Genomic DNA, 54,486 nt, shown 5'->3' with positions numbered 1-54,486 from the left:
CATCCAGGTCAGGAAGTTCCGTGCGCCAGTGACCTGGGTGTGGGAGCGAAAGTGGTGCTGGAGTTGGTCACGCGGGTGGTGCGGGCACGCTCGCGGATGCGCCGCAGTACCAACCAGGTTGCCTAGGGCTGCAGGATCAGGCGTTGGTGGTCAGGTGCAGCGTCCAGCAGGCGGCGCATCAAAGCTTCGACGCGGGCGACACGCTATCGCGCACGGGCAGCATGCCTGCCCGCACTATGCCGCCGAGCCGTACGAGCAGCAATGCCCTGGTGTGCGGTGGGGAAGGCCGGCAGTACCGCGGACGTCGTCTACGAGCAACGCTTGATACGAGCCTCGCTCATCCCCAGAACTGGCCGTAGTCGGTGTTCTGGTTGGCGTCAGTACTGATTGTGACTACGTTGCCGTCGCCCCCGTTTCCTGCGGTGACCCGTACTGAACCATTAGCCGTCGGCGTGATCACATGCGTAGACACGCCGATGTGCACCGGGGTGATATCGAAGCGCTGATTCGCTCTACCATTGCAGTCCCAGATCACCAGGCCGACGCCGTCGCTGTAGTTGCTGCCCGGCACGTCCATGCACAGGTTGGTCTTGTGCCCCGGATGCAGATACCAGCCGCCCTCCGTGGCCCGCTCCATGCACCAGTGTTGCTCCGTGCCGCCGGTCCAGGGCCAGACGATCACTCGGGTCCCCCTCCCGCCGTAGTTGGGGTCGGCGAGGTAGTTGCCCCCGTTCAGCGTCTGCCAGGTGTCGTACTGTGCGCATCGATTGACAGCGGAGGGGCGGATCGTGGACGCGTGGGCGGCGGTACCGGGCAGGGCGAGGAGCATTCCGGCGGCCAATGCCGCGGTGCCGAGGCCGGCGGCGAGTTGCTTGCGCATGCTGTCTCCTGACGTGAGGGATGGTGGTCTGCGGGGTGACAGTCGCTGGGTTCTTGCCCGAGCTGTGCTTGTCAGGGGCTGACCAAGAGACACGCTACGGAGGCCGGGTGTGGTGGGGCATCCCGCAGGGGGTTGAGGTTGCTACTGCGACCAGCGCGGTAGTCGGCGGGCGGCTGGAACCCTGGTGGGTGCCTGGGTAAACTTCTGCGGTAGGCGTGGCTCCGCCGCTGGGTTGACGACCGCTCACCTGACGGGGCCGTAGCCTTCGCCGATGTACTCCCTGGTCGTGGACGTGGTGATCGCGCTGGCGTTCACCGGTGTGAGCATGCTTCTCGGGCAGAACCCGCCGCCCGAGGGCTGGCACCATCTGCACCTGGACGCGCTCGGCTACGTCTTGATCTGCCTGGTCAACATTCCGGTCGCGGCCCGCAGGCGTGCACCCGTGGCCGTCTGCGTCTTCATCTGCCTGATGTGGATCTGGTTCATCGCCGCAGGCTACTGGCCCGTCGTGAACTGCCTCGCACCGCTTCTGGCGCTGTACACCGTGGCCGCCACCCGACCCCTGCGCGTCGCACTGGCCTGCGCGACGCTGTCCGGCGCGGTCTGGGTGTACGCGGGGCTGATGGGCCTGCAGAGTTCGATGCCGACGGTGGTCGGGCAGAGCGTGCTGTTCTGCGCGGTGATGTGCCGGTTCGGCTTTGCCGCGCGCGTCTCGGCCGAACGCGGTGAACAGCTCACCGCACTGACCGAGCAGCTGCGCCGCGAGCAGGAGCAGCGGGCACGGCAGGCGGTCACTGAGGAGCGGGTGCGTATCGCCCGGGAGTTGCACGACGTGGTAGCCCATCACATGTCGGTGATCTCGGTGCAGGCCGGCCTGGCCGGCTACGTGTTCAGCACCGACCCGCCCACGGCGCGCGGTGCGTTGGGCACGATCGCTGCTACCAGTCGGGAGGCTCTGGAGGAGATGCGGCGGATGCTGGCCCTGCTGCGGGTCGGCCCCGAGGGCACCGAAGGCTCCGGCGGTGGCGTGGACGACGAGGAGCAGTCCTATGCCCCCGCGCCGAACCTGGAGCGGCTCGGTGAGCTGGTCGAGCGGGTTAGCGGCGCAGGGGTGCCGGTCCGGTTGCAGGTGGACGGCGCCGCGCGGCGTCTACCTGCCGGGGTGGGCCTGTGCGCCTACCGGGTCGTTCAGGAGGCTTTGACCAATGTGCTCAAACACGCCCGCCCGTGCCAGGCGACCGTGACAGTGCACTACCGCGGTGACCAGCTCAGAATCAGCGTCGCCGACGACGGACGGCGACCAGTTCCAGCCGTCCTGCCCGGATCCAGTGGCCATGGGTTGATCGGTATGCGGGAGCGGGCCAGGATTCTGGGCGGGGCGGTCACCGCCGGCCCCCGGGCCCACGGAGGGTTCCAGGTCCAACTCACCCTGCCCCTCCCCACAACGAGCGAGGATTCCCGAGCGAGCCGGACCGAGTAGCCGTCAGGAAGGACAGCCGGGGGATGCCCAGCGTGCTCGTCGTAGACGACCAGATCCTGATCCGCGCCGGCCTGGTCGCGCTGCTGCGCGCGGCCCCGGGCCTCCAGGTCATCGGCGAAGCCTCCGACGGCGAGGAAGCCGTCCGCATGGCTGCGACCGCCAGGCCCGAGGTGATCCTGATGGACATCCGAATGCCCGGCACCGACGGGATCACCGCCACTCAGCGCATCCTGGCCGCCGCCGCCGACCCGCCTCCCCGCATCCTGATCCTCACCACCTTCGACCTCGATCAGTACGTCTACACCGCCCTGCGCGCCGGCGCATGCGGCTTCCTCCTCAAAGACACCCCACCCCAACGACTGCTCGCCGCCATCGACACGGTCGCGTCCGGCGACATGCTCTTCGCCCCCACCATCACCCGCCGCCTGATCGAGGCCTACACCCCGCGCCCCGAACCAGCCACCGCTCCCCCGCCCGAGATGGACATCCTGACCACCCGCGAATGCGAGGTCCTGCGCCTGGTCGCCACCGGCCTGTCCAACGCCGAGATCGCCGAACACCTCGTCCTCAGCACCGCCACTATCAAAACCCACCTCAACCGAACCATGAACAAACTCGCCCTCTCCAGCCGCGCCCAAGCCGTCGTCCTCGCCTACGAAACCGGCCTGATCACCCCAAGACGACACCAGGCAGCTCCTCTCCCCGAGCCAGGCTGAACCCCCCCGCCAGCGCCAGGCTCCCCTTGCCCCTGTCCGCGGCGCTCCCGCCCTGACCTGCCGGGTCGTCGGCAGTCCGACTCACCGGCGGGCGTGGGCGCAGGCGGTCGCGGGCGATCCGGCCGAGGTGGAGCGGATCCTGCGCGAGGTCGGCGACCTGTCACTTGGTCCGGACACGTTGGGTGTCGGCACGTTCGAGGTCTCGGTAGTGGAGGTCGGCGCTGGGATGTTCAGTAGGCGTTGGTGCACTCGCCCTGGCCGCTACCGTCACCGACGGTAGTCGCAGGCCCACGAGGTGATGCCGGCGTCGTTCATCATGCGTGTGTACGTCGTCCCCCCCGCCCGAGGGGACCCACGCAGCATAGTAGTTGCCCTTGGAGTTCTTGATCGTGATCTCGTCGCCGGAGTGCCCGTTGGTCACCCGCGCCCAAGCCGCTCGGCAGGTGGGGCTGTAGCGCAGCTGGATGCCGGTGAGACCGACTACCCCGGTCCTCACGGTGCGGGCGTCGTTCTCACAGATCGTCGTGGCGGGGTTCAGGCCGGTGCAGCTGCCGGCGTAGCAGCTGGTCGCCGGAGAGGCTGGGGGACGCCAGGGCGACGGCGCCGGGTACGGCCAGGGTCACGGTGGTAGCGACGGATGCGAGTCGCCGGATCAGGGGTCGCATGAATATTCCTCTCTGAAGGGGTGATTGGAGGTGCGGCCACAGCATTTCGCAGACGGGTATGTGAGGTTGCCGGACGGGCTCGGGGCAACCCCAATGGCCGTGACCTGAGAGTCAACGGCCACGAGCCGGAGCAACCAAAGTGCCGCTGAGCTGTGGAACGCGCCTACGTGCGAGGCTCGTCGGTACCACTCATGGCCATGCACCTGGAGCCGACAGCACCGCCGGCCTGGACGCTCATTCGACGCTGACTCATTCAACGTTGATCAGTGACGGCGCAGATGTCCCCAGGTAGTCGGGCCGACGACGCCGTCAACATACGCGGGGCCGATGTAAACGCCCTGGAACCACCTCGCCACCCACGCTGCACGGCAACGGGACCGTCAACTGGTGGTAGCTCTCCCTTGCCCCTGCTTCGGCGACGCCAGTTCGTCCGCCAAGGCGGCCGCTCCGCATACGGACTGCACCGCACAACCGGCATCAGATACTGCTCACGCGAATGTGCCCGCGCAATCTGGTGGCCAACGACCCTTCCGCTCTTGCTAGCGGGTTGCTAGCTTTGGGCTATGGCAACGACGCAATTGAACGTGCGGATAGAGGAAGAGCTGGCCTCGTACCTGCGGGAGACCGCCGGCGAGGCGGGCCTGACGCTCGCGGACTATGTGGGACGACTCGCCGCCGCCGACAGGGCGGCGCGCACCGGAAGCCCGGAGGCCCGCGAGGCCCGAGCGCTGGCCTTCGCCGCCGCCGAGTACCAGCGCTGGAACAACGCCGGGCGTTCCGAGGCCGGGGCGATGAACATGGGCGAGGTCTTCGGCTGATGCCCGTCCCCGCACGGTTCGCACCCAACGTCGGAACGACCATCCGAACCACACTGGAACCCGATCAGCGCGAGATCCTGCACCAGGCAGTCCTACGGGCCTGCGCCGACCCGTACTCGTGGCCGCAGGCCGACAAGTACGAACTGGACGACTCGGTCCGGGTCATCAGCACCCCGGCCGCGATCGTCTACTACGTGATCATCCCCGAACCCGACCGGCACCTGTGGGTCTTCTCGATCACACTGTAAGAAGGTCGTGCCCGCTCCCGGCGCCGTGGCACGTCCACCCCAACACCGCTGCGACGCTCCCAGGCGCCGAGCGGCACCGCGTGAACCCCCGACCCCTCATGCGGTCGGCGCGCTCGTCAGTCGACGAGCCGCCCGTCGCGCAACTCCACCACGCGGTCCGCGAGTTCCATCAGGTTGGGGTCGTGCGTGGCCACCACGACGGTGACGCCCTCGCTGCGGACGACCGCTCGCAGCAGCTCCATCACCTGTCGGCCGGTCTCCGAATCCAGTTGTCCGGTCGGCTCGTCCGCGATGACCAGGCTCGGTTCGTTGGCCAACGCCCGTGCGATGGCGACGCGTTGCTGCTGGCCGCCGGAGAGCTCCCCGGGTCGCTGGTCGGCGTGGTCCGCCAGTCCGACCAGGGAGAGCAGCAGCCGGGCGCGCTCCTCGCGCTGCTTCGCCGGCAGTCGCCGCAGGCGCATCGGCACCCCGACGTTCTCCGCCGCGGACAGCACCGGGATCAGGCCGAAGGACTGGAACACGAAGCCGATCCGGTCCCGGCGCAGGGCGAGCCGGCCGTCCTCGTCCAGGGTCGCGAGGTCGGTACCGTCCAGCTCGACCCGGCCCGAGGTCGGGGTGTCCAGCCCGCCGACCAGGTTCAGCAGGGTCGTCTTGCCCGACCCGGAACGGCCCTTGAGCGCGGTGAGTTCGCCGCTGCGGGCCGAGAACGAGACACCACGCAGCGCATGCACGGTCCGCGTCCCGCTGCCGAAGCTGCGGCGCAGATCCTCCACCACGACTGCCGCTTGCCCTGCCACTCGACCACCTCCACAAGTGCCACCCCTGTCAGTGCTCACATTTGCACACCGGTTGCCCGGTTCGCGCAAGCCCCCTCTTCCGTAGACGGACCCACCTCTGCCAAGATCAGCCGCTGTGCCGCGGGAGGGCACCACCGAGGCGTGACTGCGCATACACCGGGGGGAGCGGGATGTTCGGCTTCGTGTTGCGCCGGGCGCGCGGCCGCCTGCAACTCACGGTCGCGCTGGTGCTGACGGTGCTGATCACCACGAACGTGCTGACCTGCCTGCAGGCCTTCGGCCAGTCCGTCGGCGACGCGGGAGTGAGCCGCGCTCTCCAGGGGTCGGGCAACGACCGCACCACCGTCCTGCTCTCCGGCGACCAGGGCGCCGACCGACGCGCCGGCGAGAACGTGGCCGTCGCGGCCTTCGCGCGGACGCTGTTCGGACGCTTCCCGGTCTCTGTCGACGCACTCTCGCGCAGCCGCCCGTACGGGCTTCCCGGGGTGTCCGGCACCGGCGGCACCGATCCGGATCTCACCAAGCTCGCCGCGCTGGGCCGCGACCATGTCCAGTTGCTCTCCGGCCACTGGCCGGCGCCCGCGAGCGGGCCTCGATCGGCGATCGAAGTGGCGGTCCCGCGGGCCGAGTTGACCCGGCTGCGGCTGGCCGCGAACGCGGTGCCGGCCCAGGTCCGCCTCGCTGACCGGTACGGCGGAGGGCCGCTCACCGTCACCGTCACCGGTGTCTACCGCGCCGACGATCCGTCCGCGCCGTACTGGCAACTCGACCCGTTCGGCGGTCGCGAGGTGCAGCTCGCCGGTTTCCTGAGCTATGGCCCGATGCTGGTGGACGATACCGTCTTCACCTCCGGAGCCCTGCCCCAGGACGGGCGCAGCTGGCTGCTCAGCCCTGACCTGTCGACGGCCCGGCTCGCCGATGCCGACGCGCTGCGCAGCCGCCTCGACCCGGCGACCGCCGACCTGCAGCGCAGCTCCGGCCTCTCGGCGCAGACGGAGCTCGGGGCGGAGCTGGACGATGTGCGCGCCGGTGCGCAGGCGTCCTGGTCCGACGAGCTGATCGGTTCGCTCCAACTCGCCCTCCTGGCCGTAGTGGCGCTGCTGCTGGTGGTCCAGCTGATCAACACCCGGCAGGCCCCCGAGGATGCCTTCCTGACCGCCCGCGGTGCGACCCGGCGGCGCCTGGGGCTGCTCACGGCCGGCCAGGCGCTGCTGCTCGCCCTGCCCGCGGCCGTGCTCGCGCCACTGCTGACCCCGCTGCTGCTGCGGCTGCTGGGCAGGAGCTACGGGCCGCTCGCGCACCTGCCGGTGGACACCTCGCTGTCCTGGCGGTCGTGGCTGGTGGCCGCCCTGTGCGCACTCGCCTGTGTCGCGCTCACCGCGGCGCCGACGCTGCTGCGCGGCGCGGCCGCGGGCCTGCGGCAGCGGGCCGGACAGCGGCAGGCGCTGGTGAGCGGGGCAGCGCGGTCCGGCGCCGACCTGGCGCTGATCGCCCTGGCCGTCCTCGCCTACCAGGAGCTCCAGCACTACGGCGCGGATGCGGGCGCGGGCCTGGGGGTCGACCCGGTCGCGGTCGCGGCCCCCACCCTGGCCCTGTGCGCCGGCACCGTCCTGGTGCTGCGCCTCCTCCCCTACGCGGCGCGCCTCGGCGGGCTGCTCGCGGCCCGGGGCCGCGGCCTGTCGGCGGCACTGGTCGGCTGGCAGCTGGCCCGACGCCCCGGGCGCACCACCGGACCGACGCTGCTGCTGGTGCTCGCCGTCGCCACCGGCGTGCTGGCGCTCGGTGAGCACACCTCCTGGTCGGCCTCGCAGTCCGACCAGGCCTCCTTCGCCACCGCCGACGGCCTGCGGATCTCGGATTCCGCCCTGCCGCCGCTGGGCCAGGGCGGCCGGTACGGCGCGCTCCCGGGCGGGGACCCGATCATCCCGGTGGCGCGTACCCAGGTGGCGCTGCCGAACGGGGGCGACACTCAGCTGCTCGCCGTCGACGCCGCCGCGGTGGCGGCGCAGCTGTCGATCCGACCCGACCTGCTCGACGGGCGCAGCGTGCACCAGCTGTTCGCACCGCTCGCCCAGCCCGGTCCGCGCGGGGCGGCGGCCGGCATCCCGCTGCCAGGTCGCCCGGCGCGGCTCGACCTCGACCTGAGCGCCCGGCTGCAGGTGTTCACCGGCGCGGGGCAGTCGGCCGGCACCACGGCGACCGAGAGCCGGCAGTCGAGCCCCCAGCTCCTGGTGCAGCTGCGCGACCGCTTCGGCGCCGTCCACATCGTGCAGCTGACCGGCCCACCGCTGGACGGGAACGCGACGCTGTCGGTGGACCTGACCACGTCGGCCGGCGCCCCGTTCGGCAGCATCGCCTGGCCGCTCACCCTGGCCGGTGTCGAAGTCCAGCTGGCGTTGCAGCCCGGGGTCACGTTCTCCGGTGAGCTGACGGTGCGCCGGGTCGCGACCGCGCAGACCCAGGACGGCCCCGCCACGGCCGTCACCGCGCCCGCCGGACTGGCCTGGTCGGCCTACAACGCCGTGGACCCCAACCTGCCCACCACGCCGGATCCGGCACTCACCGTGCAGCCCGGTCCGGGCGTGCTGGCGGTCGACTACAGCACCGCCGGCAGCTCCGTCGACGCGACGCTCACCCCGGTCGGCGCCGACCCCGCTCGGACGGCCGGTCAGGACGCGAAGCAGGCACCGGCGCTGCCCGCCCTCGCGACGCGCGGCTACCTGGACGCTGTCGGAGCCACGGTGGGCGACGTCGTGCCGTTCCCCTTCGGCACGACCACAGTCCCGCTGCGCATCACCGCCGAGCTGAACGCGATGCCGACGGCCGGGAACGCCGCCCTGATCGTCGATCTCGGCGCGCTCAGCAGGCGGTTGGCCGTCACCGGTACGCTCCCCCCGGAGCCCACGGAGTGGTGGCTGCCCGCTTCCTCGCCGCAGGACCAGGGGCCCGCCCAGGCCGCCGCGGCCCTGCGGGCCGGACCGGGGACGCAGAGCCTGCAACTGCGGGAGGAGGTCGCCGCGCAGCTGACGGACGACCCGCTCAGCGCCGGGCCGCAGGTCACCCTGCTCGCGCTGGCGGTGCTCGCGGCGGTCCTGGCCGCGATCGGCTTCGCCGCCGCGACGGCCGCGGCTGCGTCGGAGCGCACCCGCGAGCACGCGGTGCTGCTCGCCCTCGGTTGCCCGCCACGGCGGCTGGCCCGGACCGCGGCCGCCGAAGCCGCTGTGCTCATCGTGCTCGGCACCGCGGTCGGCCTCGGCGTCGGCGCCCTGATCGTCCGTCTGGTGGTGCCGCTGGTGGTGCTGACCCCCACGGCCCAGCAGCCCGTACCGCCCGTCCTGGTCGCCCTGCCGTTGGACCGGACGCTCGCACTGATCGCCGCGATCACCGTGGTGCCGGTGCTCACCGCCTTCCTGAGCGGGCGTCGGAGCGCGGCCGCCCGCCCGCGTCCCCTGGAGGAGCTGTGACCGCGCCCGTCCGGTCCCCGTGGGTGCGCACCCGCCTACGCAGCGCGCCGCTGGCGTCCCTGCTCGCCGTCGTCCTGGCGTTCGGCGCCGTCTTCCTGGCGGCGGCCCTGCCCAGGGCACTCGACCGGTCGGCCGACCAGGGACTGCAGGCGTACCTGCGGCGCGCCGATCCGTCCGCGACCCAGCTGCAGGTCTATGCCAGACCCCAGGTGATGGACAGCGCGGGGCGCGCCCAGGACCTGGACCACGCCTTGAGCGTGCTGCGGCAGCAGCTCGGCCCGGACCTGCCACTCGATGCGCGTGACGCCGCCTACGGCGAACAGGGCCGGGTGCCGCGTGAGCTCCCCGATCCGGGCCTGGCGCGGCCGGACGGGCTCGACCCTCAGCTCCACCTGCTCTACCTGGCCCACGTCACCGACCACGTGCGGCTGGTGAGCGGCCGCTGGCCGGACGCCCCTCCCGGGAGCGGGGTCGTGCAGATCGCCCTGGCTCGGGACGCCGCCCGCACCCTCGGTGTCCGACTCGGCCAGGTGCTCCACTCGGTTCCCCTCGCCGACACCGCGATGAGCGTCCAGGTGGTGGGCCTGTACACGGCTGACGACCCCACGGACCGCTTCTGGGCGGGCCTGTCCTGCGCCACCGGGGCCTGTCGGGAACAGGCCCCGGGCGGTGCTCCGCCGCCGACGTTCTGGAGCGCCACGGCGCTGGTCGGCCAGGACTCGGTGGCCGCCATCGGCCCGTGGAGCGGGCTGCAGGCGCAGGACTTCTGGCGCCTGCCCGTGGACAGCGCCAGGTTGCGCGACAACCGGCTCGCGGACAGCCGCAGCGCCGTCGCGTCCTGGCTGAACGGCCCGAGCGCGCAGGCCGCGACGGACGCCACCGGCCGCCCGGAGCTGTCCGTCAGCTCCGGGCTCCTGGACCTGTTCGACCAGGTCGCCGCCCGGCAGGCCGCGATTCAGCCGCTCACCGCCGTCGGCCCGGCCGGATTGGCCGGGGTCGTGGTCGTGGTGCTGTGCCTGGCGGCCGGGCTGACCGCCGAGAGACGGGCCACGGAGCTCCACCTGCTGCTGGCCCGCGGCGGCTCCCGGAAGGATCTGCTGCTGCGTCTGCTCGGCGAGGGTGCCTGCACCGTACTGCCTGCGGGCGCGCTCGCCACCGCGCTAGCCCTGGTGCTGCTGCCGACGACGAACTGGCTCACGGCGGTGCTGGCTGCTCTCGGCGCGGCACTTCTCGCCCTGTTGGCCGTGCCGGTGCGCACCCTGGCGAGGGACGCACTCGGCCTGCGGACCGGGCCTCGTCGCCGGGGGCGCCGCCTGGTCGCCGAACTCGTCCTGCTCGCCGCCGCGGTGGCGGCCGTGCTGGAGGTGCGTCGCCGCGGCGTCAGCGGGCTGGATCCGCTGCTGATCGCGGCTCCACTGCTGCTCGCCACCGTCGGGGCCGTCGTGCTGGCGCGATGCCAGCCGCTGGTGGTCGGCGCGCTGGCCCGAGCCGCGGCCAGGGGCAGCGGAGCCGTCGGCTTCCTGGGCCTGACGCGGGCCGCGAGCGGTGCCGGCGACCGGCGCCGCGCCTCGATGCTGCCGTTGCTCGCGCTGACGCTGGCCGTGACCACCGCCGGCTTCGGCGCCGCGACGCTGCGGACGGTGGCCGACTCCCGGGGAACGGCGGCCCGGCTCGCCGTCGGCGGCGACGCCTCGGTGACCGCCCCGTCCGGTACCACGCTGGCGCCGTCCGTCATCCGGGCCCTCGCCGCACTGCCGGGCCTGAGCCTGGGCACGCCCTTCTGGGAGCAGGACGACGTCACCGTCCAGACCGAAGGCGCTACCCCGGTGCACGCCACGGTCGTGGCGGTGGATCCGGCGGACTACGCACGACTGGCCCGGTCGATCGGCCGCGGATCCTTCGACCCGGCACTGCTGACCACCCGTCCGACAGGAGCGGCGGCCCAGGTGCCCGCGCTCGTCAGCGCGGACCTCGCCAGCAGCGCCGGACCGCACCGGCCGTTCCGGCTGCTCCTCGACGACAACTCCGAACTGCAGGTCACCGGCGTCGGCGTGGTCGCCGGGACTCCGGCTGTCATCGCCCCGGCCGCGTCCGTCGTCGTGGTGCCGGCCGGCGCGCGGCTGCCGGGGACCGGTCACCCCAACCGCTGGTTGGGCCTGGGCTCCGTCAGCGAGACCCGCCTGCGCGCGAGCGTTCCCTCCGACTATCTGGTCGACGCCGGCAGCGCCCACCTCGCCGCGCTCGCCGACGACCCCCTGCAGGCCACAGCCACCGGCCTGTTCTGGGACTGCACCGTCGCGACCTGGTGCTTCGCCGTGCTGGCCGTGCTGCTGGCACTGCTGCGGGCCGGCCCCGAGCGCGCTGCGCTGCTGGCCAGGCTGCGCACGATGGGCCTGCGGCCCCGCCAGGGTCTTCGGCTGATCCTGGCCGAGGCCATGCCCCAGACGCTGGCCGCGGCCCTGGGCGGCGGGCTCACAGCAGCCGCGGCCGTGCTGCTGCTCGGGCCCACCGTCGACCTGTCACCACTGGTGGGCGCCTCGGTGCCGACGGGCGTGTCGCTCACCGCCCCGCCGATCCTCGGCCAGACCCTGATCGTCGCCGGTCTGGTGGCCCTGGCCGTTCTGGTGGAGGCGGCCGTTCAGGGCAGGCGGCAGATCACCATCGAGTTGAGAGCAGGAGACGGCCGTTGAGCAGTTCCCCGACCTTCGACGACCTCCGCGACCGGGCCCTGGCAGCCGCAGCGCCCCGTGGCTACGGGACCGGCGCGGCGATCGCCTGTGACCGGCTGGTCCGGATCTTCCGCGCGGACCGGATCGAGGTGCAGGCCCTGCAGGGGCTCGACCTGGTGGTCGACCAGGGTGACCTGGTGGCGCTGGTCGGTGCCTCCGGCAGCGGGAAGTCCACCCTGCTGAACATCCTCGCCGGGCTCGACCTGCCTTCGGCCGGCGGCGCCACCGTCGCCGGCCGCGACCTGCTCACCATGACCGCGAAGGAGCGCCTGCGCTACCGCCGCGAGGTGGTCGGCTTCGTCTGGCAGCAGACCGCCCGCAACCTGCTGCCCTTCCTCACCGCCGCCCAGAACATCGCCCTGCCGCTCCAACTCGCCCACGGGCGCCGCGCGAAGCGGTACCTCCCCCGGGTGCGCGAGCTCCTCGACGCCCTCGACATCGGCGAGTTCGCCGACCGCCGCCCCGCCGAACTCTCCGGCGGCCAGCAGCAGCGCGTCGCCATCGCCGTGGCGATGGCCAACCGGCCCGCGGTGCTGCTCGCGGACGAGCCCACCGGCGAGCTCGACTCCGAGACCGCCGGCGGCATCTTCGAGGCCTTCCGCACTGTCAACCGGGAGCTCGGCGCGACGGTCGTCATCGTCACCCACGACCCGATGGTGGCCGGTGAGGTCCGCCGCACTGTCGCCGTCCGCGACGGCCGTACCAGCACCGAGGTGCTGCGCCGGACCGTGGTCGACGAGCACGGCGAGGAGTCCGTCAGCGAACGCGAGTACGTCATGCTCGACCGCACCGGGCGGATCCAGCTGCCCGCCAAGTTCCTTCAGGCGCTGGGCATGGAGCACCGCGTCGCCGTCGACCTCGCGCCGGACCACATCGCCGTCCGCCCGGACGACCACAAGGACTGAGGGGCCGTGCCTGCCGACCGTTGCGGACCGGCGCCGGGCCCGCTTACCGGACCTGGTTCACCATCGCCTGCACGGTGTCGACGCAGCCAGACGCTGAGGCCGAGCCCCACCCCAGACCCGTGGAGTCGCCGGCTCCGGCACCGCGATCACGCTCTTCGTGATCGCCTGATAGTGCGCAGGCAGCGCGCTGGCGGGCGCTGTCAGGTTGAGCTGTGCCTGTCCCGGCTGGCACGATCATCCGATCAGTCGCTGCTGGGAGGGGCCTGCTCGTGGAGCCGCCGTCGTACAGGGGCTACCGGTATCCGGCCGAGGTTATCGGTCACTGCGTGTGGCTGTACCACCGGTTCGCCCTGTCGCTGCGCGATGTCGAGGAGCTGATGCTGGAGCGCGGCGTCGAGGTCACCTACGAGACGATCCGTCAGTGGTCGATCACGTTCGGCTCCGACTACGCCCGCCGACTGCGCCGCCGACGCCCGAACCCGGGCGAGGACAAATGGCACCTGGACGAGGCCTTCATCAAGATCCAGGGCGAGCACAAGTACCTGTGGCGGGCCGTCGACCAGAACGGCATGGTGCTGGACACCCTGGTCCAGCACAAGCGGGACAAGGCTGCGGCCAGCCGCTTCTTCAACCACAAAGGCTTGAACAACCGGGCCGAGAACTCCCACCAACCCACCCGGGAACGGGAACGGGCGATGAAGGGCTTCCGCTCCGTCGGCACAGCCCAACGGTTCCTGGGAGCGTTGAGCTACATCTCCCCGCACTTCCGACAACGCCGCCACCTGCTCACAGCCAGTGACTACCGACAGGAGATGAAGACCCGCTTCGCCGAGTGGAACACCGTCACCGGCGTGTCCGCCACCGGTTGAGCCAAGACCGGCCCTACAGCCAGCCATGCCCCGATCCGGATCACCCCGCCCGGAACTCCATCAACCTGACAGCACCCCCCCCCGACGGCGTCGAAGGGCCGCGGCGTAGTCGGGGCCGAACGTCATCGACCGCTGACGGATCGTCTCGTACGTGACCTCGAACCCGCGTTCCAGCATCAACTCCTGGACGTCGCGCAGGCTCAGGGTGAACCGGTGGTACAGCCACACGCAGTGACTGATGACCTCCGGCGGATAGCGGTAACCCCGATACGACGGTGCCTGCACGAAGTCCATGGCCTGCTCTTCCACCAGTGACGACCTGCCCGGTGATCATGACAGTCGCAGACGGCTCGGCTTGACCTGACAACGCCGTTCGAGTGAATCCAGAGGCGGTCGAAGGTCAGCCCTGTGCGGTCCGGGAGACGTGCTCCCAGTCAGCCCAGGTCTGAAGGCGCTGGGCGTAGACGGGCTCGATGATCTCGATGGGTTCCGTACCGAAGAGCACCCGCAGCGGCGGGTTCTCGGCGTCGACGATCTGCAGCAGTGCGGTGCCCGCGTCGGCGGGGTCGGCGTACCGGGCTTCTCCGAAGCGAGCCGCGAGGGCCTCGCGGACCTGGTCGTAGGCGGGGTTCGGCTCGGCCTGCGCGGCGGAGGAGCCGGCCCAGTCGGTGGTGAAGCCGCCCGGCTCGACGACGGTGACCTTGATCCCCTGGCCGGCGACTTCCCCGGCGAGGGACTCGCTGAAGCCCTCGAGCGCCCACTTGGATGCGTGGTAAGCGCCCAGCGACGGGAACGCGACGACGCCGCCGACGGACGACACCTGCACGATGTGGCCGCTGCCCTGCGCGCGCAGGATCGGCAGCACGGCCTGGGAGACCCAGAATGCGCCGAAGAAATTCGTCTCCATCTGGTCGCGCAGCTGCTGCTCGGTGATCTCCTCGATCATGCCGAACAGTCCGTAGCCGGCGTTGTTGACCACGACGTCCAGGCGGCCGAACTTCTCGTGCGCGGCGGTCACCGCGACGGCGACGGCGGCCTTGTCGGTGACGTCCAGGGCCAGCGGCAGGACCGCCTCGTCGCCGTACTTGGTGACCAGACCGTCCAGTGCGGCCACGTTCCTTGCGGTCGCGGCGACCTTGTCCCCGCGCTCCAGCGCGGACTCGGCGAACGCGCGGCCGAGGCCACGGGACGTACCGGTGATGAACCAGACCTTGCTCATGATTTCTCCCTCGGGGTCGACTCCACCGTAACCCAAAAACTTAGACGCGTCCAAAAATGCACTCGTCCAGGAATCGAGCCGTACGATGGACCCATGGGAGGAACGATGAATCTGCGGGAGCGCAAGAAGCTGGCGACCTGGCGCGCTATCCGGTCCGCCGCGCTGCGGCTCTTCAACGAGGAGGGCTACGAGGTCACGACCATCGAGCAGATAGCTGCCGCCGCGAACGTCTCGCGCGCCACCTTCTTCAACTACTTCGCCAGCAAGGAGGCCGTCGTCTTCGACCAGGACCCCGAGGAGCGGCGCAACTGGCAGGCCCTGATGAACGACCGCCCCGCGGACGAGCCGCTCTGGGACTCCCTGACCGCGATCCTGACGGGATTCTGCGAGAGCCTGCGCGAGCGCATGCCGCTGCAGCGCATCCTGAAGGCGCAGTCGCCTGCCCTCGCCCAGTCCGGCCAGAGCTTCGGGGAGCAGTTCTTCACCGACCTGCGGAACTGGGCGGCTGAACGCACCACCAGGTCCGACGAGTTGACCGCGGCCCTGCGAATGAACCTCGCCGTGGCCGCCACCCTCACCGCCTATCAGACCTGGCCCGCGGACGACTCCTTCGACGGATTTCTGCGACGCCTTGAACGGTGCCTCCGCGAGGCGGGCCCCACCGCGTCCACCGACTGACCCGCTGATGAGGAGCCTACTGCTCTGATCAACTGAGCCAGAGCGGGCGACGAGAGCCGGATCGATGTGCACTGCAACACCGTGGACATCGGTCCCGACCACGAGCTCGACGCTGGGATGGTCGCCGTCGCGCGGCGGCAGGTCGAGCGGGGCGCGTCCAAGTACCGGTGTAAATGATCACGGGCGTAGGGTGCCGTGCTGAACCGCCAAGTTCACACGTCACTGCTCTCCGAGGAGCCCCACGCCCGAGACCGCACGAGTATCGCCCACGCATGCCCTGCGCGCCGAAATCGACGCCCTGTTCACCGGGGACCGCGACCTGGTCGAGGCCCTGGAGGACGTCGCCCGCCTCGGCGCCCGCATGATCATCCAGACCGCGGTGGAGGCCGAGGTCGAGGCCTTCCTGGGCCGGGCCCGCTACCAACGCACCGCCACCGCCGGGCACGGCGACCAAGCAGGAGTGCCTCGGCTGCGGCCTCGGCGCGTACGTCGAGGGCATGATGTCCCTCCGATCAGCGGATCGGGTCCGCCTGCGATCCACCGCTGCCGATCCCGAGGGGCACGGAGCCAGTCCCCTCGGAGAACTGGAACTCACCGCGATCAGGTCTTCGTACCATGAGGACATCCCTCCGTTTCGTACTCCCAGGAGCCAGGCGATGGACGAGGAGGCCGCGTCGGCCGACAGCCCCGCCAACGGGCCGGGCCAAACGCTGGTCCTGACGGCGGACGCAGTCCGCCGAAGGCGTCGCGCGCTGCGCCTTCTCGCCCTGTGCGTAGTGGTCCTGGTGCCGTGGACGGTCTATCTGGCGCTGTTCCTGCCCGACCAGTTCCAAGCCCGGCACTGGTCGGCGGCCTGGGTCGGCTTCGACGTGATGCTGCTCGTGTCCCTTACCGGGGCCGGGCTGGCGGTGTTCCTGCGGAGGCAGATCCTCATCCTTCTGGCCGTGATCGCGGGCACCTTGCTGGTGTGCGACGCGTGGTTCGACATCGCCCTCGACTGGGGGACATCCCAGGTGTGGGGCAGCGTCGCCTCGGCCGTCCTGGTGGAACTGCCGCTCGCGGCGCTGCTCTTCCTGCGGGCCAGGCGCCTGCAGACTCTCACGGTCCGGCTCGCCTGGCAGCGCCTGGGGCTGCCCGGTGAGCCGCCGCCGCTGCATCGCCAGCCGCTGCTCAGCGCGTTCGCCCCGCCCTCGCCGGACGCCTCGCCCCCGCGCCCTGAAAGCCCCACGCCCTGAACAGGGCCGTGGCGGCGATCACGACCTCGAGCAGATCCCCGACGCCCACCGCGACGGCAACCCCCAGTTCTTCCTCCGCGCCGACAGCGCGGGCGGCGCGAGAGTCAGAGTCGACGCTGATGTGCGTCAACGTAGGGCTGCCCAAGGATGTGCCCTGGCAGGGCAGGACCGTTCACACGGGAGTCTGGAAGGCCCCGTCGATAGGCCCCCGCATGGTCCGGCGGCTGAACGTCGTAGGAGACGGTCAAGGAGATCTGGCCGGCCACGGCGGCGAGATGCAAGCGGTGCTGGATTACCAGCCGCAGTCCTGCCACCACCGGCAGAAGCAGCTCGGTCGTGACGACCTGACCTACTGGCCTGTTCGTCCGCTTTCGCGACGGCGAACTCGATCAAGTTCGGCGTCTTCCGCCGGCCCCGCCCACGGCGCTCCGCCTGGTCGCCAGTCGCATGACGGGACTAGCCGCCCGGGTGACCGCAGAGGTCGCCGGGGCAGCCGCACTGCTCGCAGCAGGCTGAACGACCGGACTGCCTCGCTGAAAGGCATGGCCTTCCAGAGCGCGTAGCGTGGCGCGCGTGGAACTGCGCCAGCTGCGGTACTTCGTCGCCGTTGCCGAGGAACTGAACTTCGGCCGGGCCGCCGAGCGGCTGCTCATCGCGGGCCCCTCGCTCTCCCAGCAGATCAAGGCACTCGAACGGGATCTGGGCGTCCGGCTGTTCGACCGAGACCGCCGCTCGGTCGCGCTCACCCCGGCCGGTGCCGCCCTCCTTCCGCCCACCCGCGCCCTGCTAGAGCGGGCAGAGGACCTCAAACGCCGGGCGGGCCGCTTGTCGGGCTCGCAGTCGGTACGGCTGGGATACGTCAACTGGCTACCGTCGGACCTGATGGCGAGGACGGCCGCGGTGGCCCAAGTGCATGTCGACGCCTGGGTCGCCCCGTCGCACACCCAGGCCGCCCGGGTCGCCGACGGCAGCCTCGACCTCGCCGTTTGCTGGCTGCGCGCCGAGGACCTCAAGCGGCTCGGGCTGCGGGCCCGCCTGATCGGCGCGGACCGGCTCTACGCCGTCGTGAAAGGCGGCGACACCGGCGACGCACCGGATGTGGCGGCCCGCGATACCGACGTCCTGATGGACGACGACATCACCGCCTGGGACTCCTGGAACCAGTACGCCCAGGAACTGACGCGGGTCATCGGGGCCCGTGCCGTGCGCATCTCCGACGGCGCCATCACGGGTCCCGCCTTCTTCGACCACGTCCGCCGATGCACCCGCCCCGTCATCAACTCACCCAAAGGACAGACCGCTCCGCTCCCGCCCGACCTGATCCGCCGCGAGATCGTCACGCCGAAGGTCTACTGGACCTGGTCTCTGGTCTGGCGTGAGAGCGAGGACCGCACCGGAGTCCTGGCGGTCGTGGAGGCCCTGTGTGACGGGGTCGGAGACCTCGGCATCCACGCCCCGGACGCCTGGCTGCCCGCCGACGACCCCTACGCGCTGCCGGGCTGAGCTGCGCTAAAAGGCTGCGCCTTCCAGCCAGGAGGAAGCCGATCCTTCCGTCTGTCGGAGGGTCTGACCTACATTTCGATTAGTCGACCGGTCGGTTAGTCCGGTCAATGAGTTCGGAGAAGGTCATCATGAGCACGCAGGACCAGAAGGTTGCGATCATCACCGGCGCGTCGCAGGGTATCGGTGCCGCCCTCGTCGAGGGCTACCGCAAGCTCGGTTACGCGGTCGTCGCCACCTCACGCACCATCGCGCCGGCCGACGACGCCGACGTCCTCACCGTCCAGGGAGACATCGCCGACCCCGCCACTGCCGAGCGCGTCGTCAACGCCGCCATCGAGCGGTTCGGGCGCATCGACAGCGTGGTCAACAATGCCGGCATCTTCGTCGCGAAGCCCTTCACGGACTACACAGGAGAGGACTACGCCACGGTGACCGGCACCAATGTCGACGGCTTCTTCCACCTCACCCAGAAGGCACTGCCGCACCTGCTCACCCAGGGCGACGGACACATCGTCAGCGTCACCACCAGCCTGGTCGACAGCCCGGACTCCCGCGTTCCGTCCGTCCTCGCCTCGCTGACCAAGGGAGGCCTGCAGGCCGCAACCAAGTCCCTGGCGATCGAGTACGCCACCCGCGGCATCCGCGTCAACGCGGTCTCGCCGGGCACCATCAAGACCCCCATGCACCCGGAGGTGGCCCACGAGTTCCTCGCCGCCCTCCACCCCGTCCGCCGGATGGGTGAAATCAACGACATAGTCGACGCTGTGCTCTACCTGGAGACGGCGCCCTTCGTCACCGGCGAGATCCTGCACGTCGACGGCGGCATGAACGCTGGGCACTGACATCAGCACAACAAGGCTCAGACCTTACGGAGCGGATATGACCACCACGCCCGACGAAACGGCGATCCTGACCGGCGTGCTCGACCAGTGGAAGGCCGCGGTCGACGCGCACCAGCCGGAACGCGTCGCCGCCCTCTTCGCCGAAGACGCCGTCTTCCAGGGGCTGCACCCCTACAGCGTCGGACGACAGGGCATCGTAGATTACTACGAATCCCAGCCCCTCGGCATGAAGGCGGCATACCGGATCCTCGAGACCAGGCGGCACGGCGACGACCTCGTCCTCGGTTACCTCGCCGTCGAGTTCTCGTTCACCGACAGGCCCCCGCTGAACGTGAAGCTCGCTGTCCTGATCACTCCCGCGGGGGACGATTGGCACATCGGCCACTACCAAGTTTCCCACCTGGACTAGGTTCTGTTCCATAAGTGGATCGAGGTCTGTCCTGATCCACTCGTGAGGCGTGGGGATCTGACGAGTGAGCAATGGGCCAGGCTGGAGCCGCTGTAGCCAGTGGGCAAGAAGCCGGGGCGACCCCGCGACTGGTCCGAGCGGCAGCTGATCAACGGCATACCCTGGCGGACGCGGACCGCTGCGCCCTGGCGCGACGTTCCCGTTCGCTACGGTCAGTGGGAGACCATCTACGGTCTCCTCCGATGTTGGCAGCGCGAAGGCACCTGTAGCAGTTACTGAGGACCATCGAGGGATGTCGGGTGCAGGGCGCCGAGCGTTGCAGGTCAGGGCGCACTGGAGAACCGACATCGCACGCGAAAGCTCAGTAGGACGACCGGTCGACTCGTTGTACGGAGGGATCGGCAGCGAGTACCGGTCGCCAACCACTCCCGAGGCAGGTCACCATGAGCACCCCCGGCCAGAAGGTAGCCGTGAGCACCAGCGTGTCGGAGGGCATCGGCGCAGGCTTGGTCAAGGCCTACCGCAAGCTCAGCTACTCCGTCGTCGCCACGTCCCGGTCCATCGCGCCCTCCGACGACCCGGACCTCCTCACGGTCCAGGGCGACATGGCCGACCCTGCCACGGCCGGGCGTGTCGCCGCGGCCGCGATGGAGCGGTTCGGCCGCACCGACACCCTGTGACAACAACGGCGGCCTCTACGTCGCCGAGCCGTTCACCGAGTACAACTAGGGCGAGTGCGACGCCACCCTCGGTGTGAACCTCAGCGGCTTCGTCCGTATCACGCAGCTGGCCGTCGGGCAGATGCTGGCCCGGCGCGGCCACGTTGTTCAGATCACCACCAGCGGGTCGACCACGCCAAATCGGCAGTGCCTTCGGTACTGGCCACTGACTGATCCTGCGTCTTCCCGGGGCGCGATGACAGGCCGCGCTCGGGTGGCGGTCATCAGCTCCGGAAGCATCCGAACTGCCAAACGAAGGCACGAATCCCATGTCCGCCACGACATTTCCAAGCCGCACAGATGAGTTCACTGCGCCGGCGGCCGGTCGCCATGGCCGGCACCTCCCCGCTAGGTCCGCCGGGCGGAGCTCGCACCTGAGGACGGGAACCGCAGATGAACGCACCTGAAGGCGGCCCGTCGAGACGGCGTCTCCGACGCCGTCGTCGTCCAGCGTTTGGCATTCCGTTGGGGTGTCCGCCCCCGCCCCGTCACCGGCAAGACCCTGTGGGTACTCGTCGCGGTGCAGTAGCGCCTGCCGCACACGACGAGCCGCGGTGATGTGAGCCACGCTCGGCCCACTGCGGGCTTTTCTGTTGAACATCCCGAGCAGACGGAGGAGACACATGACACGTCGTCATCGCGACAACGGCGAAGTAGACCTTGCAGTCGCGGCAGGGCGAGCACGCTTCCGCAAGCTGCCGGAGCGGATCCGCCCCGAGGACACGTTCATCTCGACCCCCATCGCCGTCCCGCGTCCGGCTCGGGATGCGTATGACTCGGACGTGTGGCTGGTACGCAACGTCTGGTGCGGGAGCGTGTTGTGATCTTCGACCGAGGGGAAACGGCTGGGCTTCGGGAGGCAACCGGGATGCCGAGCGCCGCGCGGTCGTAGTCCGTCAGTGGCCTGCGCTCTGGCCGCCGTCCACATGGAGGATCTCACCGGTGATGAGCGGCGAGCGCGTTCTCCAGGAACACCACCGCGGCGACCACGTCGCGGATCTCGCCAATGCGACCGAGCGGATGGAGCCGCGCCGAGCCTCCCGGTCGGCATCGGTGTTCAGGAACGGCGGTGGTGCGCTTCCCGTGCCCTGGTAGCGGCGACACGGGGCGAACGGGTGCGCCCAGTGGGAATCACCAAGGAGCTTCGACGATGTCGAAGGTGTAGGACCCGAGCCAGTGCGCAGGGCTGCAGCGGCCGGACGGGTGGACCCGCCGCCGGGCTGCCGTGTCGCCGCATCGACCGGCCGCCAGCTCGGGCCTACTGGCCGTGGCGCTGGGCGCGAAGAGGAGCCGGAGCCTTGCTCGGCGCCCCGGTTGGGCGGGAGCCCCACCCTTCGCCTGGGGTTCCCGCTCACTACGTGAGTGACTCCACACCCGACTCGGCCCACCAGCATCACGCGCACGTCGTCGTACAACCGGTCGTCGACGCCATCCCGCCGTGTGGAGATCCTTGGCACCCAGGTCGGCAAGGCGTACAGCCTGACGGACGTGGCCGAGTTCCGCCGCAGCGCCGGCATCGAGGACCTCGACGTCGAAACGTCCGACAACGTGCTGTGGATCGGCGCCGGCCCGCACCATTGGGAGCCCGAGTAGCCTCCGCGGTTCCCGATGCTCGGCTCAATTGATGCAGCCCGACCCGACACACGGGCAGGCGCATGCTGGAGATAGGAGCCGAGCGAGGAAGCGCCGATGGCGAGTTTTGTGGCGCACCTCGCTTTCAACCTCTCCGGGCAGGTGCTGCACTCCTTGTCTTGGAACAACCTCTCCCCGGAATCCGGGCGACACACTCACGGCCGCTCCTCAATGCCTGTCGGCGGCAGCGGTGCCAGGCGGCTGCGCCAGACGAGACCGGATCTGGCCCCCGAAACCATCTTTTTTCGCATACCGCCCTGGCCCGCAACCGCTGGGAGCACGGCAGACCGCCCGGAGAACCACACCGCAGGCTCCAGTGGCACGCCCGCGCAGTGGGCCCCATGATCGAAATCGCTGAGGAGTGGACGGGATGCCGGGACTGATCCGCATCTATCCGGGCGTCGTCGACTAACCGGTGGGCTATGCCGCGCCAGACCTACCGCTGCCGTCCCAACTATCGGCGCGCTGAATTGTTGTTGTTCACCTAGACTCAACTGCGTCCTCTGTCCTCTATCCGTATGCAGTTCCTGGCGCGACAATCCCAAGTTCCCGCCTCGGGCGCTGAGCTCGTGGAGTTCTTACGTTCCAAACGCAATTGGAAGGGGAATGCTATGCCCTTTGTCACTGCCGCTGACGGCACGCAGATCTTCTACAAAGACTGGGGGTCGGGCCAGCCAGTCGTCTTCTCGCACGGCTGGCCTCTGACCGCGGACGCCTGGGACCCGCAGCTCAAGCTGATGGCCGACAACGGCTTTCGGGCCATCGCCCACGATCGACGTGGTGGCGGACGATCCGGCCAGCCCTGGGAAGGGAACAACCTCGACACGTACGCCGATGACCTGGCCTCGGTCATCGAGGCTCTCGACCTCCACGACGCCATCCTGGTCGGTCACTCGACCGGTGGCGGTGAGGTCACCCGCTACATCGGCCGGCACGGCTCCAGCCGCGTGGCCAAAGCAGTCCTGGTCGGCGCGATCCCCCCGCTGATGCTCAAGACGGCAGCGAACCCCGAAGGCTTGCCGATCGACGTCTTCGACGGAATCCGGGAAGGCGTGGCGAGCGACCGCTCCCAGTTCTTCAAGGATCTCTCCGCCCCCTTCTACGGGGCCAACCGCGACGGATCAACCGTCACCCAGGGCACCCGCGACGAGTTCTGGCTCTGGAGCATGTCGGTAGGCATCAAGGGCGCCTACGACTGCATCAAGGCCTTCTCCGGGACCGACCTGACCGAAGACCTCAAGAAGATTGACGTCCCGACACTCATCGTTCACGGCGACGACGACCAGATCGTTCCCATTGTGGCGTCTGGCGACAAGTCCTCGAAGCTCATCAAGGACTCCATCTACAAGATCTATCCGGGCGCCCCCCACGGTCTCGCCATGGTGCCCAAATTCGCCGAAACGTTCAATGCCGACCTTCTGGAATTCGCACGTAGCTGAGCGCGAGTGCGCAGTAGCCGGTGGTTGTGGCCGCTGCGGTAGCGCGCACCTGAACGAGCGTCAGCGCCGGTTGCGTACGCAGGCGGAGGCACGGCAGGCCCGGGCGGGGACGCTTCTCCGGGCTGGGGCAGCCGGGCCTGTTCCCTGCACTGTTGCTGATGGCCGTGGTTCTGCAGTTCCGCCACAACCTCACCGACCGCCAGGCCGTCGAAGCCCTCGTCGACCGGATCTCGTGGAAGTACGCGCTCAGCCGCGAGTTGGGCGATCCGGGCTTCGATCACAGTGTCCTGTCGGAGTTCCGCAGCCAGCTGGCCGAAGAGGGCCGGGCGGATGCCGTGCTCGACCTGATGCTGGCCCGGCTGAAGGACGCGGGCCTGCTCAGGGCCGGTGGGCGGCAACGCACCGACTCCAGCCAGGTGATCGCCTGCGTGCCCTGGCTCAACCGGATCGAGACCGTCGTGGAGAGCCTGCGCGCCGCCCTCCGGCGCACTGCGACGACTGGGCCCACTTCACTGAGGGGCACGCCGAGATCGCAGTCTGGTTGCTCAGCTCCGGAGGCAGGTGGCCGAACATGCACCCGGAGACGTCGCTCGGCTGCTGGCCGCCGAGGGCTACCGCGTCATCGTCCCCCACCTGCGCGGCTACGGCAGCACGACGTTCCTGTCACCGAATACGTTCCGCAACGCCCAGCAGGCGGTGGTCCCCTTCGCTCCTTGGGAGCTACCACCGGCAAGCCGACATCAGCCACATCCGGACCTTCTGGGCCACCAACTACCTTACGGAGTCGACATGTCCAACCATTTCAGCGCGGCCTATCTCAAGTTCCCAGGCAACGACGCGCGCCTGGACCTCACGGACCTGTATGTCTTCCCAGCGTCGGGCGACTCCAGTAGGACGGTGCTGATCATCGACGTGAACCCCTTCATGACGGGTATGAGCGCGACCCCGCCCTTCTTGATGGTCTCGGAATTCCACCCTGACGCGGTCTACCGAATCAACATCGACAACGATGGGGACAACCAGGCCGACGTCGCCTTCTCGTTCGTCTTCACCGCGGCGAAGGATGGCGGGCAGGCGGGCACGGCCTTCTATGCCACCGGCACAGACGCCCAGAAGGCCGAGGCCACCGGTGAGGTGCTCGCGAGTGCCGCCCCCGTGGGCTTCGACGCCACCGCACAGCCTGTGCAGGCGGGTCCCTGCCGGCTGTTCATTGGAGTACGCAGCGATCCGTTCTTCGCCGATGCCGAAGGGGCCCTACACGGATTCCAGTGGACCGGAGAGGACGCATTCGCCCGCAAGGACGTGCAGTGCATTGCGCTCGAGGTACCCGACGAGATGCTCGGCCCCGAGTCGGTGATCGGCGTGTGGGCAACCGTCAGCGTGCGCCGGGACGGCGCGCTCTTCCAGGTGGACCGCGGCGGGCATCCAACAATCAACCCGTTCATCAACCCCGAGTACGCCAAGGACGCGTACAACGCCGGGCATCCGGCGGACGACGCGGCGAAGTACCTGGAGCCGTGGTCGAAGCTTCTGGAGGGCAACGGCTATTCGCCCGCTGGGGCGTCCGCGGCCGCCGGTTCCGTCCTGCCGGACATTCTGCGGTACGACCGCAACCGGCCGACCGCCTACCCCAACGGCCGCACCCTCACCGATGACGTCTTCAGTGCCCGGATGGCCTTCCTGACCAACGGAAAGGTCAAGTCGGACGGACTGTCGCCGCACGACGACCTGCTGACCGAGTTCCCCTACCTCGGTCTGCCCCACGGCCTGCCTCACACGTAGTCACCGCCCGCCCCGTTCGACCGGTGCGGAGGACTGGGCCTTTCACACTCGGGAGGCCAGCCGTCAAGAATCTGCACAGTGGGCTCCGCTGTCGCGTGGGGGAAGCCCGTCCCGGCCCACAGGTTGATCCGCTCGGGATCGTTCGCCGCCGCTGCGGCCCTGCGCATTACCGGCCGGTGAAGTCGTTGCGCAGAGCGCGTATCACCACCGTCTGGCGGCGTGCCGGGTCGGCGAGCGCTGCCCGGTAGGGGGCGGAGGTCCCGGCTTCGTCGGCGGACAGCAGGACGGTGCCCATCATGACCGCCGCAGCCCCGGCCCGGAGCCCTTCGGTCACGGTCTCCGGTGTGGCGATGCCACCTGCCGCAATCAGGGGGACGGATATAGCCTTCCGAACGCCCCAGCAGGTCATGACGCATCCTGCCCGACCGGTTGCCGAGCCAAGGTGATCCTTTCGTGCAGGGCCTGGAGCACGGCTACGTAGATCTCCGAGAACGAGGGGAACGGCCGGATGGTGTCGCGCAGCACGCCCAGTGGGATCCGGGCGCGGATCGCCACGGTTTCGCCTGTTGCAGCCACCCCCCTGCCTCGGGGCCCACCATGGGCGCCGGTGAGTACGCGGCCGTCGCCGAGCAGGGTGAGGAAGCCGTTGCTGTCCGCGTACTCGCGGGTGTACGTGGCGGTCTTGGCCACCTCGGCGATCGGGACGGTGGCGCTGAACCGCGCCTCGGTCGCGCCGACCGATCCGGCCTGAGGGTCGGTGTAGACGACGGCGGCCGTGTAGTCGACCTCTCGGGGTGTGCCAGGATGTTGTCCGCTACGACCTCGCCCTCGTACTTACCGACGTGGGTCAGCATCCAGCGGCCGGTGGCATCGCCGACCACCCAGAGGTTCTCGGCGGCACGCAGGTGCGCGTCGACCGGGATGCCGTGGTCGTCCGCGCGCACGCCGACCGTCTCCAGGCCGATGTCGTGCACCCTTGGGCGCCGCCCGGTGGCGACGAGCGCAGCTGTTGACCGTCGTCCAGGGTCAGGACATAGTCCCCGCCGTCGTGCCGGGCGCCGACGGTCTGCACGCCGAGCACGACATCGACCCCATCACGGCGTAGCACCTCACCCAGCGCCTCGCCCAGCTGCGCGGGTTCGCGTGGCATGACGTGGCGGTCCGGCGCGATCAGGATCACCTCGCCGCCCAGGCGCCGCACCGCCTGGGCCATCTCCACACCAACGGGACCGCCGCCCAAGACGAGCAGCCGCCGCGGGACCGCCCGCAGACCGGTCACCTCGCGATTGGTCCAGACCCCCGCCAGCTCGCTCAGGACCGGGACCGGCGGAATGATCGGTGACGCGCCGGTGGCGATCACGATGTGATCGGCGATGTAGCCGACGCCGGCCACCTGGACGGCGAGCCGGCCCGTGCCGCGCAGCAGAGCGATGCCCTTGGTGGCCGACCAGCGCTGCTGGCCCGCGTCGGAATAGTCGGGCACCATGAAATCCCGCCGGGCAAGGGCCCGCTCGACGTCGACCTCCGCGGTGGCCGCCGCCTCCCGTGCGCCGTGGACTGCCTCGCCCGGGCACAGCAGCATCTTCGACGGGATGCCGGCCCAGAAGGAGCACTCCCCGCCGACCAACTCCCCTTTCCACGAGCGCGACGCGGAGCCCGCCGTCGGCGAGCGCGCCGACGCAGTGCTCCCCAGGCGATCCGCCGCCGATCACGATGACGTCGTAGTCACTGCTCATCCGTCCGCCTCCTGCTGTTTCCCGGCCGTGACGTGCGGTGCCTTTGCCGTCGCTTGGGCGCTCCGGTCAGCGGGAACCCTTCGTTGCAGGAGCTCACGAAGGCAGCTCGGTTCCGGCCTGCTCGCGCACCATGTAGTCCGCGTACCAGTCCGGCCAGTCCGGATCCTGTGCACCGGTGCGCGCCTCGTGCTCGCCGTGTGCGGCCGCGGCGCGGCGCAGCGTGGCCGCGAGGTCCGGTGCGGAAGAGAAGGTGGTGACCGTGGGGTCCATCCGTCCCGGGAGCCGGGTGGTTATCTCCTGCAGGACCCAGCCGTTTCCGTCCGGGTCGCTGAACGACAGGAACGAGCCGTAGCTGCTGCGTCGCGGATCCGGGCCGGGCACCCGGGCGTCGGTTCCGGCGTGGTGGAAGACGCCGCCTGCGTCGTGGAACACCTCGCTCGGGTCGGCGCCGAGCTGCTTGAGATGGTCGTGGGCGGCGTCGATGTCGTGGACGATCAGGTGGAGACCCTGAGCCGAGCCCGGTGTCTGGGAGGTGACCGAGGTGCCGAAGATGACCGACGCCGGCGAGCCGGGCGGGGTTACCTGCACCACTCGGAAGTTCTCGTCGGTGGCGATGTCGGCGTCAGTGGCGATGTCGGCGTCGAGCCGCCAACCCAACCCCGTGTAGAAGTCCTTGGCCCGGTCGACGTCGGCCACCGGCACCACGACGACTTCGAGTTTCATGTCCATGACCCGCGCCTCCTGCACTCGTCTGAAACGGCCGACAAGGCGAGACTCGCACGGCCCTGTCGCCGGGGCACGCCAAGGAATCGCATGGATCGATGTGGGCCAGGGAAGGTCACGGGCCCGAAGGTTGGGCAGGGAGTACCTGGTCACGTGTCACGACGACCACCCGGGTGTCGGACGGAAACCTCGACGCAGGGACGCGGAGGACATCCGAGCACACCAGGCCGCGGATACCCCGCGACCAGACCGCCCTGGGACGGGCCTCCGGGCCCGCGGGTTGTGTCACAGCACTCACCCTGCACAGGCGCTCCTTGTCTGGAATGCCTCGCAAGCATCGCCCTGAGCCTCATCAGCGCGTGTCCGCCTCAGCGGGGTTGCGGGCCGCGGACGATGAGGATGGGACAGGTGGCATGGTGGGTGAGGTGCTGTCCGACGGAGCCGAGCAGGGCTTCGGGGAACCCGCCGTGCCCGCGGTTCCCCACAACCAGCAACGCGGCGCCCTGGGCTTCGTCCAGCAGCCGGCCGGGTGGCCCTGGACAACTCGGGTACCGATCTCGACGGGATGATCGGGCCCGATGGCTTCATCGATGGTCTCGGTGAGGATCTTGCGGGCGCTGTCCTCCCAGTCGAAGGAGGGCTCCCCGGGCGGGGACCAGCCGGTCCAGTTGTGCGGGAAGTCCCAGGCGGTTACCGCCACAAGGGCGTCGCCGGTCAGTTCAGCCTGCCGGACGGCCCACCGCAGGGCAGCTTTCGAGGGTTCGGAACCATCGACGCCGACCACGATCCGTGGGGCGTGTACCGCAGCCGCCTCGCTCATCGCGCACCTCCGTGTCTGCTGGAAACGTGCATCACGTCAGCCTGCGTGCTTTCCACTGTCTCCGGCAGCGGGTGCGGCTGCCACTGCACCGGCTGACGCTCTCCAGGCAGGTGTACTGCCCGCGGGGAACGCTCTGCGCTCGATCACTCCCCCTCCCTGTTGTCCGGCGGATGCCGTGCGGCAGCTGGCGTGAACGGCGACGGCGAGTGATACCCGAACACGGATCAAGGACTCAGACGCTGGGGTCGCTCGCGATGAGGGGCTGTGCACAGCGGCTTCTCGCTACCCGGCCTTGGGCAAGGGCTCCATTCAGGGCGGTCCGCGACGATGACCAGGCTGAGTGCCGCCGGGGGCTGCTATCCGTCGTTGTCCATGGGGTGCAGGCCGCTGACGGCCTGCTGCATATCGCGGAACAGTGCGGTCCGGTCCAGACCGAGGACCCGGAGTATCCGCCGGTGCAGCGGTGAGGGGGCGGCCACGCATACCGGCACGCCTGCCTGTCGGCCTCGGTGCCAGGTCTCGGTGATCAACCCGCCGGCTTCGGAGCCGATGAAGGAGGTTCGGGTGAGGTCGAACACGACAGCTCGGAGCTCGGCCAGGCGGTCCCAGAGCTGGTCGCGCGCGCAGAGTGTGACCTGACCGATGTTGGCCAGGTCGACCTCGGGCGGCAGCGTAACAACCACGCAGCCCGGCAGGGTGCGAATGTGCAGTGACACTGGCCCTCGCCTCCCGCGGCAGACCAAGGGGCCCGGCAGCAAATCCGGTCCAGTGAGACCCGCAGCTCCGGCGCCCCGGTGCCCCGGCCGGTGCCTCCGCGATGTCCCCACCTGGGACGGCGAAACAGATGCGAAGGGCAACCACTCCCCACGCCTGGCCAGGAGTGCGGGCCGGGACGCGGACGACCCCTTGCGCGTGGGGGGCGAGGCGACACCTGCGTCAGGCCCGGGAACGCCTCGCATCCCAGACGATCCCTACCGATTGTTACCTCGATGTTGCCGATTCATGTCGGGGGCGTACATTCCGCCCTATACGGACATCGTGCCCGCACAGCAAAGGACCCCGACCTCGACCAGACAGGGGCTCCGCCAGCGCTGTCGGCATACAGCGTGAACAGCTTCGAGTCTCCGTGGTACTTGTTGGCAAGCGCGGTCACGTCCCGCTTCAGCCACAACTTGTTGCCGTTCTGCAGGTACAGGGTGACGAGCCCCCGCGCCGGCGCGGTGTCGAGGGCGACCGATTCCGTCCTTGACGTTGCCCGCGACTTCACCCCTGTATCGACGTCCACTTCGACCACGTCACCGACACCGCGCTGGACCGCTGCCGACTCCGCCTACCCTGCCAAGTACGGCAAATTACCCCTCACCTGAACGCGTACGCAGTGAACCTCCGGCCCAAACCTCACCCGCCCAGCAGCCAGCAAGCTCAACGCGTACGACGAGTACGTGTGCGGCAACCAAGTCGAGCACGCCTGTCAACGCTCCTGCAAAATTGGTTCTGGATCTCTTTCCGTGCCAGGGCCACGGAGCGTCACTGGAACCGCGATCATGAACGGTCGTGGCTGACGCTCTCCTCCAAGATCTCTGGTTCCACCGCGCCGACGACGTCGCGCTCGGCACCATCACCATCACGCCCCGCCGCGTACGACCTACCTGGACGCGGTGAACGCCGCGCTGTTCGCGGGGCGCCTGGCCGTCCCCGGCGGCAGCCCGCCGGAGGTCGCCCGTTCGGCCCGCGCAGCACCGCCCTCACACCCGCCGCGCGCACCCGATCTGCTGCTGGACGGCTTGGCAGCGCACGACACCGAGGGCTATGCGGCCGGACTGCCGATTCTGCGGCAGTCGCTGAGCGCCTTCGAGCGCGAGCTGTCCGATCAGCAGGAGCTTCACTGGCTGATGCCGGCCTGCAACGCGGCCTTTCATCTCTGGGATGTGGACACCTGGGACACCCTCTCCAGGTGGCATGTCGAGCATGCCGCCGACGCCGGCGCGCTCAGCGAGCTCCCCCTCGCACTCAACTCCCGCGCCGTCCTGTTGTTGTTCTTCGTCGGTCAGCGCCGTCGCGGCGGTGCTGACCGACGAAGCACACGCAGCGATAGAGGTGACGGGAGGCAGCATGACACCCTACGGCGCCCTCGGCCTGGCAGCGCTGCGAGGCCGCGAGGACGAGGCCCGGATACTCATCGAGTCCACCAGAAAGGAAGTCGTACAGCGCGGCGAAGGCATCGGGATGACAACCACGGCATGGGCGAACGCGATGCTGTGCAACGGCATCGGCCGCTATGACGAGGCCCTGGCCGCAGCCGAAGCGGGCAGTGAGAACCAGAACGACCTGGGACTGGCTGCCTGGTCGACGATCGAACTGATCGAAGCAGCCGCTCGGAGCGGATCACCCGAGCGCGCGACCGACGCCCTGCGGCGGCTCTCGGAAACCACCAGCGCCAGCGGCACCGCATGGGCGCTCGGAATCGAAGCGCGCTCACGGGCCCTGGTGAGCCGGGGCGAGCACGCCGAGCGGCTCTACCGCGAGGCGATCGAGCGGCTGGGCCGCACCCGGCTGCGGATGGAACTGGCCCGCGTGCATCTGCTCTACGGCGAATGGCTACGACACGAGAACCGTCGCACCGAAGCACGCGAACAACTGCACCGCGCCTACGAGATGCTCTCCGCAATGGCGGCCGAGGGCTTCGCGGAGCGCGCCCGCCAGGAGCTGGCGGCCACCGGCCAGAACGTACGCAAGCACGCTGTCGAGACAGCAGACCGGCTCACCGCACAGGAGGCGCTGATCGCCCGGCTCGCCCGCGACGGACTGACCAACCCGGACATCAGCACACAGCTGTTCATCAGCCCGCGCACGGTCGAATGGCATCTGCGCAAGGTGTTCGCAAAACTCGGCATCAGTTCCCGCAGACAGCTCGGCGTCGCGCTGACCGGCACCCGGCCCGAATAACAGGGCTGCACCCGCCGCGCACGGGCACGGGCCGCCGGCCAGGGGCATCCCCCGATGCGAAGGGCAGCCCGGAGCGCGACCGTGATTCCAAGTACCGATGTGCGCATGAAACGGGCCGGTGTCTGCCGAGAGAGCGAGGATCACCATGACCGATTCATCCCCCCTGGTCATCAGCAAGCAGTCGGATGCCTACTGGCGGGCCACCTTCGACAACCCACCCCTCACCCTCATCGATCCGGAGACCGTCCTGTGGACGGTCATTGAATTCCTCTGGCCACGGGGGCGATGACCGCGCTCAGGTTCCCCAGGGGGCCAGAAGTTCCCTCTTCGTCGACCGATTCGCTGGCCGCATCGTCGGCTTCGAACGGCCCGCCATCGTCAGGGCGAAGGCGCAGATCAACAAGCGGGCGGGTACGCCGTCGGACGAGGACCTGCTGGAGGCGCGGACGGTCTTCAGCGAGTCCGGCACCTGGCCCGGCACACAGCGGCGGGTGCGCGAAGCCCTCGCGCAATGCCTCCAGCAGCGCGGCGACTTCGAACTCAACCAGGGCGCCCGGCTCGGCCCCACTGAATGAACCTACGCCGGCCGACTGGGAGGTCTCGACGATGAAGGATTTCCAAGACGGCGACGTGCCCACCTGCGACGAAGACAGGCTTTCCGGCCCGACTCCGATTTTGGGTCGCGTAGTTGTCCGCTTCTTCGCTGCGAATGCGGTGGTCTCGCCCGTCCGAACGGATCTGCGCTACGAAAGCGCTGATCCTCATGCCGTGACCACGAAATTCCACGTCTACGGCAATCACACGGTGCAGTGGGTACTGGGCGCAAACTCCTCATGAGCGGACAGCATCGGCCCACCGGCGCCGACGACGTCCACGTCTGGCCGAGTTCTGGGAGTGGCGGTTGCTCGCCGCCTGCCGTGGAATGGACAGCACGGTCTTCTTCTCACCCAGCGGAGAGCGGGGAAGTGGGCGGCGAAACCGCGAGAATGTTGCCCGTGCAGTGTGCCGGCGGTGCCGCCTCCAGGATGCATGCGCTCGCTTCGCGCTCCTCACACGGCAGCCGTACGGGGTGTGGGGTGGTCTGTCCGAAAGCGAGCGAGCGGCGCAATCACCGGCAGCGCGCGAGCCCGAACGAGGTCTCCCCGCATTCCGACTAGGCCCCGGCCACCGTGCCGGTCCCCACGATGCCGTGCAGCAGCAGGTCGATGAGTCTGGTGGCCAGGTCGCGCTGTCCCTCGTCGGCGGCCATGAGACTGATTCCGCCGAGGGCCATCAGTACGTCCTGGGCGTTGACCCCCGGCCGCGCCACCGACTGCCCCTCCCCCGGGGTGAGCAGGTGGTCGATGGCCTCGGCGAGCAGGGCCCGGGTCTGCATCCTCTCACCGTCGTCGGTCAGCACCACCCGCAGCGCGTCGGCCATGCCGTGCTTGGCGGCCATGAAGTCGATGAAGTTCTCCATCCAGGTCCGCAGTGCGTCAACCGGTGGCTGCGTGGCCGCAAGGCGCGGTGCCGCCTCGCACAGGCGCTCCACCTCGTGCCGGTAGACCGCCTCGATCAGCAGCTCCTTCGACGGGAACCGGCGGTAGAGCGTGCCGACGCCGACACCGGCCTCGCGGGCGATGTCCTTGACCGAGGCGTCCGCTCCCACGCTGGCGAAGGCTGCTGCTGCTGCCTTCAGCAGCAGGTCCTCGTTGCGTTGCGCGTCGGCGCGCAGCACCCTGCGGGGCCGCACCGCGCGTCCCTCGTCATCAGCCACTCCCGACTCCCCTCTCGCCATCCGCTTGCAAACGGAACCAGTTCCGCTTACTGTTGAGTCGAACCGGAACCAGTTCCGGATATGAGGGTACGACGGCCCTGCGCCTCCGCGCCACCAGCCGCACCCTTGCCGCCCCCATTCCACCGTCTTCACGGAGAGCGTTATGACCGACAACCTCATCACCACCCCGTTCGGGGCGCAGACGACCGCAGCGGAAGTGCTGACCGGCGTCGACCTCCACGGTCGGCGTGCCATCGTCACCGGGGGAGCCTCCGGCATCGGACGCGAAACCGCCCGCGTCCTGGCCGATGCCGGCGCCGACGTCACCATCGGCGTCCGCGACCTGGCCGCTGGCGTGCAGGTCGCCGAGGAGATCACCCCGACAACCGGCCCGGGAACCGTGCGCGCCGAGATGCTCGACCTCGCCGACCAGACCTCAGTGCGCTCCTTCGCCAAGGCCTGGCAGGAGCCGCTGCACATCCTGGTCCTCAACGCCGGCGTGATGGCCACACCGCTGGAGCGGACCAAGGAGGGATGGGAGATGCAGTTCGCCACCAACCACCTCGGCCACTTCGCCCTCGCCACCGGCCTGCACACCGCCATGGCGGCAGCCCGCGGCGCGCGTGTGGTCGCCGTCAGCTCGGTCGGCCACGTCAACGGCGACGTGCTCTTCGACGACATCAACTTCGAGCAGCACCCGTACGACCCCTGGGCGGCTTACAGCCAGTCCAAGACCGCCAACGTCCTGTTCACCGTCGAGGCGGGCCGCCGCTGGGCGTCCGAGCTGATCGCCGTCAACGCCCTCAATCCCGGCCGCATCACCAGCACCCGACTCGGCCGCCACATCGGGGACATCACCAACAGCCCGACCTCCTTCGACGCCACCAGCACCGACGTGTCCTGGAAGAACATCGAACAGGGCGCCGCGACCTCGGTACTGCTCGCCGCCTCCCCGCTGGTCGAAGGCGCGAGCGGCCGGTACTTCGAAGACTGCAACGAGGCCGGCCCGCACCGACCCGGTGTGCGCCGCGGAGTGGCCGCCCACGCCATGGACCCCCAGCACGCGGCCCGCCTGTGGCAGGTCTCCCTCGACATGCTCGGGTCCGCCGCAACGACAGCCTGACGGAGCCACCCGCTCCCCTCCCCGCGTCAGGGACCCGAGTCCCCTCGATCCCGCCGCCCGGCCAGGGCTGCGACCAGGGTGTCCCGCGGGTGCGACCGCCCGCTTCGCGCGGGACCGTGGATCCAGGCGGCGGTTCCGCAGTGCGGACGCAGGCCGCGAACTCGGACCGGAGGAGTGGTCGACGATGGCGAAGCTGCTGTTCGTGATGACCGGAGCCAAGTAGCGACTGCTCAAGGCACTGCCGTAGACGACCACCCGACGACGTCGAACAAGATCAAGTAGGGAAGAAAGGCCACAGAGGACATGGACAACTTCTTCGAAGGCACCACGGCACTGGTCACCGGCGGTGGAACCGGCATCGGCCGCGCCTCGGCACTCGCCCTGGCAGCCGCCGGCTGCACCGTGACGGTCGCCGGGCGCACGGTGGCCTCGCTGGAGGAGACCGTTCGAATGATCACCGAAGTCGGTGGCGCCGCCCGCCCTGTGGAGTGCGACGTCAGCGATGAGGAGTCGGTCGCCCATGCGGTCCAGGTGGCGGTCGGCGACTCCGGGCGACTGGACTTCGGCGTCAACAGCGCCGGGATCAGCGGCGGCGACGATCTGCGCAAGCTGGCCGACTACCCCACCGAGACCTTCGACCGCATGATCGCTGTCGATCTGCGCGGCACGTTCCTGTCGATGAAGTACCAGCTGCGCCGGATGCAGGCGCAGGGCTTCGGGTCCATCGTCAATATCGGCTCAGGAGCGAGCGTCGTCGGGGTGGCGGGCTTCGCCGGGTACACCGCGGCCAAGCACGGCGTCGTCGGACTCACCCGGACGGCCGCCCTCGACTACGGGCCGGACGGCATCCGGGTCAATGCCCTGGTCGTCGGCCTGGTCAACACACCGCTGATCGCCGAAGGTCGCTCGCCCGAGGTGATGGCGGCCCGAATCGCTGCCCACCCGATCGGCAGGATCGCCGAACCCCACGAGATCGCCGACGCCGTCGTGTGGCTGTGCTCCGACCGTTCCAGCTTCGTCACCGGCACAGCCCTCCCGGTCGACGGCGGATACACCGCCCGCTGACATGAGAGGAGCACAACAGGCCATGTCCACCATCTCCTTCGATCACATCGGGCTGTCGGTCGCCGACATCAAGCGGCAGCGCCGCTTCTACATCGAAGCGTTCGGCTTCCACGACGAACACCGGACCGAGATACCCGACGCCGGCATCCGGATAGCGCTCCTCAGCCGCCCCGGCGGCACCGCGGTCGAGCTCACCCAACGCGCCGGCTCGGCACCGCAGCACTTCGCCGACCCCGTAGAGGCCGCAGGCGTCCAGGGCTACTTCCACTGGGCCCTGACCGTGGACGACCTGGACGCGGCCGTCGACAACGCAGTCGCCTGCGGTGCCCGCTCCATCTCCCGACCGGCCCCGGCCCGGCGGCCCGGGATCCGCTTCGCCTACGTGGCCGACCCCGAGGGCAACCTCATCGAACTGCTACAACACACCACTGAAACGCACGGAGGATAACGACATGACCGGACGACTGCAGGACACGGTGGCGCTGGTGACCGGCGCCAGCAGCGGAATCGGCGAGGCAACCGCACGCAGCCTCGCCGCGCAGGGCGCGGCCGTCGCCGTCCTCGGACGGCGGCGCGACCGGCTGGAGGACCTCGCGGACAAGGTCCGGGCCGACGGCGGGACCGCCTTCGTCGTCGTGGCCGACATCACCGACCAGCGGCAGGCCGCCGCGGCCGTGGAGAGCGTGGTTGCTGAGCTCGGCCGCCTGGACACACTCGTCAACAACGCCGGGTTCATGGGCGTCGGACCGGCTCTGGACTCCCCGCTCGAGGAATGGCAGCGCATGCTCGACGTCAACGTCCAAGGCCTGCTCTACACCACCCACGCCGCCCTGCCGCACCTGCTCAGTGCCGCGGAGGACTCCCCGCGGCGGGTGGCCGACCTGGTCAACATCAGCTCAACCGCAGGCCGGGTCGCCCGACCAGGGACAGCCGTCTACAACCTGACCAAGTTCGGCGTCAACGGCTTCACCGAGGCCCTGCGTCAGGAGGTCATGCAGAAGCACCTCCGGGTCAGCGTCGTCGAGCCCGGCACCGTGGCCACCGAACTGAGCTCACACCTGCGCGACGGCATCCGCCAGGCCATCGAGACCCAGATCCAGGACATCGAACTGCTGCACCCCGAGGACATCGCCGACGCGGTCTCCTACATCGTCACCCGCGACCGCCGCGTGGCCGTCAACGAGATCCTCGTCCGCGCCAGCGAACAAGCCTGGTAGCAGGACGCAGGCAGGAGTTTCGAGATGACGACGGCACGCTGAAGGTCGACGATCTCGAAATCTTCTACCGCGAGCCCGAGCCGACCGACGCGCCCCGCCCCGCTGCTCCCCGGCCGACGAAGTCGCGCCGGACCTGGCTCGGGGCGCGTCGATCTTCCCTACTGCAGTTCTGGCCATGCTCATGCTCATCACCGAGCGCACTGACGACCTTCCCGTGCATCGGCATCGGCAAGGACGACGCGGACGGCGGCTTCTCGCTCTCCGCAGTGCTGCAGGTGACGCTGCCCATGGAGCTGCAGGGCGAGGCGGGCCGCAGGCTCGTCGAGCAGGCCCACGCCGCCTGCCCGTACTCCAAGGCGACCCGCGGGAACATCCCCGTCGAGTTCGTCGTCCAGTAGTCGGTCATCCGCCCCAGGCACGGGGCCGGCGGCGTTCGGAGAGGCTCACGGATCTACTCCTCGCGGGTCGCTTCGGCCCGTGCCCTGGCGAGGGTGGCCGGGTGCCCGAAGAGACCGGGTAGTCCTCCGGAGTGGAGGAAGACCGTGCGATGGCCGGGCGCGAGGACCCCGTCGGCGACCGCGGCGGCCAGCCCGGCCATCGCACGCCCGGTGTAGATCGGGTCCAGGATGATTCCTTCAGTCCGGGCAGCCAGAAAGAGGGCGTCCATGACAGCGTCGGTCACCTCGCCGTAGCCGCCCCCCACCTGGTCCAGCCGCAATCTCAGCGTCTCGGGCGGGCAGTCCTTGCCGGACAAGCCCGAGACCAACCGGGAGACGGCCGCGCCGGGGTCGTTCACCGCGCCGCAGTGAACACCCAGTACGCGTGAAGGACCGAGCACGCTGACCAGGCCTGCCATGGTGCCGCCCGAGCCCATCGCCGTGACCACGGTCGAAAGGGCAGGGACCTGCGCAAGGAGTTCCCGCGCGCACTCGACGTAGCCACGCGCGCCGGCCACGCTCGAACCACCGAACGGGATCAACGCCGGTACGGCGCCCCGCTGCTGCAGGCGCTCGCTCACCTGCCTGGCGACGATGTCAAGTTCCCGCCCGTCCACCTCCCCGGCCCATACGATGGTCGCGCCCAGGAGGCCATCGAGGGCGATGTTGCCCGACGTCGTCGAAGTGTCGGGCGTTCCGGCGAGCACCAACGTCACTTCCAGTCCCAGCCGAGCGCCCGCCGCGGCTGTCAGCCGGGCGTGATTGCTCTGTGGCGCGCCCGTGGTCACCAGAGCGGTTGCACCCGCTGCCAGGGCCTGCCCGCAGGTCCATTCGAGTTTGCGTACCTTGTTGCCACCGCCGCCCAGGCCGATCAGATCGTCGCGTTTGATCCACAAGTCGTCCGCGCCGAGCCCCAGCGCGCGGGCCAGCCGCGGTGCCGGCTCGATGGGCGTCGGCCATGTCCCCAGCACCGCGCGCGGAATCTTCTGACTGTCAGTCACTGGCACCCGCCTCCAAGCCGCCCCTGATCATCACGGGCCGTGCCCATCGAACCATCTGACCGCCGTCACCGGCGCAGCGCCAGGCGGGTGCGGCTGGGCCTGGCTACCAGCAAAGAGGAAGCCGGTCGTGGCGGCCGTCCCGTTGCGGGGGCAACCTCGGAGATCGACGCGGACTGGAACCCCGTCTGGCCGCTGGCGTGGCAACGCCACGACGCGGGGGTGCGGGAGTGCGTCCAGGAGCTCCGGGCGGAGCTGGGCGTCACTGCGGCGTGAGCACCATCCGGAAGCGCGCGGCACCGGACATCATGCGCTGGTACGCCTCGTTGATCTGGCTCAACGGCACGACCTCGTTCGTCGGAGCGATCCCGTGCAGCACACTGAACTCCATGGTGTCCTGCACGGACTGCGCGGTGCCGGACGGGTGTCCGCGCAGGACACGGCCGCGGAGGAGCAGTTGCAGCGGGCTGATGCCCATCGGCTCCGGCGTCGCGCCGATCACGACGAGTTCGCCGCGCGGTGTGAGCCCGTCGACCGTCGCCGCGATGGCGTCGGAGCTGGACGCGGTCGCCATGACGACCTTGGCCCCGCCGAGGGCCTGCAGTGCCTCGGCGACCGGCGTGGCCGACGTGCTGTCGATGTAGTGGTGCGCGCCGAGCTGCTTGGCCAGGTCGGTCTTGTCCTTGCCGCGTGCGATGGCCACGGTTTCGAACCCCATCGCCACCGCGAACTGTACGCCCAGGTGTCCCAGGCCTCCGATACCGAGGATGGCGACCAGGTCGCCGGGACCGGCGGGACTGCGGCGCAGGCCGTCGAACATGGTGACGCCCGCGCAGGCGAGCGGTGCCGCGTCGGTCGGCGACAGGCCGTCCGGGATCCTGGCCAGTGCGTCGACCGGCGCGACGACGCTCTGGGCATAGCCGCCGTCGTAGGCCCAGCCGGGCACCTTCAGGTTGTCGCAGACCATGAAGTCGCCTTGGCGGCAGGGCGTGCAGTGACCGCAGCTGCCACCGAACCATCCGACGGCCACCCGGTCCCCCACCCGCCAGCCGCTGTAGACGCCTTCGCCGACCTCCGCGATACGCCCGGCGATCTCGTGGCCAGCGACCAGTGGGAAGTGAAGGCCGGGGAAGACGCCGTTCACCATCCCGGCGTCGCTGTGGCAGATCCCGGAGGCGTCCACGGTGATCCGCACGTGGCCCGGCCCCGGCGGGGTCACCGCTCGCTCCACGAGCTCGAACACGCCTCCGGCGGAGGCCACCTGCGCGGCTCGATAGGTGCTCATCTGAATCCCTCTCCCGGATGCTCGCACGTTCCCCCAGCAAGCAGCAGATCAGCTCCTACCGCAACGCGCACTTCGAACCGTGCCCGACCAGACACAACGGTTGCCCACTCCCGCGCGAAGGCGTGGCACACGACTCGTCCGACCGCAGCGCCGACATGACCCGGCCCAGCGCCCGGACGAAGTGAGCCAGCGATGCGTGCGCGGCCCCCCGCCCTCGCGCACCGGAGACGGAGGCCGCCGGCTGGGGCGCGGGCTCCGGCCGCACACACGGCTCCCCGCCGTTCAGCCTTGGTCGCGGCGGGAGCGGTATGTGCGAGTGAGACCGCGTCGCTGGTCCTGCCCGGGTCGTTGGGGTGCGACTGGACGGCGGTGACCACCGGGGTCATCCACGGCCAAAGGGGAAGTGTGCCGAGCACCTTCTCGTACAGCTGGGCCTCGTCGGCCGCCCGCCACAGACCGATACTGCGCGGTTCACCCACCGGGCGCCACAGCCTGACCAGGTGGCCGGCGGCAGCCAGCTCTCCGGCCCGGACGGCTTCGGCTGCGCCGCGGCGGGCGACGTCGGTCGGGTCGGTGCCCTCGGGGACGGTGGTGGTGAGCTCGACCAGGAACTCCTTCACGGCTTTTCCTCTTTCTGAATTCTGTTGCGACTTTCGGTGGTGATGGGAGGGAACGTGCGGAGAGGGATGGTGGTGCGCCCTTGCGGCACACCGTGCCCGCCGAGGCGGGCAGACAGGCACGATCAGGCGGGCGGCCGGTCGGCCCGCGCGCCTGCGACACGAGCAGTGATGCGGACCAGCTCCACCCCGAACGCGCCCCGGCGCGGTGAGGCACGCCGCCTTTCCATGGCGCCGCAGTGCGCCGGTGACCGGAGACGGCGCCACGACCGGTTTCTCGCTGCTGGTACGTGCAGCCTCCCGGCGTGCCCGGCCTCGCAGGCGCGGATCGTCGCTGACCTCAGTGGTCGGCGGCGATCCGGGAGACGTGGTACTGACGAATCCGCCAACTGGCGCCCTCGCGCTGCAGGACCAGTGACAGGTGCACAGGGGCCTCCCAACCCGTCGGATCCCGGAAAGCGACGTCGGCGAAGCCGCCGGCCACCTGCTCGCCGATCCGGTAGCTGTCGACGTCCCCCAGATGGGCCCTGCGGTAGTCCGGGACAGCCTCGTAGTAGCCGCGTACCGCATCCCGGCCGGAGATGACCTCGGGTCCGAATCCCTGGAAGAGGGCGTCGGGCGTGAACAGGTCGGCCATGACGTCCGCCTGGTGGCCGTCGAAGGCGGCCTTCCAGCGCGTCAGCACCTCGCGCATCGGGTCGTTCGCTACATCAGCACTCATCGTGTCAGCTCTCCTCTGTGCACAACGGGAGGTGGGGCGGCGCCCGTCCGCGGGCGGACGCTGTCCGGAACAGGAACCGGAAAGAGGCCCCGGCACTGGAGCGCCGGCAGGTGCGGCAGCGAGCTGCCGCACCTGCCGGCGCCGGAGCCGGTGGACGCGGGCCGAATCCGACCCCGACACCCTGGACGCGGAAGCCGCGACATTTCGGGTCAGGAACCGTGCGACGATCGACCCCCGCCGTCGTGGCAGACGGCCGCCGCGCCCTTGCCAGGGGCGGGACGACTCCACTAGCCGACCGGTCTAGTAAAGGGTAGTCGAGCGGTCGTATACTGGCAACATGGGACGGACCAGTGATGCCAGAGAGAAGATCCTCAGCGCTGCACAGTCACTCATCGAGCTGCGCGGCTACTCGGACCTGGGTGTGGCCGAGATCTGCAAGACAGCCGGGGTGCCCAAGGGCAGCTTCTACTACTTCTTCGATTCCAAGGAGACTCTCGCGCTGGCCGTGATCGACGAGCAGTGGGCCACCCAGCAGCGCGACTGGACCCGCATCCTGAACAGCGACGCGGAGCCACTGCAGCGGCTGCGGCAGCTGTTCGAGGACACGGAAGCAGGCCAGCGGGCCGGCCAGCAGAGCTGCGGGACCGTTTCAGGCTGCATGTTCGGCAATCTCACCCTGGAGATGAGCAACCAGGCCGAAGCCGTCCGCAAGCGACTGCAGGAGATCTTCGACGCCCAGGTCGAGATGGTCGACTCGGCCATCACCGAGGCCCTCGAACGTGGCGAGGTCACAGTCACCGACACCCGTGCAGCCGCCCGATCCGTCGTCGCGCAGCTTGAGGGCCAGGTCTTGTTCGCCAAGCTCTACAACAACACATCCCAGCTCAGCGCACTGTGGACCAACTGCCTGGCGCTGCTGGGCGCTCGCACGCCGCAGGCGCCGGCCAACACCTGACACGCCAGCCGCAGATCTCGATCCGCAGCTGTCGGGGCCGATCGGTGGACCTGGCACGGTGAGCACCGCCAGCTCGCAGGAGGAAAGATCATGGTCTCGCCACTGGTTGCTCTCGGGGTGAGCATCCCGATTCTCGCCGCGCCGATGGCCGGCGGCCCGACCACGCCCGCGCTGGTCACCGCAGCGGCCCGGGCGAGCAGCCTCGGGTTTCTTGCCGGCGGCTACCGGACCGCCGACGCACTGGCCGAGCAGATCGCCCAGGTCCGCTCCGAAGGCGTGACCTTCGGGGTCAATCTGTTCGCGCCCAATCGCGTCCCGGTCGACCCGGAAGCCTTCCGCCGCTACGCCCGCACTGTCGCACCCGAGGCCGAGACCTACGGCATCGACGCCCTGGCGATCGGAATCGTCGAGGACGACGACCACTGGCCGGACAAGATCGACCTGCTGCTGTCCGACCCGGTACCGGTCGTCAGCTTCACCTTCGCCATCCCGGAGGCAGCCGTGATCGCCGCACTGCGCGCCGCCGGAACCCTGGTCGTCCAGACGGTCACCTCGGCCGCGGAGGCCCGCCTCGCCGCTGCAGCCGGCGCCGACGTACTGGCCGTGCAAGCCTCGGCCGCAGGAGGACACTCCGGCACGCTCAGCCCGCAGCACATTCCGGCGCCCGTCCCCCTGACCGACCTGTTGGGCGAGGTGCGCCAGGCGGTGTCCCTGCCGCTCGTCGCCGCAGGCGGAGTGGCCACCCCAGCGGCCGCGACCGGCGCGCTGCATGCCGGAGCCGCGGCGGTCATGGTCGGCACCGTCCTACTGCGTGCCGACGAGGCCGGCACCTCACGACCCCACAGGGCCGCGCTGGCCGACCCAGCACGGCGCCAGACCATGGTGGACGAGGCCGGCACCTCACGACCCCACAGGGCCGCGCTGGCCGACCCAGCACGGCGCCAGACCATGGTGACCCGGGCGTTCACCGGCCGTCCCGCAAGGGCACTGCGCAACGGGTTCACCGACCGCTATACCGACCTCGCCCCGGCCGGCTATCCCGCACTGCACCACCTGACCAGCCCAATGCGCAAAGCTGCCGCCGCCGCGGACGATCCCGAACGGATCAACCTGTGGGCCGGCACCGGATACCACCACGCCACCGCCGAGCCCACCGGCCAGATCCTGCAGCGGCTGGCGTCCCGGCTCTGACTGCGAACCGCCCCCAGGTGCTCTCGACGGCGACAGCGCCCGACTCCTGCGCGGCCAAGGTCCGGGACGGCTCAGCGGCGCTGCCCTGGGTCATTCCTGCAGGAGAGCGGCGGCATCGGCCGCCAGTGCCGCGACCTCAACGGCCGCGCGTCCGGCTCGTCCTGTCATCGCAGCGGCCGGTGCCGACAGCCTCGGCTTCCTCGCCCGTGCGTACAGGACCGCAGACGCTCTGAGCGGCAGATCGCCCGTGCCCGCTCGGCCGGCGTCAGTTTCGGTGTCAACCTGTTCGCGCCCGATCCCGTACCGGTGGGATCCAGGAGCCTTTCGCGCCTTCGCCCGTGCGATCGCGCCGGAGGGCCAGCCGTACGGTGTGGACACCACAGAGGCCGGGATCGTGGAGAACGACGACCACCTGACCGACGGCCTTGGTCGTCCCCGCCTCCCTGCCGTGGGTGGCCCGCCAGGACTCCAGTAGGTCGTCCACCACCTGGTACAGCTTCTCCTCCGGCGAATCCCACGGCTCGAGCAGGTACAGGTCGACCACATCGATGGCGTCAAGCGCCGCGTTGGTGTAGGCGTAGGCGGTGAGCAGCACCCGCAGGGCGCCTGGGAAGGGGTCGAGCGCCTGCTCCATGAACTCGATGCCGTTCATCCTCGGCATGCGGTCGGCGAGGATCACCGCGACCGGCGCGCCCCGCAGCTTCAGTAGATGGTGGCGACGGCGGTTCTGTGCAGGACTTCCTCGGCTCGGTCCCACGACCAGCCGTTCTCGACCACCAACGTGCGCCAGCCACTGGGGCCGAACCAGTACCACAGCAGGTCCGCCGTCTCGTCCACCGTGTAGCGGGGCGGTGGAGCCAGAGTGTGGAGGTGACGGGCGGCGGCGTGGAGTGCGCCGCGGTAGTCCGCGCTCGCACGTTCCCACAGCGCCTCGCCGTGCTCGTGGCAGGGCAGGGCCTTGCGGATCGCCTCGTGCACGGTGAACTGCCCCTCGTTGCCCAACCGCGTGCCGCGAGCAAGGGCTTCGAGGACCGCCTCGGGCGTCCGCTGGGCGATCACCTGCTCCATGGCCTGCTCGTAGCCCGACGCAGCAACGCCCTCCTCGACGATCCGGTCGAGGATGTCGGCCTTGCTGCCCACGCTCGCGAAGACGGTCTTCGAGGCGACTCCGGCCGCCGCCGCGATGTCCGCGACCGTCACTCGCCCGTAGCCGCGGTCGGCAAACAACTCTGTGGCCCGCCGCAGGATCAGCGCGCGCGTCTGAGCAGCGGCTTTCTCGCGCAAGGGCGAGATGTACGCGCGCTTGGAGGCCATGGCCCCATCCTACTGATGACCGTTTGACGTATTGATTAGGTTCTCTATAACCTCAATATCTCAGCCCGGCGTGACGGAACCGAACCCGTTACGGCAGCCGAGGCGGCGGCCGACGAAGGCCGCACAGCGGAGAGGTGGAAACGATGGCCCTGGACACCGTCGAACTGGCGCACGGGCTCTTCCGGATACTCGAGACGGGCGACCCCGCTCTGGCTCTCGATGTCGTAGGTCAGGACAACTACAACCGGGAGGCCGCCGTCGCACCGCCGGCCTGCGCCGTAGCAGGACCAGCAGGCACTCTGGCCTCATCGGCGTGGTTGCGTTCGGCCTTCAGCGACCTGCGCTTCCCCGTCCTCGGCATTGCCGCGAACGACGATCAGGTCTGGGTCCGGCTGCGCATGCAGGGTCGGCACACCGGCCCGTTCGTGCGTTTCCAGGACGGCGCTCTCGACCAGGCCATCCCCCCGACCGGTCGTGAGGTCGATTTCGAGCAGGTCCACGTGCTCGACGTGCGCGACGGGAAGGTGGTCCGGCACGAGGCGCTGCGGGACGACATCGCCATGCTCGGCCAGCTCGGCGTCTTCCCGCCGTCGCCGGCCATTGCCCTGCGCATGCTCGCCTGGCGGGTGTCCGGACGGGCCGCCCGCGCGGCCGCCGAGGTCGCGAGCCTGGCCGCCGACGCCGCCGCCACCCTGCAGGACACCGTGCATTCGGCGGCACGAAGCAACTGAAGAGCGGCCCGGACCGCCAGCCGCGTGCACGGCTGCGTCACACCGCCTGTCCGTCCGGGCCCTGGTGTCCACGGTCCCGCATTCGGCGACCGGCCGAGCCAGTTCTCCTTCGCTGTGTCGTGCGCGTCGCTACGATTTCGAGTCGGCTTGAAGCCACTCGGGCAATGCGACCAGCCGGTCACGCTCGTCCTCGATCACCTCCTGGAGCGAGTACAGGCCGAGCCTGTCCTCCTCCACCTGCGTCTGGACCGCGACATAGGGCCCGTCCGCATCGAACAGCAAATCGTGGCAGAGGACGACCACGGCGAGCGTGCCGTTGTGCGGCTCCCAGGAGGCCAGTGCGGGCGAGTCGAGCAGCGGCGCGGTCGGGCCGTAGACCCGGAAGCTGCGCCTGCCAAGACTGCGCAGGTCCGGCTCGGCCAGCGCCGACCGCGACGTCGGGCCGGGCGCGAAGCCCGGCAGCGTCGAAGTGAGTCATGGAGGACCCCGCGGAGTATTCCTTGCGGCGTTGGCATGCCCTGGATGTGCTGGCTCTGGCGCACTTGATGCTGCTGGTCGACACAGTGGTGGTGAGTCTGGCACTGGCACCGGTGCAGCGCGATCTGCACTTCAGCGCGGGTGGTCTGGCCTGGGTCGTCAACGGCTATGCGTTGCCCTTCGGCGGCCTGCTGCTGCTCGGCGGGCGGCTGGCGGACCTGCTCGGTCGCCGCCGGATGTCCGTCGTGGGGCTGGTGCTGTTCGCCTCCGCGTCCGCGGGCTGCGGCGCCGCCACGAACGCCGCGATGCTAGTGGCCGCGCGCTTCGCGCAGGGTGTGGGGGCGGCCGCCGCGGCGCCCGCGGCCCTGTCCCTGGTGACGGTGCTGTTCACCGAGGCCGGTGACCGACAGCGGGCCATGAAGATGTGGAGCGCGCTGCGCGGCGTCGGCAACGTGATCGGGATGCTGCTCGGAGGCGTGCTGGTCACCTTCCTGGACTGGCGGTGGGTGTTCTTCATCAACCTGCCGATCGCGGCCGCCGCGCTGACGCTGACGCCCCGGCTGGTGCCGCGGATCGAGCGGGCACCGTGGCGGCGGCCCGACCCCCCGGGGCACTGCTGGTGACGGCCGGTCTGTCCCTAGCGGTGTTCGGCCTGCTGACCAACGTGGGCCAGGGCTGGGGCGATCTGCCGGTGACGGGTTCGCTGGCGGGCGGCGCGCTGCTGCCGGCCGCGTTCGTCGCGGTCGAGGCACGCACGCGTCAGTCGAGGCACGCACGCGTCAACCGCCGATGCCGCTGCGCGGCTCCCTCGGCGGCCACGTGACGCTGGGACTCGAGGTCGCGCGCAACCCACTCGGCCGTTTCCCGTGCTGGCCATACCGTGACAGACGCCAGCGTCGTCAGCCCAGGGCCCGGTCAAGGTGCTGTGCGGCCATGATCAGGGACAGGTGGGTCAACGCCTGCGGGAAGTTGCCTAGCTGCTCGCCGTTCCGGCCGATCTCCTCGGCATAAAGCCCGAGATGGTTGGAGTAGGTGAGCATCTTCTCGAAGGCCAACCGGGCTTCCTCCAGCCGGCCCACTCGCGTCAGCGCGTCGACGTACAGGAAAGAGCAGATCGAGAAAGTGCCCTCGGACCCGTGAAGGCCGTCCGGACTGGCCGCCGGGTCGTAGCGGTAGACCAGGGAATCAGAGACCAGATCCGTACCGAGCGCTTCTAGGGTCGAGAGCCATCGGGGATCCCTGGGCGAGATGAACTCGGTCGTCTGCATCATCAGGACCGACGAATCGAGCACTTCCCCGTCCAGGTACTGGACGAACGCACCGCGCTTCGCAGACCAGCCGCGCGTCATGATCTGCCGATAGATCACGTCGCGAGATGCGCGCCAGCGGGTTATATCACCGGGCAGACCGCGCCGGTTCGCCATCCGGATCGCGCGCTGCAGTGCGACCCAGCACATCAGCCGCGAATACACGAAATCCCGACGGCCGGCCCGGGTCTCCCAGATGCCGTGATCCGGCTGATCCCAGTGATCGCACAGCGCGGAACACGGCCGCCCGCGGGTCCTCCAGCATCACCGTGTGCGACTCGGCTCCGTAACCGAAGCGGGGAGCGACGCGCGCCCGGAACGGAAGCGCTCCCCGCACGCAGGAGACCCGCCGGATGAGGCGATGCCGGTCCGCTTCGGACGCCTCATCGACGATCGGCATGAAGTCCTGAACCTCGGCCACACCGTCCATTGAGAAGAACCGGGTGATCAGCACGTTCGTGTCCGGGACGTAGAACTGCCGCGTGCTTGCCGACGTGTCCACGGTGAGCTCGAACGCCCCGCCCCGGTCGGCGTCGAGGATGGAGGCGAAGACACTCGGCGCGTCGAAACGCGGGCAGCAGTACCAGTCGATCGTCGCCACGCTCGCCGTCCACATCATGGCCAACACCGCGCTCACCGGAGCGACCTACGACGTCGACGGCGGGCTGCAACTCGTCCCCCGACGAGCGCGATAGCGGAGGCGGACTCACCAGCATCTCCTTAGCGCTGCGGAGCAGCGTTCCTGATGGTGCGGGGCCCCTCATCTCCCGGCCTGCCGCCGATCCGGCCGCGCACCGCCTTGAGGGCGGCCGGCTCGTCCGCAGCCTGGTGGTGAAGATCTGTGTGTCGCCGGTGCGGGTGTCGGTCCAGATGGGATGCATGGTCGTGCCTCCGGCGGCCACGCCCTGGTAGTTGCCGAGCCAGCGGGTGCTGCCGGTATTGACGGCCTGGGTCGGGTCGAAGGACTGGCTGGTGACGCGTTGTGGGGGGCCGAAGGCGACGCGTCCCGGCTCGGAGAGGTAGAGTATGACGTCGATGCGGGCTTGGGCGATGGACAGGGCGTAGACCGATAGCGCGATCCGGCCGAGGTCGTCGACGGCGAGCTGGGGTTGCAGGTAGACGGTCTGTTGGCTGGGCCAGCGGTGCACTCCAGGTGCGTCCGTGGTCCGTGGAGGCGCACAAGCAGGATCTGCGAGGTCTGCGTGGCGTCGTTCCCGTCGGATACCGCAGCGACCACAGCGCCACCCCGGGGCGCGGCGGCGATCGCCGGCCCGCTCTTGGCGGTCACCGGTCCCAGATCGGGTGCCGCGCTTTCGATCCGGGCCAGAGCCGTCGAGGCCTCAAAGCTGCGGCCATGGTTGGTGGACGACAGGGCCCGCACGGTGATGTCGCCGGAGGCTGGCTTCGGCTACGAGGTACACGACGCACACCGAGCCGTCGGCTCCGGCAGCGGCCACTGGGGACGCGGCCTGCGCGCCGGCGTCCGGGTCGAGGTGACGGGGCTGCTCGAAACTGCGGCCGCCGTCCTGGGACCGGGCGAAAACCACCCCGCCGTCGGCTGTGCGGTAGAGCCGGGCGGCCACGTAGAGGCGGGGCGTTGAAGATGCGGGCGCCCGGTCGATCGCGAGCGATGGGTGGTCGGTAGGACCACCGCTGCCCGGGATCTCGATGACCTCCGGTCGGAAGCTGCGGCCGCCTGAAACCCCGTCAACCCGCTCTGACCAGCTGATCAGCACCTCCCGCACAGCGGGGGAACCTCAACCCGATGCGGGCTACTGCACAGGACGCGGATTTGCCCTGGTCCTCGTCGACGACCATCACCCGCTCGGTTTGCCACCCCAGCGCGACGGCCCGGTCCACCAGGGCCTACTGCAGCCGGGTCGATTCCTGATGGTCCAGGACCTGCTGCCGGGAGGACTGCCGAATGTAGATCACGGCGAGCCTGGCGACCGCCCGATCGGTGACCTTCCCGACGGAGACCTGTTCCCACGGCAACGCCGTCATGGCGACAGCCCCTCACCGCTCGCCCGAGCCGTCGGCGGCGTGCCCACCGGTGTCGCGGCCAGCCTCCGGGCCGCCAGCACTCGTGCGCGTACTTGACGGCCAGTGAGCGGGCGACCAGTCCCCCTCCGGGTCGGTAGTTTGCCCTACTTCGATCAGATGGCCGTCAGGATCGCGGATGTAGCAGCGGATCTCGTACTGGTGCTGTTTCGGCGGCGTCAGGAACTGGGCACCCCGGGCGCTCCACTCCGTGTACAAGGCGTGGATGTCTTTGACCCGGATATTGAGGAAACTGCTGACCTGGTCGGGATCGCGCGGCGTCTCAAGCGTGACCGACGGCTTGTCGTCGGTCGGGCCTCCGCCGACATTGATGATGATCCAACTGTTGGCTAGTGCGACATAGGTCAGCCCTCCGGGGCCAGAGTAGGCCACCCGGCCGCCGAGTACTTCGGTGTAGAAGCGTCGAGAGCGCTCGACATCGTCCGAGACGATGAAGTGGGCCAGCACAATTCCTTCTGGCGGTGGTGGGAGCTCGGCCATCTGGTACCTCCACACGTCGGTCTCATACCTCGTTTACGACGAGGCCTGCAGGCGGCGTTGCCATGATCGGGATTAGCGTGCCCCTCGAAGCAGCCAATAATTCACGGCATCACCCTCCTGGCAGAATCGCGGGCCGCCGCCGCAAGTCACCGAACGCCGGCCCTGGCCGGGAGTCGCTCGGCCAGGATCGCGTTGTGCGGCGCGCCTTCAGATGGGCGACGCAGATCCTCCGAGCAGGCGAGTAACGGCTGGCTGACCTCGCGCACCGTGACGGTCGGCACCGTCCATCACCTCGGCCGCGCCGAGACGGCGAGGTGAGGGTCGGGATCGAAACTGATCACGGCCCTTGGGCGATGGCCCTGATCGCGGCGGGGTACCAGGTGCTCCGGGTGAATCCGCGGTCCGCCAGTTGCCCAAGGATGGCACGACGCTTAAGGCTTTCGGGCGAGGCGCAGGTGTGGGTAGAAGCGCCGACGGGGACACCCTCCCGGCAGGCACGTATGTGCCTCCGAATACTGCCAGGTCTTGACTTACAGCAAGCAGGCACGTGCGCCGTGCAGGTCGCACCCGCGGCGCCGCAGGAGAGGCGGTCATCCCGTGCGTTCCGACATCGTCCCCGGTGGGACCTTCCCTGATTATGCGCTGCCCGACCATACCGGCACCGTGCGCACGCTGAGCGAGCTCCAGGGCCGGGACCCGTTGATCCTGACGCTCGCGCGTGGCAACTACTGCCCGAAAGAGCACCGGCAGCATCTAGAGCTGGCCGAGAACTACGCGAAGATCGCAGTGGCGTATACACAGGTGGCCACGATCGCCACCGACGACCATCACACGTTGCAGGAGTTCCGCGCCTCGGTGGGTGCCCAGTGGCCTTTCCTGTCCGACCCCGAGCGGACCGTCCAGCAGGATCTGGAGATCCAGGAGTACACCGACCCCGAGCACAACCCGATGATCCCGCACACGCTTGTGCTCAAGCCGGGACTGGTCATCCACAGCGTCTACAACGGTTACTGGTTCTGGGGGCGCCCGTCGTTCTACGACCTGTGGCACGACCTGCGAACTGCAACTGCCGAGATCCGCCCGGACTGGGATCCAAGCATCCCGGGGCTGCGCGAGGCCTGGGACGCCGGAGACTACTCGAGGTTTCACGGTTGGGACCGGCGGTCCCCCAGTTCAAAGCCGACCTCGTACGTCGAGCCGAGCAAGGGGTGAACGCGATGCCCACACCGGTGTGCGAGTTGCTCGGGATCGAACAGCCAATCTTCCTGGCGCCCATGGTTGCGGTTCCCCCGCTGGCTGCGGCGGTTTCGAATGCCGGCGCGCTCGGCATGGTGACGCTGACGTGGTCAGAAGACGTCGGAGCCGTGGTTCGTGAGACGGCGGCGCTGACCGAGCGGCCGTTTTGCGGCAACCTCGTGCTCACCGAGGACCGTCACCGTCGCCTTGACCAGGCCCTTGAGGCCGGCTTGCGGATCGTGTCGTTTTTCTTGGGTGATCCCAGCGGCTACACCGAGCAGGTCCACGACGCGGGAGGGATTGTGATGCACACGGTCGGCACTGCCGAGGAGGCGCGGCGGGCAGTCGCGGCCGGCGTGGACGTGGTCGTCGCGCAGGGGTGGGAGGCTGGCGGGCACGTGTGGGGCGACGTCGCGACGCTGCCGCTGGTGCCGGCTGTGGTGGACGCGGTGGCGCCGGTGCCGGTGATCGCGGCCGGCGGGATCGGTGACGCCCGGGGAGTCGCGGCGGTGCTGGCGCTGGGTGCCCAGGCCGCGTGGCTGGGCACGCGGTTCCTGCTTGCTGAGGAGATGCCGATCCACGAGGAATACCGGCGCCGGCTGATAGCCGCGCGCGAGACCGATCCTAAGCGGTACCCCAACCTGTACTCGGTCGGGTGGCCCGACTCTCCCCACCGCGCGCTGCGCAACTCGACCGCCGACGCGTGGCAGGCCGCGGGCCGCCCTCCGCTCGCGCAGCGGCCAGGAGCGGGCGACGTGATCGCGCATTTCGCCTCCGGCGAACCAATCGTGCGCTACGAGCCGGCACCGCCAATGGCCGGGACCACCGGTGATATCGAAGCGCTCTCGATGTGGGCCGGACAGAGCGTCGCACTCGCGAACAAGTCACAGCCGGCGGCGGACATCGTGGCCGAGCTCACCTCTCACCTGTAACCCGGGCCGCAGGCGCTCGCGCCGCAGCTGCTCGTTCTCCGCCGGCAACAGGCTCGTCAAACCCGCGCTCCCCAGGTCGGCAGCCCGCGGATGAATACGACATGGTTGGAATATGCGCACGTCGCCAGTTAAATGAACAGCCGGAAGCGCCGATGCGCCGTCCCGGTGCGTTCGAGCACGTCATCGACCACCTCGAACGGCACGATCCGGGTCAGCGGACCAGCCGGGCACGGGAGGCTTCGGGAGGCCTGGGCTGGTGCCCGTTCCTCAGGCGGTGGCGCCTCATCTCGGGCAGTACACCTGCCTGGAGAGCGTCAGCCGGTGCAGTGGCAGCCGCACCCGCTGCCGGAGACAGTGGAAAGCACGCAGGCTGAAGTGATGCACGTTCCCAGCAGACACGGAGGTGCGCGATGAGCGACGCGGCTGCGGTACACGCCCCACGGATCGTGGTCGGCGTCGATGGTTTCGAACCCTCGAAAGCTGCCCTGCGGTGGGCCGTCCGGCAGGCTGAACTGACCGGCGACGCCCTTGTGGCGGTAACCGCCTGGGACTACCCGCGCAACTGGACCGGCTGGTCCCCGCCCGGGGAGCCCCCGTTCGACTGGGAGGGCACCGCCCGCAAGATCCTCACCGAGACCATCGATGAAGCCATCGGGCCCGATCATCCCGTCGAGATCGGTACCCGAGTTGTCCAGGGCCACCCGGCCGGCGTGTTGCTGGACGAAGCCCAGGGCGCCGCGTTGCTGGTTGTGGGGAACCGCGGGCACGGTGGGTTCCCCGAAGCCCTGCTCGGCTCCGTCGGACAGCACCTCACCCACCATGCCACCTGTCCCATCCTCATCGTCCGCGGCCCGCAACCCCGCTGAGGCGGACACGCGCTGATGAGGCTCAGGGCGATGCTTGCGAGGCATTCCAGACATGGAGACGCTAGGGACTGACTACACCCTCGGCAGACAGACCGCCTTTCCGGAGCCGAGCTGCTTGAGCTGAAAGGGCCTTGAAGAACGCTTCCCACCTGGCGAACAGCTGCAGTGGAGAGAGCATCCGGGTGCGGATGGTCGCCGAGGTGCCTAGGGTGGCCCAAGGGGGAAAACCGGCGGCGGCGAGCCAGTTTCATAAGGTCATCCCGCCGAACCCAGGTACGCGTCCGAGAGGAGATCTTTGCCATGGCCAAGGTGCTTTTCATCGTGAGCGGAGCCACCTACTGGGTGTTGAAGGACGGCACGCGGTACGCGACGGGCTACTGGGCCGAGGAGTTCGCGAACCCGTACAAAATGTTGACGGACGCCGGCCACGAGGTCGTCGTCGCGACGCCGAACGGCGTGACCCCGACCGTCGACATGATGAGCCTGCGCCCCGAGATGGTCGGCGGAAACGACAGCGCTCTCGAGTTGGAGGCCATCATCCGTTCCGCGGAGGTGATGCGTCGGCCACTACAGCTCTCGGACGTCCGCCTCGAGGACTACGACGCGGTGTACCTGCCGGGCGGTCATGGTCCGATGTCCGACCTGGCGTGGGACGCCGATGCCGGACGGCTGCTGACGCAGCAGCTGACCTCGGGCAACCCGCTGTTCATCGTCTGTCACGCCCCCGCCGCGATGCTGGCCACCAGGATCCACGGCGTGTCGCCGTTCAAGGGCTTCAACATCACCTGCTTCACCGACGAGGAGGAGGAGGGCGTCGGACTGGCCTCCAGGGCGCCGTGGCTGCTGGAGACCGATGTCAAGGAGAAGGTCGGGGTCAACTTCAGCCGCGGCCCGATCTGGAAGCCGTACATGGTCGAGGATCGCAACCTGGTCACCGGGCAGAACCCGGCCTCGGCCGCGGTCCTGGGCGACCGGATGCTGGAAATCCTCAAGTGACACCCTCCCGCAGCGATCCGGCCCAGGTGCCCGCCCGCGCACGCAGACCGGGTCGGTGGGGTTGGCGCTCGCCGCGAATCCGCTGACCCTGCACCCGCCGGGGCCCAAGGTGCAATCCGCCCTGCGGGTGCGGGAAACGGTCACCTGTCGACCGCTCCATGGCCGTGCCCGGGGCCGCCCGAGTCCCGGCGGGTGTGCCGGGATCGGTCACGCTCCGAGCCATGCCGATCAGGCGAAGGAAGAAAGGGGTGAGCATAAACGACACGACGGCTGCGGACACCGCCCAGAAGGTCGCGCTCATCACCGGTGCCAACGGGGGCATCGGCGCCGCCATCGTCAACGCCTACCGCAGCCTCGGGTACGCGGTCGTGGCCACCAGCCGTTCCATGCCGGAATCCGCGGACCCGCAGGTGCTCGCCGTCAGCGGCGATCTGGTGGAGTCCGGTGCGGGCGAGCGGATCGTAGCGGCGGCGATGGATCGGTTCGGTCGGATCGACACCGTGGTCAACAGCGCCGGCGTCTACATCGGCAAGCCGTTCACCGACTACACGGACAAGGACTTCGACCTGATCGTCGGCGTCAACCTGCGCGGGTTCTTCACCATCTCGCGCAGCGCCATCGGCGCGATGCTCTCCCGCGGTCAAGGCGGCGGTCACCTGGTGAACATCTCCACCTCCCTGGTCGACCAGCCGAATGCACAGGTACCCTGCGCGCTCGCGTCGCTGACCAAGGGCGGGCTGAACGCGGTCACCAAGGAGTTGGCGATCGAATTCGCGGGGCACGGCATCCGCGTGAACACCGTCTCGCTCGGCGTCGTCCGTACGCCAATGAACCCGGAGACGACGCCCGAGCTCGTGGCTCGCCATCCACTCGGGCGGATGGAGGAGGTCGACGACGTCGTCCAGGCCATCGTGTACCTCGAGCAGGCGTCCTTCGTCACCGGCGAGATCCTGCACGTGGACGGCGGCCAGAGCGCCGGCCACTGAAAGGATCGGGATGAATGACCCTGCGGACACCGAGTCCGTTCTGCGCGACGGGCTGAACAGGTGGAAAGCCGCCGTGGACGGGCATCAGGCGCACATGTGCAATGACGACAACTACGGGCGCCGGGCCGGGTCCGAGACCGGCCGCGCCATAGCAGCGCGATGGCCGCCTCGCCGCGGCCCCTTCCTCACTGAGTACATGATCGAGTACCTGTCGATGGGCAACTCGCACCCGGCTCCGGGAGCGAATACATGAGCACGATGAACGCCGTGCGTGCCCACCATCGCGGGGGCCCCGAACAGTTGCGCTACGAGACCGCACCGCGCCCCGAACCGGCGCCGAGCGAAGTTCTGTTGGCCGTACGCTCCGCCTCCATCACCGCAGGTGAGCTTACGGCGTGGTGTGCGGTAGCCAGTGGTCGTAGTCTCGGCTGATCGGGAGTCGAGCCCGTGGATGGTGGCCAACGGCCGCGGGGGGTATTTG

At 69.6% G+C, this 54,486-nt stretch carries 59 protein-coding genes and 9 pseudogenes; 43 read left to right on the top strand and 25 right to left on the bottom strand.

Annotated elements, in window-relative coordinates:
* Positions 1-337: 337 nt before the first annotated feature.
* A complete protein-coding gene (locus tag ABIA33_RS34615; protein ID WP_370087494.1) occupies positions 338-880 on the bottom strand; it encodes an RICIN domain-containing protein in 543 nt (180 codons plus the stop codon).
* 271 nt (positions 881-1,151) lie between these two features.
* Here ABIA33_RS34615 and ABIA33_RS34610 point away from each other — a divergent pair, with 271 nt between their 5' ends.
* Complete coding sequence (locus ABIA33_RS34610; RefSeq protein WP_370087492.1) at positions 1,152-2,360, top strand: sensor histidine kinase; 1,209 nt, start codon at positions 1,152-1,154, stop codon at positions 2,358-2,360.
* Positions 2,361-2,383: 23 nt separating this feature from the next.
* A complete protein-coding gene (locus ABIA33_RS34605) occupies positions 2,384-3,076 on the top strand; it encodes a response regulator (protein ID WP_370087490.1) in 693 nt (230 codons plus the stop codon).
* Between the two features lie 160 nt (positions 3,077-3,236).
* On the opposite strand, the gene ABIA33_RS34600 is transcribed toward ABIA33_RS34605, so the two are convergent.
* A complete protein-coding gene (locus tag ABIA33_RS34600) occupies positions 3,237-3,572 on the bottom strand; it encodes a DUF2690 domain-containing protein (RefSeq protein ID WP_370087488.1) in 336 nt (111 codons plus the stop codon).
* A 16-nt stretch (positions 3,573-3,588) separates the two neighbouring features.
* Positions 3,589-3,741: a hypothetical protein gene (locus ABIA33_RS34595; protein ID WP_370087486.1), complete on the bottom strand. Its 153-nt coding sequence runs from the start codon at positions 3,739-3,741 to the stop codon at positions 3,589-3,591.
* A gap of 563 nt (positions 3,742-4,304) precedes the next feature.
* Here ABIA33_RS34595 and ABIA33_RS34590 point away from each other — a divergent pair.
* The gene (locus tag ABIA33_RS34590; RefSeq protein WP_370087484.1) at positions 4,305-4,559 is read left to right on the top strand and encodes a hypothetical protein; all 255 of its coding nucleotides are present in this window, start codon (positions 4,305-4,307) and stop codon (positions 4,557-4,559) included.
* Positions 4,559-4,807: a hypothetical protein gene (locus tag ABIA33_RS34585; RefSeq protein WP_370087481.1), complete on the top strand. Its 249-nt coding sequence runs from the start codon at positions 4,559-4,561 to the stop codon at positions 4,805-4,807. Before ABIA33_RS34590 ends, ABIA33_RS34585 begins: the two co-directional genes overlap by 1 nt.
* 116 nt (positions 4,808-4,923) lie before the next feature.
* On the opposite strand, the gene ABIA33_RS34580 is transcribed toward ABIA33_RS34585, so the two are convergent.
* A complete protein-coding gene (locus tag ABIA33_RS34580) occupies positions 4,924-5,604 on the bottom strand; it encodes an ABC transporter ATP-binding protein (RefSeq protein WP_370087479.1) in 681 nt (226 codons plus the stop codon).
* 170 nt (positions 5,605-5,774) lie between these two features.
* Here ABIA33_RS34580 and ABIA33_RS34575 point away from each other — a divergent pair, with 170 nt between their 5' ends.
* The 4 genes from ABIA33_RS34575 (at position 5,775) to ABIA33_RS34560 (ending at position 13,571) form a co-directional block, all read left to right on the top strand.
* Entirely contained in the window at positions 5,775-9,068 is a 3,294-nt protein-coding gene (locus ABIA33_RS34575) for an FtsX-like permease family protein (RefSeq protein WP_370087477.1), read from the top strand.
* A complete protein-coding gene (locus ABIA33_RS34570; RefSeq protein WP_370087475.1) occupies positions 9,065-11,758 on the top strand; it encodes a hypothetical protein in 2,694 nt (897 codons plus the stop codon). The genes ABIA33_RS34575 and ABIA33_RS34570 overlap by 4 nt, the downstream gene beginning before the upstream one ends.
* Entirely contained in the window at positions 11,755-12,702 is a 948-nt protein-coding gene (locus ABIA33_RS34565; protein WP_370087473.1) for an ABC transporter ATP-binding protein, read from the top strand. Before ABIA33_RS34570 ends, ABIA33_RS34565 begins: the two co-directional genes overlap by 4 nt.
* A 269-nt stretch (positions 12,703-12,971) precedes the next feature.
* Positions 12,972-13,571 carry an IS6 family transposase gene (locus tag ABIA33_RS34560; RefSeq protein ID WP_370087471.1) on the top strand — a complete coding sequence of 200 codons (600 nt, stop codon included), beginning with the start codon at positions 12,972-12,974 and terminating at the stop codon, positions 13,569-13,571.
* Positions 13,572-13,652: 81 nt separating this feature from the next.
* On the opposite strand, the pseudogene ABIA33_RS34555 reads toward ABIA33_RS34560, so the two are convergent.
* Both ABIA33_RS34555 and ABIA33_RS34550 read right to left on the bottom strand, forming a co-directional pair.
* Positions 13,653-13,865: pseudogene (locus ABIA33_RS34555) on the bottom strand (IS6 family transposase); the annotation flags it as partial.
* Between the two features lie 106 nt (positions 13,866-13,971).
* Positions 13,972-14,790, bottom strand: coding sequence for an SDR family NAD(P)-dependent oxidoreductase (locus ABIA33_RS34550; protein WP_370087469.1), 819 nt, complete (start codon positions 14,788-14,790; stop codon positions 13,972-13,974).
* A 93-nt stretch (positions 14,791-14,883) separates the two neighbouring features.
* Here ABIA33_RS34550 and ABIA33_RS34545 point away from each other — a divergent pair, with 93 nt between their 5' ends.
* The 8 genes from ABIA33_RS34545 (at position 14,884) to ABIA33_RS34510 (ending at position 21,000) form a co-directional block, all read left to right on the top strand.
* Positions 14,884-15,468: a TetR/AcrR family transcriptional regulator gene (locus ABIA33_RS34545; RefSeq protein ID WP_370087467.1), complete on the top strand. Its 585-nt coding sequence runs from the start codon at positions 14,884-14,886 to the stop codon at positions 15,466-15,468.
* 656 nt (positions 15,469-16,124) lie between these two features.
* Positions 16,125-16,703 (top strand): hypothetical protein, encoded by a 579-nt coding sequence (locus tag ABIA33_RS34540; protein ID WP_370087465.1) that lies wholly within the window; start codon positions 16,125-16,127, stop codon positions 16,701-16,703.
* Positions 16,704-17,267: 564 nt separating this feature from the next.
* Complete coding sequence (locus tag ABIA33_RS34535) at positions 17,268-18,206, top strand: LysR family transcriptional regulator (protein ID WP_370087463.1); 939 nt, start codon at positions 17,268-17,270, stop codon at positions 18,204-18,206.
* A 128-nt stretch (positions 18,207-18,334) separates the two neighbouring features.
* Positions 18,335-19,048 carry an SDR family NAD(P)-dependent oxidoreductase gene (locus ABIA33_RS34530; protein ID WP_370087460.1) on the top strand — a complete coding sequence of 238 codons (714 nt, stop codon included), beginning with the start codon at positions 18,335-18,337 and terminating at the stop codon, positions 19,046-19,048.
* 37 nt (positions 19,049-19,085) lie between these two features.
* Positions 19,086-19,457, top strand: coding sequence for an SgcJ/EcaC family oxidoreductase (locus ABIA33_RS34525; RefSeq protein ID WP_370087458.1), 372 nt, complete (start codon positions 19,086-19,088; stop codon positions 19,455-19,457).
* Between the two features lie 99 nt (positions 19,458-19,556).
* Positions 19,557-19,736, top strand: coding sequence for a transposase (locus tag ABIA33_RS34520; RefSeq protein WP_370087456.1), 180 nt, complete (start codon positions 19,557-19,559; stop codon positions 19,734-19,736).
* A gap of 164 nt (positions 19,737-19,900) precedes the next feature.
* Positions 19,901-20,137, top strand: coding sequence for a hypothetical protein (locus ABIA33_RS34515; protein WP_370087454.1), 237 nt, complete (start codon positions 19,901-19,903; stop codon positions 20,135-20,137).
* Between the two features lie 662 nt (positions 20,138-20,799).
* On the top strand, positions 20,800-21,000 hold the full coding sequence (locus ABIA33_RS34510; RefSeq protein WP_370087452.1) for a hypothetical protein: 201 nt from the start codon (positions 20,800-20,802) through the stop codon (positions 20,998-21,000).
* Between the two features lie 72 nt (positions 21,001-21,072).
* Here ABIA33_RS34510 and ABIA33_RS34505 read toward each other — a convergent pair.
* A pseudogene (locus ABIA33_RS34505) lies at positions 21,073-21,208 on the bottom strand (SDR family oxidoreductase); the annotation flags it as partial.
* Between the two features lie 408 nt (positions 21,209-21,616).
* Here ABIA33_RS34505 and ABIA33_RS34500 point away from each other — a divergent pair.
* The 4 genes and pseudogenes from ABIA33_RS34500 (at position 21,617) to ABIA33_RS34485 (ending at position 25,029) form a co-directional block, all read left to right on the top strand.
* Positions 21,617-21,769: a hypothetical protein gene (locus ABIA33_RS34500; RefSeq protein WP_370087450.1), complete on the top strand. Its 153-nt coding sequence runs from the start codon at positions 21,617-21,619 to the stop codon at positions 21,767-21,769.
* A 650-nt stretch (positions 21,770-22,419) separates the two neighbouring features.
* Positions 22,420-23,247 carry an alpha/beta fold hydrolase gene (locus tag ABIA33_RS34495; protein WP_370087448.1) on the top strand — a complete coding sequence of 276 codons (828 nt, stop codon included), beginning with the start codon at positions 22,420-22,422 and terminating at the stop codon, positions 23,245-23,247.
* Positions 23,248-23,369: 122 nt separating this feature from the next.
* Positions 23,370-23,576, top strand: a pseudogene (locus ABIA33_RS34490) (transposase); the annotation flags it as partial.
* Positions 23,577-23,808: 232 nt separating this feature from the next.
* On the top strand, positions 23,809-25,029 hold the full coding sequence (locus ABIA33_RS34485; protein WP_370087446.1) for a DUF4331 family protein: 1,221 nt from the start codon (positions 23,809-23,811) through the stop codon (positions 25,027-25,029).
* A gap of 166 nt (positions 25,030-25,195) precedes the next feature.
* Here ABIA33_RS34485 and ABIA33_RS34480 read toward each other — a convergent pair whose 3' ends face one another.
* The 7 genes and pseudogenes from ABIA33_RS34480 to ABIA33_RS34450 all read right to left on the bottom strand — a co-directional run bounded on the left by ABIA33_RS34480 (position 25,196) and on the right by ABIA33_RS34450 (position 30,422).
* The gene (locus ABIA33_RS34480) at positions 25,196-25,438 is read right to left on the bottom strand and encodes a nitronate monooxygenase (RefSeq protein ID WP_370087444.1); all 243 of its coding nucleotides are present in this window, start codon (positions 25,436-25,438) and stop codon (positions 25,196-25,198) included.
* Positions 25,435-25,791 (bottom strand): annotated as a pseudogene (locus tag ABIA33_RS34475) (hypothetical protein); the annotation flags it as partial. The gene ABIA33_RS34480 and the pseudogene ABIA33_RS34475, both read right to left, overlap by 4 nt.
* A gap of 85 nt (positions 25,792-25,876) precedes the next feature.
* The gene (locus ABIA33_RS34470; RefSeq protein ID WP_370087442.1) at positions 25,877-26,656 is read right to left on the bottom strand and encodes an FAD-dependent oxidoreductase; all 780 of its coding nucleotides are present in this window, start codon (positions 26,654-26,656) and stop codon (positions 25,877-25,879) included.
* 202 nt (positions 26,657-26,858) lie between these two features.
* On the bottom strand, positions 26,859-27,494 hold the full coding sequence (locus ABIA33_RS34465; protein WP_370087440.1) for a VOC family protein: 636 nt from the start codon (positions 27,492-27,494) through the stop codon (positions 26,859-26,861).
* A 362-nt stretch (positions 27,495-27,856) separates the two neighbouring features.
* Positions 27,857-28,308 (bottom strand): annotated as a pseudogene (locus ABIA33_RS34460) (universal stress protein).
* A 356-nt stretch (positions 28,309-28,664) separates the two neighbouring features.
* Positions 28,665-29,024, bottom strand: coding sequence for an STAS domain-containing protein (locus ABIA33_RS34455; RefSeq protein ID WP_370087438.1), 360 nt, complete (start codon positions 29,022-29,024; stop codon positions 28,665-28,667).
* 1,029 nt (positions 29,025-30,053) lie between these two features.
* The gene (locus ABIA33_RS34450; RefSeq protein WP_370087436.1) at positions 30,054-30,422 is read right to left on the bottom strand and encodes a hypothetical protein; all 369 of its coding nucleotides are present in this window, start codon (positions 30,420-30,422) and stop codon (positions 30,054-30,056) included.
* On the opposite strand from ABIA33_RS34450, the gene ABIA33_RS34445 reads away from it, so the two are divergent.
* The 5 genes and pseudogenes from ABIA33_RS34445 to ABIA33_RS34425 all read left to right on the top strand — a co-directional run.
* Positions 30,421-31,254 (top strand): LuxR C-terminal-related transcriptional regulator, encoded by an 834-nt coding sequence (locus tag ABIA33_RS34445; protein ID WP_370087434.1) that lies wholly within the window; start codon positions 30,421-30,423, stop codon positions 31,252-31,254. The two genes, ABIA33_RS34450 and ABIA33_RS34445, sit on opposite strands and share 2 nt — an antisense overlap.
* Positions 31,255-31,399: 145 nt before the next feature.
* The gene (locus tag ABIA33_RS34440) at positions 31,400-31,543 is read left to right on the top strand and encodes a hypothetical protein (protein ID WP_370087432.1); all 144 of its coding nucleotides are present in this window, start codon (positions 31,400-31,402) and stop codon (positions 31,541-31,543) included.
* Positions 31,515-31,829, top strand: coding sequence for a hypothetical protein (locus ABIA33_RS34435; protein WP_370087430.1), 315 nt, complete (start codon positions 31,515-31,517; stop codon positions 31,827-31,829). Before ABIA33_RS34440 ends, ABIA33_RS34435 begins: the two co-directional genes overlap by 29 nt.
* A gap of 31 nt (positions 31,830-31,860) precedes the next feature.
* Complete coding sequence (locus tag ABIA33_RS34430; protein WP_370087426.1) at positions 31,861-32,091, top strand: hypothetical protein; 231 nt, start codon at positions 31,861-31,863, stop codon at positions 32,089-32,091.
* Positions 32,092-32,131: 40 nt separating this feature from the next.
* Positions 32,132-32,437 (top strand): annotated as a pseudogene (locus tag ABIA33_RS34425) (WhiB family transcriptional regulator); the annotation flags it as partial.
* Here ABIA33_RS34425 and ABIA33_RS34420 read toward each other — a convergent pair.
* Complete coding sequence (locus tag ABIA33_RS34420; protein ID WP_370087424.1) at positions 32,408-33,010, bottom strand: TetR/AcrR family transcriptional regulator; 603 nt, start codon at positions 33,008-33,010, stop codon at positions 32,408-32,410. The pseudogene ABIA33_RS34425 and the gene ABIA33_RS34420 overlap by 30 nt on opposite strands.
* Before the next feature lie 163 nt (positions 33,011-33,173).
* Between ABIA33_RS34420 and ABIA33_RS34415 the strand changes: the two genes are divergently transcribed.
* From ABIA33_RS34415 to ABIA33_RS34395, 5 genes and pseudogenes are all read left to right on the top strand, one after another.
* Positions 33,174-34,133: an SDR family NAD(P)-dependent oxidoreductase gene (locus tag ABIA33_RS34415; protein WP_370087422.1), complete on the top strand. Its 960-nt coding sequence runs from the start codon at positions 33,174-33,176 to the stop codon at positions 34,131-34,133.
* Positions 34,134-34,436: 303 nt separating this feature from the next.
* Positions 34,437-35,198 (top strand): SDR family NAD(P)-dependent oxidoreductase, encoded by a 762-nt coding sequence (locus ABIA33_RS34410; RefSeq protein ID WP_370087419.1) that lies wholly within the window; start codon positions 34,437-34,439, stop codon positions 35,196-35,198.
* Positions 35,199-35,220: 22 nt separating this feature from the next.
* Complete coding sequence (locus tag ABIA33_RS34405) at positions 35,221-35,646, top strand: VOC family protein (RefSeq protein ID WP_370087417.1); 426 nt, start codon at positions 35,221-35,223, stop codon at positions 35,644-35,646.
* Between the two features lie 4 nt (positions 35,647-35,650).
* The gene (locus ABIA33_RS34400) at positions 35,651-36,415 is read left to right on the top strand and encodes an SDR family NAD(P)-dependent oxidoreductase (RefSeq protein WP_370087415.1); all 765 of its coding nucleotides are present in this window, start codon (positions 35,651-35,653) and stop codon (positions 36,413-36,415) included.
* Between the two features lie 218 nt (positions 36,416-36,633).
* Positions 36,634-36,813: pseudogene (locus ABIA33_RS34395) on the top strand (Ohr subfamily peroxiredoxin); the annotation flags it as partial.
* Positions 36,814-36,866: 53 nt separating this feature from the next.
* Here ABIA33_RS34395 and ABIA33_RS34390 read toward each other — a convergent pair.
* Positions 36,867-37,853 (bottom strand): pyridoxal-phosphate dependent enzyme, encoded by a 987-nt coding sequence (locus tag ABIA33_RS34390; protein ID WP_370087413.1) that lies wholly within the window; start codon positions 37,851-37,853, stop codon positions 36,867-36,869.
* 39 nt (positions 37,854-37,892) lie between these two features.
* Between ABIA33_RS34390 and ABIA33_RS34385 the strand changes: the two genes are divergently transcribed.
* Positions 37,893-38,126 (top strand): hypothetical protein, encoded by a 234-nt coding sequence (locus ABIA33_RS34385; RefSeq protein WP_370087411.1) that lies wholly within the window; start codon positions 37,893-37,895, stop codon positions 38,124-38,126.
* Here the strand turns inward: ABIA33_RS34385 and ABIA33_RS34380 are convergent.
* The 3 genes and pseudogenes from ABIA33_RS34380 to ABIA33_RS34370 all read right to left on the bottom strand — a co-directional run bounded on the left by ABIA33_RS34380 (position 38,113) and on the right by ABIA33_RS34370 (position 40,473).
* Positions 38,113-39,135, bottom strand: coding sequence for an alcohol dehydrogenase (locus tag ABIA33_RS34380; RefSeq protein ID WP_370087409.1), 1,023 nt, complete (start codon positions 39,133-39,135; stop codon positions 38,113-38,115). The genes ABIA33_RS34385 and ABIA33_RS34380 overlap by 14 nt on opposite strands.
* 332 nt (positions 39,136-39,467) lie before the next feature.
* Positions 39,468-39,755: pseudogene (locus ABIA33_RS34375) on the bottom strand (muconolactone Delta-isomerase family protein); the annotation flags it as partial.
* A gap of 337 nt (positions 39,756-40,092) precedes the next feature.
* Entirely contained in the window at positions 40,093-40,473 is a 381-nt protein-coding gene (locus tag ABIA33_RS34370) for a nuclear transport factor 2 family protein (protein WP_370087407.1), read from the bottom strand.
* A gap of 337 nt (positions 40,474-40,810) precedes the next feature.
* On the opposite strand from ABIA33_RS34370, the gene ABIA33_RS34365 reads away from it, so the two are divergent.
* On the top strand, positions 40,811-41,428 hold the full coding sequence (locus ABIA33_RS34365) for a TetR/AcrR family transcriptional regulator (protein ID WP_370087406.1): 618 nt from the start codon (positions 40,811-40,813) through the stop codon (positions 41,426-41,428).
* A 90-nt stretch (positions 41,429-41,518) separates the two neighbouring features.
* Positions 41,519-42,619 carry a nitronate monooxygenase gene (locus ABIA33_RS34360; protein WP_370087403.1) on the top strand — a complete coding sequence of 367 codons (1,101 nt, stop codon included), beginning with the start codon at positions 41,519-41,521 and terminating at the stop codon, positions 42,617-42,619.
* Between the two features lie 277 nt (positions 42,620-42,896).
* Here the strand turns inward: ABIA33_RS34360 and ABIA33_RS34355 are convergent, their stop codons facing one another.
* Together ABIA33_RS34355 and ABIA33_RS34350 are read right to left on the bottom strand one after the other, a co-directional pair.
* Complete coding sequence (locus tag ABIA33_RS34355; protein WP_370087401.1) at positions 42,897-43,271, bottom strand: hypothetical protein; 375 nt, start codon at positions 43,269-43,271, stop codon at positions 42,897-42,899.
* Between the two features lie 50 nt (positions 43,272-43,321).
* Positions 43,322-43,933: a TetR/AcrR family transcriptional regulator gene (locus ABIA33_RS34350; protein ID WP_370087399.1), complete on the bottom strand. Its 612-nt coding sequence runs from the start codon at positions 43,931-43,933 to the stop codon at positions 43,322-43,324.
* A gap of 143 nt (positions 43,934-44,076) precedes the next feature.
* Between ABIA33_RS34350 and ABIA33_RS34345 the strand changes: the two genes are divergently transcribed.
* Positions 44,077-44,664 carry an ester cyclase gene (locus tag ABIA33_RS34345; protein WP_370087397.1) on the top strand — a complete coding sequence of 196 codons (588 nt, stop codon included), beginning with the start codon at positions 44,077-44,079 and terminating at the stop codon, positions 44,662-44,664.
* A gap of 129 nt (positions 44,665-44,793) precedes the next feature.
* Here the strand turns inward: ABIA33_RS34345 and ABIA33_RS34340 are convergent, their stop codons facing one another.
* Positions 44,794-44,967: a hypothetical protein gene (locus ABIA33_RS34340; RefSeq protein WP_370087395.1), complete on the bottom strand. Its 174-nt coding sequence runs from the start codon at positions 44,965-44,967 to the stop codon at positions 44,794-44,796.
* A gap of 197 nt (positions 44,968-45,164) precedes the next feature.
* Between ABIA33_RS34340 and ABIA33_RS34335 the strand changes: the two genes are divergently transcribed.
* Positions 45,165-45,764, top strand: coding sequence for an MFS transporter (locus tag ABIA33_RS34335; protein ID WP_370087393.1), 600 nt, complete (start codon positions 45,165-45,167; stop codon positions 45,762-45,764).
* Positions 45,761-45,964 carry a hypothetical protein gene (locus ABIA33_RS34330; RefSeq protein WP_370087391.1) on the top strand — a complete coding sequence of 68 codons (204 nt, stop codon included), beginning with the start codon at positions 45,761-45,763 and terminating at the stop codon, positions 45,962-45,964. The genes ABIA33_RS34335 and ABIA33_RS34330 overlap by 4 nt, the downstream gene beginning before the upstream one ends.
* 76 nt (positions 45,965-46,040) lie before the next feature.
* Here ABIA33_RS34330 and ABIA33_RS34325 read toward each other — a convergent pair.
* A pseudogene (locus tag ABIA33_RS34325) lies at positions 46,041-47,043 on the bottom strand (glycoside hydrolase family 15 protein); the annotation flags it as partial.
* A 766-nt stretch (positions 47,044-47,809) separates the two neighbouring features.
* Here ABIA33_RS34325 and ABIA33_RS34320 point away from each other — a divergent pair.
* Positions 47,810-48,049, top strand: a complete 240-nt coding sequence (locus ABIA33_RS34320; RefSeq protein WP_370087389.1) for a hypothetical protein — start codon at positions 47,810-47,812, stop codon at positions 48,047-48,049.
* Between the two features lie 265 nt (positions 48,050-48,314).
* Here ABIA33_RS34320 and ABIA33_RS34315 read toward each other — a convergent pair whose 3' ends face one another.
* Positions 48,315-48,452, bottom strand: coding sequence for a hypothetical protein (locus ABIA33_RS34315; protein ID WP_370087387.1), 138 nt, complete (start codon positions 48,450-48,452; stop codon positions 48,315-48,317).
* A gap of 12 nt (positions 48,453-48,464) precedes the next feature.
* Positions 48,465-48,989 (bottom strand): VOC family protein, encoded by a 525-nt coding sequence (locus ABIA33_RS34310; RefSeq protein WP_370087385.1) that lies wholly within the window; start codon positions 48,987-48,989, stop codon positions 48,465-48,467.
* 597 nt (positions 48,990-49,586) lie between these two features.
* Between ABIA33_RS34310 and ABIA33_RS34305 the strand changes: the two genes are divergently transcribed.
* The 6 genes from ABIA33_RS34305 (at position 49,587) to ABIA33_RS34280 (ending at position 54,258) form a co-directional block, all read left to right on the top strand.
* Positions 49,587-50,201 carry a redoxin domain-containing protein gene (locus tag ABIA33_RS34305; protein ID WP_370087383.1) on the top strand — a complete coding sequence of 205 codons (615 nt, stop codon included), beginning with the start codon at positions 49,587-49,589 and terminating at the stop codon, positions 50,199-50,201.
* Between the two features lie 5 nt (positions 50,202-50,206).
* Complete coding sequence (locus ABIA33_RS34300; protein WP_370087380.1) at positions 50,207-51,157, top strand: NAD(P)H-dependent flavin oxidoreductase; 951 nt, start codon at positions 50,207-50,209, stop codon at positions 51,155-51,157.
* Between the two features lie 410 nt (positions 51,158-51,567).
* On the top strand, positions 51,568-52,023 hold the full coding sequence (locus ABIA33_RS34295; RefSeq protein ID WP_370087378.1) for a universal stress protein: 456 nt from the start codon (positions 51,568-51,570) through the stop codon (positions 52,021-52,023).
* Positions 52,024-52,323: 300 nt separating this feature from the next.
* Entirely contained in the window at positions 52,324-53,019 is a 696-nt protein-coding gene (locus ABIA33_RS34290) for a type 1 glutamine amidotransferase domain-containing protein (RefSeq protein WP_370087376.1), read from the top strand.
* Between the two features lie 248 nt (positions 53,020-53,267).
* Positions 53,268-54,005 carry an SDR family NAD(P)-dependent oxidoreductase gene (locus ABIA33_RS34285; protein ID WP_370087374.1) on the top strand — a complete coding sequence of 246 codons (738 nt, stop codon included), beginning with the start codon at positions 53,268-53,270 and terminating at the stop codon, positions 54,003-54,005.
* 10 nt (positions 54,006-54,015) lie between these two features.
* Complete coding sequence (locus tag ABIA33_RS34280) at positions 54,016-54,258, top strand: hypothetical protein (protein WP_370087372.1); 243 nt, start codon at positions 54,016-54,018, stop codon at positions 54,256-54,258.
* Positions 54,259-54,486 lie beyond the last annotated feature (228 nt).

Source organism: Streptacidiphilus sp. MAP12-16 (assembly GCF_041262165.1).
Classification (GTDB): Bacteria; Actinomycetota; Actinomycetes; order Streptomycetales; family Streptomycetaceae; genus Streptacidiphilus.
Note: the sequence above shows the minus strand (reverse complement) of the source record. Positions and strands in the feature narration are given on the sequence as shown.

Coding starts and splice junctions, on each gene's coding strand:
- ABIA33_RS34615 (WP_370087494.1), bottom strand. CDS start 880: ATGCGCAAGCAACTCGCCGCCGGCCTCGGCACCGCGGCATTGGCCGCC.
- ABIA33_RS34610 (WP_370087492.1), top strand. CDS start 1,152: ATGTACTCCCTGGTCGTGGACGTGGTGATCGCGCTGGCGTTCACCGGT.
- ABIA33_RS34605 (WP_370087490.1), top strand. CDS start 2,384: ATGCCCAGCGTGCTCGTCGTAGACGACCAGATCCTGATCCGCGCCGGC.
- ABIA33_RS34595 (WP_370087486.1), bottom strand. CDS start 3,741: ATGCGACCCCTGATCCGGCGACTCGCATCCGTCGCTACCACCGTGACC.
- ABIA33_RS34590 (WP_370087484.1), top strand. CDS start 4,305: ATGGCAACGACGCAATTGAACGTGCGGATAGAGGAAGAGCTGGCCTCG.
- ABIA33_RS34585 (WP_370087481.1), top strand. CDS start 4,559: ATGCCCGTCCCCGCACGGTTCGCACCCAACGTCGGAACGACCATCCGA.
- ABIA33_RS34575 (WP_370087477.1), top strand. CDS start 5,775: ATGTTCGGCTTCGTGTTGCGCCGGGCGCGCGGCCGCCTGCAACTCACG.
- ABIA33_RS34550 (WP_370087469.1), bottom strand. CDS start 14,790: ATGAGCAAGGTCTGGTTCATCACCGGTACGTCCCGTGGCCTCGGCCGC.
- ABIA33_RS34545 (WP_370087467.1), top strand. CDS start 14,884: ATGGGAGGAACGATGAATCTGCGGGAGCGCAAGAAGCTGGCGACCTGG.
- ABIA33_RS34540 (WP_370087465.1), top strand. CDS start 16,125: ATGGACGAGGAGGCCGCGTCGGCCGACAGCCCCGCCAACGGGCCGGGC.
- ABIA33_RS34530 (WP_370087460.1), top strand. CDS start 18,335: ATGAGCACGCAGGACCAGAAGGTTGCGATCATCACCGGCGCGTCGCAG.
- ABIA33_RS34525 (WP_370087458.1), top strand. CDS start 19,086: ATGACCACCACGCCCGACGAAACGGCGATCCTGACCGGCGTGCTCGAC.
- ABIA33_RS34515 (WP_370087454.1), top strand. CDS start 19,901: ATGAGCACCCCCGGCCAGAAGGTAGCCGTGAGCACCAGCGTGTCGGAG.
- ABIA33_RS34510 (WP_370087452.1), top strand. CDS start 20,800: ATGACACGTCGTCATCGCGACAACGGCGAAGTAGACCTTGCAGTCGCG.
- ABIA33_RS34495 (WP_370087448.1), top strand. CDS start 22,420: ATGCCCTTTGTCACTGCCGCTGACGGCACGCAGATCTTCTACAAAGAC.
- ABIA33_RS34480 (WP_370087444.1), bottom strand. CDS start 25,438: ATGACCTGCTGGGGCGTTCGGAAGGCTATATCCGTCCCCCTGATTGCG.
- ABIA33_RS34465 (WP_370087440.1), bottom strand. CDS start 27,494: ATGGACATGAAACTCGAAGTCGTCGTGGTGCCGGTGGCCGACGTCGAC.
- ABIA33_RS34445 (WP_370087434.1), top strand. CDS start 30,421: ATGACACCCTACGGCGCCCTCGGCCTGGCAGCGCTGCGAGGCCGCGAG.
- ABIA33_RS34450 (WP_370087436.1), bottom strand. CDS start 30,422: ATGCTGCCTCCCGTCACCTCTATCGCTGCGTGTGCTTCGTCGGTCAGC.
- ABIA33_RS34440 (WP_370087432.1), top strand. CDS start 31,400: ATGACCGATTCATCCCCCCTGGTCATCAGCAAGCAGTCGGATGCCTAC.
- ABIA33_RS34430 (WP_370087426.1), top strand. CDS start 31,861: ATGAAGGATTTCCAAGACGGCGACGTGCCCACCTGCGACGAAGACAGG.
- ABIA33_RS34415 (WP_370087422.1), top strand. CDS start 33,174: ATGACCGACAACCTCATCACCACCCCGTTCGGGGCGCAGACGACCGCA.
- ABIA33_RS34410 (WP_370087419.1), top strand. CDS start 34,437: ATGGACAACTTCTTCGAAGGCACCACGGCACTGGTCACCGGCGGTGGA.
- ABIA33_RS34405 (WP_370087417.1), top strand. CDS start 35,221: ATGTCCACCATCTCCTTCGATCACATCGGGCTGTCGGTCGCCGACATC.
- ABIA33_RS34400 (WP_370087415.1), top strand. CDS start 35,651: ATGACCGGACGACTGCAGGACACGGTGGCGCTGGTGACCGGCGCCAGC.
- ABIA33_RS34380 (WP_370087409.1), bottom strand. CDS start 39,135: ATGAGCACCTATCGAGCCGCGCAGGTGGCCTCCGCCGGAGGCGTGTTC.
- ABIA33_RS34370 (WP_370087407.1), bottom strand. CDS start 40,473: ATGAGTGCTGATGTAGCGAACGACCCGATGCGCGAGGTGCTGACGCGC.
- ABIA33_RS34365 (WP_370087406.1), top strand. CDS start 40,811: ATGGGACGGACCAGTGATGCCAGAGAGAAGATCCTCAGCGCTGCACAG.
- ABIA33_RS34360 (WP_370087403.1), top strand. CDS start 41,519: ATGGTCTCGCCACTGGTTGCTCTCGGGGTGAGCATCCCGATTCTCGCC.
- ABIA33_RS34355 (WP_370087401.1), bottom strand. CDS start 43,271: ATGAACGGCATCGAGTTCATGGAGCAGGCGCTCGACCCCTTCCCAGGC.
- ABIA33_RS34350 (WP_370087399.1), bottom strand. CDS start 43,933: ATGGCCTCCAAGCGCGCGTACATCTCGCCCTTGCGCGAGAAAGCCGCT.
- ABIA33_RS34345 (WP_370087397.1), top strand. CDS start 44,077: ATGGCCCTGGACACCGTCGAACTGGCGCACGGGCTCTTCCGGATACTC.
- ABIA33_RS34315 (WP_370087387.1), bottom strand. CDS start 48,452: ATGACGGCGTTGCCGTGGGAACAGGTCTCCGTCGGGAAGGTCACCGAT.
- ABIA33_RS34310 (WP_370087385.1), bottom strand. CDS start 48,989: ATGGCCGAGCTCCCACCACCGCCAGAAGGAATTGTGCTGGCCCACTTC.
- ABIA33_RS34300 (WP_370087380.1), top strand. CDS start 50,207: ATGCCCACACCGGTGTGCGAGTTGCTCGGGATCGAACAGCCAATCTTC.
- ABIA33_RS34295 (WP_370087378.1), top strand. CDS start 51,568: ATGAGCGACGCGGCTGCGGTACACGCCCCACGGATCGTGGTCGGCGTC.
- ABIA33_RS34290 (WP_370087376.1), top strand. CDS start 52,324: ATGGCCAAGGTGCTTTTCATCGTGAGCGGAGCCACCTACTGGGTGTTG.
- ABIA33_RS34280 (WP_370087372.1), top strand. CDS start 54,016: ATGAATGACCCTGCGGACACCGAGTCCGTTCTGCGCGACGGGCTGAAC.